Source organism: Pseudomonas sp. NPDC089392, from assembly GCF_044749595.1.
Classification (GTDB): Bacteria; Pseudomonadota; Gammaproteobacteria; order Pseudomonadales; family Pseudomonadaceae; genus Aquipseudomonas.
The window spans coordinates 1-46104 of record NZ_JBIVIF010000035.1 but is presented as its reverse complement, the minus strand read 5'-3'; the positions used below and the strand labels follow the sequence as shown (position 1 = coordinate 46104).

37 protein-coding genes and 1 pseudogene are annotated in these 46104 nt (G+C 63.9%); 15 read left to right on the top strand and 23 right to left on the bottom strand.

Annotated elements, in window-relative coordinates; all coding sequences use genetic code 11:
* Positions 1-233 precede the first annotated feature (233 nt).
* Complete coding sequence (locus ACIP1G_RS24110; protein ID WP_400741420.1) at positions 234-1013, bottom strand: methyl-accepting chemotaxis protein; 780 nt, start codon at positions 1011-1013, stop codon at positions 234-236.
* Positions 1014-2439: 1426 nt separating this feature from the next.
* Positions 2440-3798: a diguanylate cyclase gene (locus ACIP1G_RS24105; RefSeq protein ID WP_400741370.1), complete on the bottom strand. Its 1359-nt coding sequence runs from the start codon at positions 3796-3798 to the stop codon at positions 2440-2442.
* Positions 3799-4046: 248 nt separating this feature from the next.
* Here ACIP1G_RS24105 and ACIP1G_RS24100 point away from each other — a divergent pair, with 248 nt between their 5' ends.
* The 5 genes from ACIP1G_RS24100 (at position 4047) to ACIP1G_RS24080 (ending at position 8965) form a co-directional block, all read left to right on the top strand.
* Positions 4047-5114: a DUF2333 family protein gene (locus ACIP1G_RS24100; RefSeq protein ID WP_400741367.1), complete on the top strand. Its 1068-nt coding sequence runs from the start codon at positions 4047-4049 to the stop codon at positions 5112-5114.
* A gap of 2 nt (positions 5115-5116) precedes the next feature.
* Entirely contained in the window at positions 5117-5650 is a 534-nt protein-coding gene (locus ACIP1G_RS24095; protein ID WP_400741366.1) for an NUDIX hydrolase, read from the top strand.
* Positions 5651-5889: 239 nt separating this feature from the next.
* The gene (locus tag ACIP1G_RS24090; RefSeq protein WP_027920822.1) at positions 5890-6261 is read left to right on the top strand and encodes a translation initiation factor Sui1; all 372 of its coding nucleotides are present in this window, start codon (positions 5890-5892) and stop codon (positions 6259-6261) included.
* A 151-nt stretch (positions 6262-6412) separates the two neighbouring features.
* Positions 6413-8326 carry an arginine decarboxylase gene (speA, locus tag ACIP1G_RS24085; RefSeq protein ID WP_400741364.1) on the top strand — a complete coding sequence of 638 codons (1914 nt, stop codon included), beginning with the start codon at positions 6413-6415 and terminating at the stop codon, positions 8324-8326.
* 183 nt (positions 8327-8509) lie between these two features.
* Positions 8510-8965, top strand: a complete 456-nt coding sequence (locus ACIP1G_RS24080; RefSeq protein WP_400741361.1) for an REP-associated tyrosine transposase — start codon at positions 8510-8512, stop codon at positions 8963-8965.
* 116 nt (positions 8966-9081) lie between these two features.
* On the opposite strand, the gene ACIP1G_RS24075 is transcribed toward ACIP1G_RS24080, so the two are convergent.
* Positions 9082-10419, bottom strand: a complete 1338-nt coding sequence (locus ACIP1G_RS24075; protein ID WP_400741359.1) for an MATE family efflux transporter — start codon at positions 10417-10419, stop codon at positions 9082-9084.
* 249 nt (positions 10420-10668) lie between these two features.
* Here ACIP1G_RS24075 and ACIP1G_RS24070 point away from each other — a divergent pair, with 249 nt between their 5' ends.
* A complete protein-coding gene (locus ACIP1G_RS24070) occupies positions 10669-15570 on the top strand; it encodes an alpha-2-macroglobulin family protein (protein ID WP_400741356.1) in 4902 nt (1633 codons plus the stop codon).
* Positions 15571-15727: 157 nt separating this feature from the next.
* On the opposite strand, the gene ACIP1G_RS24065 is transcribed toward ACIP1G_RS24070, so the two are convergent.
* Positions 15728-16021, bottom strand: a complete 294-nt coding sequence (locus tag ACIP1G_RS24065) for a hypothetical protein (protein ID WP_012270337.1) — start codon at positions 16019-16021, stop codon at positions 15728-15730.
* Between the two features lie 77 nt (positions 16022-16098).
* Here ACIP1G_RS24065 and pbpC point away from each other — a divergent pair, with 77 nt between their 5' ends.
* Positions 16099-18453 carry a peptidoglycan glycosyltransferase PbpC gene (gene pbpC / locus ACIP1G_RS24060; RefSeq protein WP_400741353.1) on the top strand — a complete coding sequence of 785 codons (2355 nt, stop codon included), beginning with the start codon at positions 16099-16101 and terminating at the stop codon, positions 18451-18453.
* Positions 18454-18545: 92 nt separating this feature from the next.
* On the top strand, positions 18546-20201 hold the full coding sequence (locus ACIP1G_RS24055) for a ShlB/FhaC/HecB family hemolysin secretion/activation protein (protein WP_400741350.1): 1656 nt from the start codon (positions 18546-18548) through the stop codon (positions 20199-20201).
* Between the two features lie 124 nt (positions 20202-20325).
* On the opposite strand, the gene ACIP1G_RS24050 is transcribed toward ACIP1G_RS24055, so the two are convergent.
* The 8 genes from ACIP1G_RS24050 to ACIP1G_RS24015 form a co-directional block, all read right to left on the bottom strand.
* Positions 20326-21108 carry a response regulator transcription factor gene (locus tag ACIP1G_RS24050; RefSeq protein ID WP_400741348.1) on the bottom strand — a complete coding sequence of 261 codons (783 nt, stop codon included), beginning with the start codon at positions 21106-21108 and terminating at the stop codon, positions 20326-20328.
* Between the two features lie 113 nt (positions 21109-21221).
* A complete protein-coding gene (locus ACIP1G_RS24045; protein WP_400741346.1) occupies positions 21222-21692 on the bottom strand; it encodes a prepilin peptidase in 471 nt (156 codons plus the stop codon).
* Positions 21693-21993: 301 nt separating this feature from the next.
* Positions 21994-22563 (bottom strand): DUF4136 domain-containing protein, encoded by a 570-nt coding sequence (locus tag ACIP1G_RS24040; protein ID WP_400741344.1) that lies wholly within the window; start codon positions 22561-22563, stop codon positions 21994-21996.
* A 19-nt stretch (positions 22564-22582) separates the two neighbouring features.
* Positions 22583-23218: a DUF4136 domain-containing protein gene (locus ACIP1G_RS24035; RefSeq protein WP_400741341.1), complete on the bottom strand. Its 636-nt coding sequence runs from the start codon at positions 23216-23218 to the stop codon at positions 22583-22585.
* A 21-nt stretch (positions 23219-23239) separates the two neighbouring features.
* Positions 23240-23989 carry a methyltransferase domain-containing protein gene (locus ACIP1G_RS24030; protein WP_400741339.1) on the bottom strand — a complete coding sequence of 250 codons (750 nt, stop codon included), beginning with the start codon at positions 23987-23989 and terminating at the stop codon, positions 23240-23242.
* Complete coding sequence (locus tag ACIP1G_RS24025; protein WP_019470373.1) at positions 23986-24291, bottom strand: MazG-like family protein; 306 nt, start codon at positions 24289-24291, stop codon at positions 23986-23988. Before ACIP1G_RS24025 ends, ACIP1G_RS24030 begins: the two co-directional genes overlap by 4 nt.
* A gap of 192 nt (positions 24292-24483) precedes the next feature.
* Positions 24484-25335, bottom strand: coding sequence for a MaoC family dehydratase (locus tag ACIP1G_RS24020; protein WP_400741336.1), 852 nt, complete (start codon positions 25333-25335; stop codon positions 24484-24486).
* Positions 25336-25337: 2 nt separating this feature from the next.
* Positions 25338-26690, bottom strand: a complete 1353-nt coding sequence (locus ACIP1G_RS24015) for a 3-oxoacyl-ACP reductase (RefSeq protein WP_400741334.1) — start codon at positions 26688-26690, stop codon at positions 25338-25340.
* Positions 26691-26808: 118 nt separating this feature from the next.
* Between ACIP1G_RS24015 and ACIP1G_RS24010 the strand changes: the two genes are divergently transcribed.
* Both ACIP1G_RS24010 and ACIP1G_RS24005 read left to right on the top strand, forming a co-directional pair.
* On the top strand, positions 26809-28086 hold the full coding sequence (locus ACIP1G_RS24010; protein ID WP_400741332.1) for an acetyl-CoA C-acetyltransferase: 1278 nt from the start codon (positions 26809-26811) through the stop codon (positions 28084-28086).
* A 218-nt stretch (positions 28087-28304) separates the two neighbouring features.
* Positions 28305-29084, top strand: coding sequence for an AraC family transcriptional regulator (locus tag ACIP1G_RS24005; RefSeq protein ID WP_400741329.1), 780 nt, complete (start codon positions 28305-28307; stop codon positions 29082-29084).
* 109 nt (positions 29085-29193) lie between these two features.
* Here the strand turns inward: ACIP1G_RS24005 and ACIP1G_RS24000 are convergent, their stop codons facing one another.
* The 5 genes and pseudogenes from ACIP1G_RS24000 to ACIP1G_RS23980 form a co-directional block, all read right to left on the bottom strand.
* Positions 29194-29922, bottom strand: coding sequence for a methyl-accepting chemotaxis protein (locus ACIP1G_RS24000; RefSeq protein WP_400741417.1), 729 nt, complete (start codon positions 29920-29922; stop codon positions 29194-29196).
* Positions 29923-30051: 129 nt separating this feature from the next.
* Positions 30052-30981, bottom strand: a pseudogene (locus tag ACIP1G_RS23995) (sensor histidine kinase); the annotation flags it as partial.
* A gap of 324 nt (positions 30982-31305) precedes the next feature.
* Positions 31306-31716, bottom strand: a complete 411-nt coding sequence (gene cueR / locus ACIP1G_RS23990; protein WP_400741326.1) for a Cu(I)-responsive transcriptional regulator — start codon at positions 31714-31716, stop codon at positions 31306-31308.
* Positions 31713-34112, bottom strand: coding sequence for a heavy metal translocating P-type ATPase (locus ACIP1G_RS23985; RefSeq protein ID WP_400741323.1), 2400 nt, complete (start codon positions 34110-34112; stop codon positions 31713-31715). The genes cueR and ACIP1G_RS23985 overlap by 4 nt, the downstream gene beginning before the upstream one ends.
* Before the next feature lie 52 nt (positions 34113-34164).
* Positions 34165-34551: a hypothetical protein gene (locus tag ACIP1G_RS23980; protein ID WP_400741320.1), complete on the bottom strand. Its 387-nt coding sequence runs from the start codon at positions 34549-34551 to the stop codon at positions 34165-34167.
* 144 nt (positions 34552-34695) lie between these two features.
* Between ACIP1G_RS23980 and ACIP1G_RS23975 the strand changes: the two genes are divergently transcribed.
* Complete coding sequence (locus ACIP1G_RS23975) at positions 34696-34893, top strand: heavy-metal-associated domain-containing protein (protein WP_400741317.1); 198 nt, start codon at positions 34696-34698, stop codon at positions 34891-34893.
* A gap of 232 nt (positions 34894-35125) precedes the next feature.
* On the top strand, positions 35126-36307 hold the full coding sequence (locus ACIP1G_RS23970; RefSeq protein ID WP_400741315.1) for a multidrug effflux MFS transporter: 1182 nt from the start codon (positions 35126-35128) through the stop codon (positions 36305-36307).
* On the opposite strand, the gene ACIP1G_RS23965 is transcribed toward ACIP1G_RS23970, so the two are convergent.
* Positions 36258-36455, bottom strand: coding sequence for a hypothetical protein (locus ACIP1G_RS23965; RefSeq protein WP_400741313.1), 198 nt, complete (start codon positions 36453-36455; stop codon positions 36258-36260). The two genes, ACIP1G_RS23970 and ACIP1G_RS23965, sit on opposite strands and share 50 nt — an antisense overlap.
* Before the next feature lie 489 nt (positions 36456-36944).
* Here ACIP1G_RS23965 and ACIP1G_RS23960 point away from each other — a divergent pair, with 489 nt between their 5' ends.
* On the top strand, positions 36945-37658 hold the full coding sequence (locus tag ACIP1G_RS23960; RefSeq protein WP_400741310.1) for a transcriptional regulator: 714 nt from the start codon (positions 36945-36947) through the stop codon (positions 37656-37658).
* Positions 37659-37677: 19 nt separating this feature from the next.
* Here ACIP1G_RS23960 and ACIP1G_RS23955 read toward each other — a convergent pair whose 3' ends face one another.
* From ACIP1G_RS23955 to ACIP1G_RS23935, 5 genes are all read right to left on the bottom strand, one after another.
* A complete protein-coding gene (locus tag ACIP1G_RS23955) occupies positions 37678-38625 on the bottom strand; it encodes an adenosine deaminase (RefSeq protein ID WP_400741309.1) in 948 nt (315 codons plus the stop codon).
* Positions 38626-38711: 86 nt separating this feature from the next.
* Positions 38712-39398, bottom strand: coding sequence for an SDR family oxidoreductase (locus tag ACIP1G_RS23950; RefSeq protein WP_400741306.1), 687 nt, complete (start codon positions 39396-39398; stop codon positions 38712-38714).
* A 518-nt stretch (positions 39399-39916) separates the two neighbouring features.
* Positions 39917-40501 carry an IMPACT family protein gene (locus ACIP1G_RS23945; protein ID WP_400741304.1) on the bottom strand — a complete coding sequence of 195 codons (585 nt, stop codon included), beginning with the start codon at positions 40499-40501 and terminating at the stop codon, positions 39917-39919.
* Between the two features lie 9 nt (positions 40502-40510).
* Entirely contained in the window at positions 40511-41173 is a 663-nt protein-coding gene (locus ACIP1G_RS23940; protein ID WP_400741301.1) for a TetR/AcrR family transcriptional regulator, read from the bottom strand.
* A gap of 90 nt (positions 41174-41263) precedes the next feature.
* Positions 41264-42181: a LysR family transcriptional regulator gene (locus ACIP1G_RS23935; RefSeq protein ID WP_400741298.1), complete on the bottom strand. Its 918-nt coding sequence runs from the start codon at positions 42179-42181 to the stop codon at positions 41264-41266.
* 118 nt (positions 42182-42299) lie between these two features.
* On the opposite strand from ACIP1G_RS23935, the gene ACIP1G_RS23930 reads away from it, so the two are divergent.
* On the top strand, positions 42300-43646 hold the full coding sequence (locus ACIP1G_RS23930; protein WP_400741295.1) for an aspartate aminotransferase family protein: 1347 nt from the start codon (positions 42300-42302) through the stop codon (positions 43644-43646).
* A 73-nt stretch (positions 43647-43719) separates the two neighbouring features.
* Positions 43720-45213 (top strand): CoA-acylating methylmalonate-semialdehyde dehydrogenase, encoded by a 1494-nt coding sequence (locus ACIP1G_RS23925; protein ID WP_023662877.1) that lies wholly within the window; start codon positions 43720-43722, stop codon positions 45211-45213.
* Positions 45214-46104 lie beyond the last annotated feature (891 nt).

Sequence of the window (46104 nt, the reverse complement as noted above, 5' to 3'; positions counted from 1 at the left end):
TCTCCCAGGCGCTGCACCTGTCATGGCGAACACCTCCCAGGCGCTGCACCTGTCATGGCGAACACCTCCCAGGCGCTGCACCTGTCATGGCGAACACCTCCCAGGCGCTGCACCTGTCATGGCGAACACTTCCCAGGCGCTGCACCTGTCATGGCGAACACTTCCCAGGCGCTGCACCTGTCATGGCGAACACTTCCCAGGCGCTGCACCTGTCACGGCGAACACTCCCCGGCTCAAACCCTGAACGCCCGCACCGCCCGGTTCAGCTCCCCCCCCAAACTCAGCAACTGCTCCCCTTGCTCACGCCCTTCACCAATACGCTGCAAGTTATCCTCACCCAGCTCATGAATCCGCTCGCTATGGTCACGAATCTCACTCACCGCGCCACTCTGCTGCGCCGTGACATCGGCAATCCGCACAGCCGTATCCGAGATCGTCCGAATGGCATAAACAATCTCATCCAGCGCCCCATCCGCCGCCTGAGCCTGGTTGGCCGTGGCTTCGGCATGCTCAAGCTGCGCACGCATTCCCGCCACCGAGCTTCTGGCGGCCTGCTGCAAGCGGTCGATCAATGCCTGAATCTCGCCGGTAGCCCCCGTGGTGCGCTGCGCCAGCGAACGCACCTCATCGGCCACCACGGCAAAACCACGGCCCATCTCGCCGGCACGGGCGGCTTCGATCGCGGCATTGAGCGCCAGCAGGTTGGTCTGCTCGGCAATCGAGCGGATCACCGTCAGCACCCCACCAATGGTGGCCGACTCTTCCGCCAGTTGTTCGATCACACGGGCATTGCCCTGCACTTCATCAACCAGTTCGCGCAAGCCCGACAGGCTCTGGCCAATCACCGCCTGGCCCTGTTCCGCCGCACGCCCGGCATCGCGGCTGGCATCGGCGGCGGCGCTGGCATCGCCGGCCACCTGCTGGATGGTCGCTTCCAGTTCGCCCAAGGCATCGCGGATCTGCCCAGTATCGCCGGCCTGGCGCTCGGCACCATCGTGCAGGGCGGCACTCATGCCGGCCAGGGCGTGGCTGCTGCCAGCCACCTGCTCGGCGTTGTGGCGGATGGTATCGACCAGCTCCACCAGGTACTGGCGCAGGCGGTTCAGCGATTCCTCGATGTCATGCAGCTCGCGATTGGTCTTGCCCAGGGTGATGCCCTTGGCGAAGTCACCCTCTGCCCAGTGCGACAGCGCCGGTGCCAGGCCGGTCAGGGTGCGCGCCAGGCGCCGCTGCAAAGTGTCGATCAGCAGGGCGATAAGCAGGATCAGGCCGATCATGAGGCCCTGGATAATGCGCACCTCGCCGGCAATTTTCCCGTGCTGGCCACGTACTTCGGGCTCCAGCGCAGCAATGGCCTGCTGTACCGCCGCCAGGCGCTGGCCGGTGCTGGCGGCCAGGGCGGCGCGGCGCTCGATCTGTTCGCGGGTGCGTTGCAGCTCGGCCGGGTAGCGGCTGAGCAGGCTCTGCAGTTCACGCTTCAGGCCCACGGCAATGTCTTCCTGCTGGGCGCTGGCCTGGGTTTCCAGGCCCATCATGGCGGCGAAGTCGTCGGCACCGGATTCGGCGGCGCGGGTTACGCCCAGCAATGGCAGGCTGTCGATGGCCTGGGCCTGGGCGCGGATCAGTTGCAACTCGCGCTCCACTTCGTCGGCCAGCTCCGGGCGGCCGCTGCTGACCAGCTTGTCCCGGGCCAACGACAGCCGGCTCAGGTGCACGGTGGCGTCGAGCAACGGCAGCATGTACTGGTTGGCGTCGGCGCTGCCGCTGTCGCGGGCGTAGCCGGCCAATTGTTCGAAGTTGGCCCCCAGTTCCCGCTCGGCTTGCTGCAGCAGGGCTTGCGGGTCGCCGGCCAGCTTGCCGGCGGCCAGCAGCTCATTGGCGGTGAAGCCCTGCAGGCTGTCCAGGCTGGGGCGCAGTTTGTCGGCCAGCGCGACGGGCCAGTCGGCCAGGGCGGCCTGCAATTGCTGGTTGGCCTCCATGGCGGCAGCGTGGCGCAGGGCATCGCCGCTGCCCAGGTACGCCTGGATATTGCCTGCCGTCTGGTTCTGGAACTGCTGGGACAGGCCCAGGTAGCGCTCCATCATCTGGTAGGGGCGCTCCAGCGCTCGCTGCGACCACCACAGGGTGGCGCCCAGGGCGAGGCACACGGTTACCAGCAACAGGGTGTTGAAATTGGTCAGCCACTTCAGGCGCATAGCCGCGAGCTTCCTGCGGAGGGGAGTGGGGGTAGGCGGCTGAAGTTATTGCGATTTTGTGACCGGGTGATGACGACAGGAGGTTGGCGTCAGAAAAACTGGCACAGTGCCGCTATCTGTTTTGCCCATGCCGGCCTCTTCGCGGCTAAAGCCGTTCCCACAGGGACAGCGCCAACTTGAAGGCAGCGCAGTACCTGTGGGAGCGGGTTCACCCGCGAAGAGGCCGGCACAGGCAGTGCGAATTTCAGGGCTCCACACGCACCACACAATTACGCCCGGCATGCTTGGCCCGGTACAGCGCCTCATCTGCCGCACTGGCCATGGTCAGCGCATCCAGCCCCTCATCCAGCTGCACCACCCCGGCACTGAAAGTGCACTGCAAGTCGCGCGGCTGCGCCGGGTAGAGAATCTCGGCAAAGCGCCGGCGGATCTCGTCCAGCACCTTATGCGCCGCCTCCAGCGCAGTATCGGGCATGACGACGGCGAACTCTTCACCGCCATAACGGCCAATGAAGTCGGTCTTGCGCAAGCGTTGCTTGAGGAACAGCGCCAGGCTCTTGATCACCCGGTCGCCCATGGGGTGGCCGTGGCGGTCGTTGATCTTCTTGAAATGATCGATGTCGAGCATGGCAAAGCTCAATGGCTGCTGCTCGCGGCGGGCGCGGAAGCTGCAGTCCTCCAGCAGTTGCAGGATGTGGGTGTGGTTGTACAGTCCGGTCAGGCTGTCTCGCACCATGCGCGCCTTCAGGTGGCGGGCACGGGCGGCGCGGTTGCGCACGGTAGTGACCAGGTGGCGTGAGCGAAACGGCTTGGTCAAAAAATCATCACCGCCTTCGCTCATGGCATCCAGCTGCTTATCCAGGTCGTCCTCGGCAGACAGGTAGATGATCGGCACGCTCACATAGCGGTCGCTGTGGCGGATGACCTTGGCCAGCTCCGGGCCGGTGCAGGCCGGCATGTACAGGTCGAGGATGATCAGGTCGGGCTGGAAGTCGGCCAGTTCGGCCATGGTACGGACCGGGTCGGTCAGGCTGCGGGTGACCATCCCGGCACCGGCCAGGACGCGCTCGGTGTACAAGGCCTGGGTGCGCGAGTCGTCGATGATCAGCACACGCAACGGGTCGTGCGGCGTGGCGTTGGTCAGCAGTTCGACCTTTTCCAGCAGGCTGGAAGCCTCCAGGCTGCCGGTGAGGAAGTCCTGCCCACCGGCGCGCACGGCGGCCAGGCGGGTAGGGGTGTCGGCTTCGTGGTGGCTGAAGAACAGCAGCGGGATAGGTTGCGCCAACCCCTGCTGAGCCTGGGCAGCCAGCAACAGGCCCTGGCCGGCGCCGGTGAAGTCGACATCCATGATGATGGCTGAGGGCGGGCATTCGCTGATCGAGGCGTGAAACGCGGGGGCATTGGCCAGCGCCTGCACCACCAGGCCAAAAAACTCCAGTTGCTGGGCCAGGCGTTGGGCGCGCTCGTGATCCTGCAGCAGGATGTACACCGGCTTGCGCAAGGGCGGCAGCAGCACCTGGTCAAGCGGGTCGTCCTTGCGCAGGCCGCTGCGCGTCAGCGGTTGGGCGGGGCACTGCGGGCTCTGCTCGACTGCTTTGCTCATGTCCTGGCTACTTGTAGGTTGGGGTGTGCAGGGGCAATGATGGCCCTATGCTAGCAGCTCTTTCCGCAGGCGTGAGTGCCCTGCATCAACAAAGCGGCTGGAATGAATATTCAGTTGCTGACCGATTGGTCGCTTATGCGTAAGGCGGTGTCTGCTTTATAGTGCTGCCACCCGGGCTTGCCGTGGCACCCTGGCGCAGGCCTGTGGTCCAAGCCCCTGAACCGTCGTGACTGATTAAGGACAAAGCCATGCTGGACTGGAAAAACCGCGAGGCCAAAGCCGAGCCCCGTGAGCGTGTCGACGGCCGAGGCGCCGCCGCCCGTAGCTACCTTGGTGGCCTTTGGAGCCGTGCCCTGGGCACCCTGATCGGGTTGTACCTGCTGGTGTGTATCGGCCTGGGCTGGTACTGGAGCCAGGAGCCCAACCTGTTCCCGGTGCAGCAGAGCGCTCAGGCCGCGGCCGAGCGCACCGGCCAGCAGATGGTGGTGGGCTATACCACCATCGAAACCCTCAAGACCGTGGCCGGCACCTTGCTCAACAAGCCGGGTGGCTACATTTCCAACGACCGCTTCCCACCTGGGCTGTGGATGGACAACATGCCGAGCTGGGAATACGGCGTGCTGGTCCAGGTGCGCGACCTGTCCCGCGCCCTGCGCAAGGACTTCGCCCGCTCGCAGTCGCAGTCCACTGAAGACGCCGACCTGGCCAAGGCCGAGCCGCGCTTCAACTTCGACAACAAGAGCTGGATCCTGCCATCGAGCGAATCGGAGTTCGAAGAGGGCATCAAGTCGCTGACCCGCTACCAGACCCGTCTGGCGGCCGGTGATAAAGGTGCGATCTTCTACACCCGTGCCGACAACCTGAACAACTGGCTGGGTGACGTGGCTACCCGCCTGGGCTCGCTGTCGCAGCGCCTTTCGGCCAGCGTTGGCCGGGTCAAGCTCAACAGCACATTGAAGACCGAGTCGGTGGTCGCCGGCCAGGCGCCGCAGGTGGACGAAGAGCTGGTGGAAACCCCATGGCTGCAGATCGACAACGTGTTCTACGAAGCCCGTGGCCAGGCCTGGGCGTTGTCGCACCTGCTGCGCGCCATCGAGGTGGACTTTGCCGACGTGCTGGCGAAGAAGAACGCCACGGTCAGCGTGCGCCAGATCATCCGTGAGCTGGAGGCCTCGCAAGAGCCGCTGTGGAGCCCGATGGTGCTCAACGGCAGTGGCTTCGGCATGTGGGCCAACCACTCGCTGGTCATGGCCAACTACATTTCCCGGGCCAACGCTGCGGTCATCGACCTGCGTCAGCTGCTGTCGCAGGGTTGATGATGGCTATCAGCCCAAACGAGGCCGCCCACCGGGCGGCTTCCGACCGTGAACTGGTCACCTGGGTGGACGAAACCGACCAGGTGCTCGGGGCCTTGCCCCGTGCCGAACTGCGCGAGCGCGGCCTGATTGGCCGTTGCACGTTCATTCTGCTGTTCAACAGTGCCGGTGAGTTGTGTGTGCACCGGCGGACCCTGAGCAAGGCGCTGTACCCGGGCTACTGGGATGTGGCGGCGGGCGGCATGGTCACGGCCGGGGAGGCGTATGCCGACTCTGCGGCGCGTGAGCTGGCCGAAGAACTGGGGATTGAGGGTGCCGAGCTGCGCTTTCATGAGCGGTTCTACTTTGACCAGCCGGATAACCGCTTGTGGTGTGCGGTGTATTCGGCGGTGTCGGATGCGCCGTTGCGGTTGCAGCCGGAAGAGGTGATTGAAGCGCGCTTCATTGGGCTGGAACAGGCTGAGCAGGAAAGCCTGAGCAAGCCATATTGCCCGGACTCGCTGGCGGCGTTGCAGCGCTACAAGGCTACTTTGTAGGGGCGGGCTTACCCGCGAAATACTGACCCAGACACCCGCGTTGCATGGCAAGGGCTTTGCCCTTGTTCGCGGGTAAACCCGCTCCTACACAACCGCCGCATTTATCGTTACACTGCGCGCCCTTTTCGGGCTGCCGCAATTCATGCAGCAGTAGCGCCGCCCCTGCCAGAGTGGGGCTTCGCGGTCGGCCTCAACCCCAAGGCACGACCAGTTTTTGTCCTCAGCACAGAGGAACAAAAGTGGCCAAGAAAGCTTCTTCCTTCGCCGCCCTTGGCGGTCTCGTTTACTCCACCGACGCCGGTCGGCACTGCCCCGACTGTGGCCAGCCGGTGGATGCCTGTACCTGCAAGCAGCAGGTCATCCCCGAAGGCGATGGCATTGCCCGTGTGCGCCGTGAAAGCAAAGGCCGTGGCGGCAAGACCGTGACTACCGTCACCGGCGTGCCGCTGCCGCTCGACCAGCTCAAGGAGCTGGCCACCACCCTCAAGCGTCGCTGTGGTACCGGTGGCGCGCTGAAGGATGGGGTCATCGAAATCCAGGGCGACCATGTCGAGCTGCTGATCGCCGAGCTGATCAAGCAGGGCTTCAAGGCGAAAAAGTCCGGCGGCTGATTCGCCCGCGCGCTTTTTTGCCCAGTGCTTTCTAAACTCGTTGCCGTGGCCAGGGTCTATCACTGGGCACGGCGAATCGTCATTTTTGGCTTTTACACTGCGCCCGCCTCCTTGCGGGGCAGTGTCTTCGACTTATCTATAGGGGACTTGAATGTCCGTACGACGCACACGCAAAGACGATGGTAGCCAATGGACCGTGGCCGACAGCCGCAGTGTTTATGGCATCCGCCATTGGGGCGCTGGTTATTTCGCCATCAATGAAGCCGGGCGCGTCGAAGTACGCCCCAACGGCCCCAAAAGCGCACCGATCGACCTGTTCGAACAGGTCGATGAACTGCGCCAGAGCGGCCTGTCGCTGCCCTTGCTGGTGCGCTTCCCCGACATTCTGCAGGACCGCGTACGCCAGCTGACCGGCGCCTTCGACGCCAACATCGCGCGCCTGGAATACCAGAGCCAGTACACCGCGCTGTACCCGATCAAGGTCAACCAGCAAGAAGCGGTGGTGGAAAACATCATCGCCACGCAAAACGTGTCCATTGGCCTGGAAGCCGGCTCCAAGCCCGAGCTGCTGGCGGTACTGGCACTGGCGCCGAAGGGCGGCACCATCGTCTGCAACGGCTACAAGGACCGTGAGTTCATTCGCCTGGCGCTGATGGGCCAGAAGCTCGGCCACAACGTGTTCATCGTCATCGAGAAAGAGTCGGAAGTGGCCCTGGTGATCGACGAAGCCGCCGAGCTCAAGGTGAAACCGCAGGTCGGCCTGCGCGTACGCTTGTCGTCGCTGGCTTCGAGCAAGTGGGCAGATACCGGTGGCGAGAAGTCCAAGTTCGGCTTGTCTGCCGCCCAGCTGATCTCGGTGGTGCAGCGCTTCCGCGATGCCGGCCTGGACCAGGGCATCCGCCTGCTGCACTTCCACATGGGCTCGCAGATCGCCAACCTTGCCGACTATCAGCACGGCTTCAAGGAAGCCATCCGTTATTACGGCGAGCTGCGTGCGCTGGGCCTGCCGGTCGACCACATCGACGTGGGCGGTGGCCTGGGCGTGGACTACGACGGTACCCACTCGCGCAATGCCAGCTCGATCAACTACGACATGGACGACTACGCCGGCGTGGTGGTGGGCATGCTCAAGGAGTTCTGCGACGCGCAGGGCCTGCCGCACCCGCACATCTTCTCCGAGAGCGGCCGCTCGCTGACCGCGCACCACGCCATGCTGGTGATTCAGGTGACCGACGTCGAGAAACATAACGACGACGTGCCGACCATCGAAAACAAGGAAGCCCTGCCCGAGACCGTGCAGTGGCTGGTCGACCTGCTTGGCCCGACCGACATCGAGATGGTCACCGAGACCTACTGGCGCGCCACCCACTACATGGGTGACGTGGCCGCGCAGTATGCCGATGGCAAGATCAGCCTGGGCGAGAAGGCCCTGGCCGAGCAGTGCTACTTTGCCGTGTGCCGCCGCCTGCACAACTCGCTGAAAGCCCGCCAGCGCTCGCACCGCCAGGTGCTGGACGAGCTGAACGACAAGCTGGCCGACAAGTACATCTGCAACTTCTCGGTGTTCCAGAGCCTGCCAGACACCTGGGCCATCGGCCAGGTACTGCCGATCATCCCGCTGCACCGCCTGGATGAAGAGCCGATGCGTCGTGCGGTCTTGCAGGACCTGACCTGCGACTCTGACGGCAAGATCAACCAGTACGTCGACGAGCAGAGCATCGAGACCAGCATGCCGGTGCATGCGGTGAAGGAAGGCGAGGACTACCTGCTGGGCGTGTTCCTGGTCGGTGCCTACCAGGAAATCCTCGGTGACATGCACAACCTGTTCGGTGACACCGACTCGGTGAACATCTACCAGAACGCCGATGGCAGCGTGTACCACGCCGGCATCGAGACCCACGACACCATCGAAGACATGCTGCGTTACGTGCACCTGTCGCCGGAGGAGTTGATGACCCATTACCGCGACAAGGTGGCCAGCGCCAAGATCACTGCGCGTGAGCGGACCCAGTACCTGGATGCCTTGCGGCTTGGGTTGACCCGGTCTTCGTACCTGTCGTCGTAATTGCCGGAGCCGCTTCTACAGGTGAACGCGCAATATTTGCCGTACGCGATTCCCTTGTAGGAGCGGCCTTGTGTCGCGATCTGAGGGCACAGCCCTCACCGCGTCATACCCGGTAATGATCCACCCACGCCATCCCTCGTCACGACACCTATCCTGCGAATGCAATGTTCAAAGGATGTCGACATGGACCGTCACGGCAATCATCGCTTGCGCCAAGGGCGCTATTCAGAGCCAGGCAGGCTCTACCTGCTAACTACCATTACCCGCCAGCGCCTACCCCTGTTCCAGAACCTCTGGTTTGCACGAGCGGCCATCCATCAATTGCGCCTGAGTGATCAAGAAGGGAACTGCCGCTCTCTTGCCTGGGTTCTGATGCCAGACCACCTGCATTGGCTGATCGAGCTTGGGCCAACCAGCCTGGACAAACTCATGTGTGCCTTCAAGTCGCGAAGCAGCTGTGCGCTTTACCGTAAAGGTGCCGAGCGAAAGCGCATCTGGCAGCCTGGCTTTTATGACCGGGCGTTGCGCAAGGAAGACGATGTCAGGGCCGCTGCCCGCTACATCATCGCCAACCCGATTCGGGCTGGTCTGGTGCGGCGGGCTGGCGAGTATCCACATTGGGATTGTGTGTGGCTGTGAGGCCGCAGGTGAGGGCTTCGCCCTCATTTCGCGACACAAGGCCGCTCCTACACGGCATACGCCGATCGATGTAGGAGCGGCCTTGCGTCGCGATGGGCCGCAACGCGGCCCCGGCATTACCGGATCCATTCACCTCTCTGCTGCAACCGCCACCCAACCCACCCCAGCGTCACCGCCCGCAAACCCATGAACCCGAGAAACGCCAACCACAACCCATGGTTGCCAAACCCGCTCATGGCCACCGCCACCGGCAGTGCAATCAGCACCGAAACCAGCATCGCATTGCGCATTTCCCGCGCCCGCGTCGCACCGATGAACAACCCGTCCAGCAAATAACTCCACACCGCAATCAACGGCAGCAGCGCCAGGTATGGCAGGTACGGATAAGCCGCCACCCGCACACTGTCGATGTCGGTCTGCAAATCAATGAACAGATGCCCGCCCAGCAGGAACAACCCGGCAAACCCCACGCTGGTAATCAGCGACCAGCCACAGGCCACCACCAGCGAACGGCGCAAGGTGTCGCGGTCACGAGCACCGATGGCATGGCCGCACAAGGCCTCGACCGCATGCGCCAGCCCGTCCAGCGCATAGGCCGTCAGCAACAGGCCATTGAGCAGCAAGGCGTTGGCCGCCACCGTGGCCTCACCCAGGCGCGCGCCTTGCACGGTAATCAGGAGGAACACCAGTTGCAGCGCCAGGCTGCGCAGGAAGATATCGCGGTTCACCGCCAGCAGCGGCCGCCAGGCCTGCCAGCGCTTGAGTGCCGCCCATACGATTTGCCCCGGGTAAGCGCGCAGGGCCGGGCGGGTCAGGGCCAGGCCGAGCAGGGCAGCACTCCATTCGGCAATCACCGACGCCCGCGCCGAACCCAGCACGCCCCAGTTCAGGCCCAGTACGAACCACAGGTTCAAGGCGATGTTCAACAGGTTGGTGGTCAGCAGTATGGCCAGCGGTGCCCTGGCGTTCTGTGTGCCAAGGAACCAGCCGACCAGCGCGTAGCTGGCCAGTGCCGCAGGCAGGCCTAACAGGCGGGTATGGAAGAAGTCCTCGGTGGATTGCTGCAAGGCGGCACTGGGTTGCATGGCATGTAGTGCGAGCTGGCTGAAGGGGATGGCCAACAGGCCGATCAGCAGGGCAAAGCCGACCGCCAGCAACAGCCCTTGCACCAGCACCTGGCGCAGCGCCGCGCCGTCGCCACGGCCGGCGGCCTGGGCAGCAAAGCCGGTGGAGCCCATGCGCAGGAAGCCCATCAGGCCGACCATGAAGGTGAACAGCGTGGCGCCCACGGCCACGGCGCCCAGCTGGTGGGCGTGGGGCAGGTGGCCGATGACGGTGCTGTCGACCAGGGCGACCAAGGGTACGGAAATGTTGGACAGGATCATCGGCGCCGCCAGGGCCCAGACCTTGTGGTGGGTGGGGCGGTGGCGCCAGTCGGTGGTCAGTGCAGTCATCGGGTGTCCTTGGGAATCTGGGGCTGCTGCGCAGCCCTATCGCGACGCAAGGCCGCTCCTACAGGGGGAACGCGGTCCCTGTAGGAGCGGCCTTGCGTCGCGAAAGGGGCGCAAAGCGCCCCCGCTTTTCTGAATGGCCACAGTGTAACGGCCAGGCAACCAAACCGCGCGACCATGGTCCGAGCTGAAGCGCCACATTGCGCTATAGTTGCTGCCCTCAAGTACCCGCTGCCAAAGAGTTCCTACTCCATGTTCAACAAAGGATTGTTGCTGGCCTGCGCGCTGGCGTTGCTCAGTGCCTGTGACTCTTCCACACCGGATAAACCGGTGCCCGTCGAAAAGCCGGCCGCCACCGCGCCCGCCGAAGCTCCGGCCCCCAAGCGCGAGGACCCGGCCGTGCTCGCCAAGCGCTACGAGGGCCGTGAACTCACGGTGCTCGACGTCTCTGAAGTGCAGCTCGACGGCGCCGCAACGCTGTCGATCAGCTTCTCCGCACCGCTGGATGCCAAGCAGGACTTCGCCACCAAGGTGCACCTGGTCGATACCGTCAAAGGCAAGCTCGACGGCGCCTGGGAACTCTCCGACAACCAAATGGAGCTGCGCCTGCGTCATCTGGAACCTCAGCGCAAGCTGGTACTGACCGTCGACAAGGGCCTGCTGGCGGTCAACGGCAAGCAACTGGACAGCGAGTCGATCACCCGCCTGGAAACCCGCGACATGCAGCCGACCATCGGCTTTGCCAGCCGCGGTTCGCTGCTGCCCACGCGCCTGGCCGAAGGCCTGCCGGTCATCGCCCTCAATGTCGATAAGGTCGATGTCGAGTTTTTCCGCGTGAAGCCGGACATGCTCTCAAGCTTCCTGGCCAACTGGGGGCGCAACAGCAGCCTGTACTACTACCAGTCCAAGGAAACCCTGGACATGGCCGAACTGGTCTACAGCGGCCGCTTCGACCTCAACCCGGCGCGCAACACCCGCGAGACCGTGCTGCTGCCAATTGCCGGCATCAAGCCGCTGCAGGAACCAGGCGTGTACCTGGCGGTGATGCGTGCCTCGGGCACCTACGACTACTCGCAGCCGGCAACCTTGTTCACCCTCAGCGACATCGGTGTGTCCGCACACCGCTACCGCGACCGCCTCGACGTGTTCGCCCAGGCGCTGGAAGGCGGCAAGGCAATGAACGGCGTCAACCTGGAAATCCATGACGACAAGGGCAAGCTGCTGGCCCAGGCCACGACCGATGGCAAGGGCCACGCCCAACTGCCGATCACGCCCAAGGCTGACACCCTCATCGCCACCCAGGGCGTACACACCACGCTGCTGCGCCTGAACACCGCAGCGCTGGACCTGGCCGAGTTCGACATCACCGGGCCCCAGGCCAACCCGTTGCAGTTCTTTATCTTCGGCCCGCGCGACTTGTATCGCCCGGGGGAGACGGTGTTGCTCAACGGCCTGCTGCGTGACCAGGACGGCAAGCCGGTCAAGGCCCAGCCGGTGAGCGTGGAGGTGCGCCGCCCGGATGAACAAGTCAGCCGCAAGTTCGTCTGGGAAGCCGACAGCAACGGCCTGTTCCAGTACCAATTGCAGTTGGCTACCGAGGCCCCGACCGGCCGCTGGCAACTGCTGCTCGACCTGGGCGGTGGGCGCAAGCAGGTCTATGAGTTCCTCGTTGAAGATTTCTTGCCCGAGCGCTTGGCGCTGGAGCTGAAGGGCAGCAGCAAACCACTGTCGCCGGACGAAAATGCTCGCATCCAGGTCAATGGCCGTTACCTGTACGGTGCCCCGGCTGCCGGCAACCGCCTGAGTGGCCAGGCTTATGTGCGCCCGCTGCGTGAGGCCGTACCGGCGTTGCCGGGCTACCAGTTCGGCTCGGTCACCGAAACCGAACTGAACCAGGACCTGGAACTGGACGAAGTCACCCTCGACCAGACCGGCAAGGCCGTGGTCGATATCGAAAGCCGCTGGACTGAAGCCCGCTCGCCGTTGCAACTGACCGTGCAGGCCAGCCTGCAGGAGTCCGGCGGTCGGCCGATCACCCGGCGCCTGGAACAACCGATCTGGCCGGCCGAGCGCCTGCCGGGCCTGCGTGGCCTGTTCGATGGCGAGGAAACGGATAGCGACGGCCCGGTCGAGTTCGAGCTCCTGGTGGCCGACCGCGACGGCAACAAGCTGGCAGCCAACGAGCTGAAGGTGCGGCTGATTCGTGAGCGCCGCGACTACTACTGGAACTACTCGCAGAACGACGGCTGGAGCTACGCCTATAACGAGAAGTTCCTGACCCAGAATGAGGAGACCGTCAGCGTCAAGGCCGGCTCCACCGCCAAGCTGAGCTTCCAGGTTGAATGGGGCCCGTACCGCGTCGAGGTGGAAGACCCGCAGACCGGCCTGGTATCCAGCGAGCGCTTCTGGGCCGGCTACCGCGCCCAGGACAACGCCGAAGGCGGCGCAGTGCGCCCCGATCAGGTCAAGCTGGCGCTGGACAAACCGTCCTACGCCGACGGCGCCACGGCCAAGGTTACCGTTACCCCGCCTGCCGCCGGCAGTGGCTACCTGATGATCGAGTCCAGCGATGGCCCGCTGTGGTGGCAGGAGATCGATGTACCCGCCGAGGGCAAGACCTTCGATGTGCAGCTGGACAAGGCCTGGGCACGGCACGACCTGTATATCAGCGCGCTGGTGATTCGTCCCGGTGAGCGCAAGGCCAACGCCACGCCCAAGCGTTCGGTAGGCGTACTGCACCTGCCGCTGGACCGTGCCGAGCGCAAGTTGGCGGTGAGCCTGCAAGCACCCGAGAAAATGCGCCCGAAACAACCACTGACTGTAAAGGTCAAGGCCGCCAATGCCGATGGCAGCATCCCTAAGCAGGTGCATGTGCTGTTGTCGGCGGTGGACGTGGGTATCCTCAACATCACCGATTTCAAAACCCCCGACCCGTTTGCCAGCCTGTTCGGGCGCAAGGCCTACGGTGCCGACCAACTGGACATCTACGGCCAGCTGATCGAAGCCGGGCAGGGCCGCCTGGCCAGCCTGGCGTTCGGTGGTGACGCGGCAATGGCCAAGGGCGGCAAGCGCCCCAACACCACCGTGACCATCGTCGCCCAGCAGAGCCTGCCGGTGACCCTGGACGACAAGGGTGAGGGCCAGGCGACCGTCGATATTCCCGATTTCAACGGCGAGCTGCGGCTGATGGCCCAGGCCTGGACCGAGGAACACTTCGGCATGGCCGAAGGCAAGACCGTGGTTGCGGCGCCGCTGATTGCCGAGCTTTCGGCGCCGCGCTTCCTCGCCGGTGGCGACCGCACCAGCCTGGCGCTGGACCTGGCCAACCTGTCGGGCCGTGCCCAGCAACTGAATGTTGAAATCAGCACCGAAGGGCAACTGAGCCTGGCAGCCAGTGCCGTGCAGACCGTTGCCTTGGCCGAAGGACAACGTTCGACGCTGATGATCCCGGTGCAGGCCCTGGGTGGCCTGGGGCAGGGCAAGGTGCATGTACGGGTCACCGGCCTGCAACTGCCGAACGAGCCGACCACCGCATTCGAACGTGAGTGGACGCTGGGCGTGCGCCCGGCCTACCCGGCAATGCTCAAGCACTACCGCGTGGCCTTGAAGGACCAGCCGTGGACCCTGCCTGAAGCAGACCTGGCCGCCTTAGAACCCGCCGGCCTGGAAGCCAGCCTGGCCTTGTCGAGCCGGCCGCCGCTGAACCTGGCCGAGCAGATCCGCGCCCTTGAAGCCTACCCCTACGGTTGCCTGGAGCAGACCACCAGCGGCTTGTACCCGTCGCTGTACGCCGATGCCGACAGCCTCAAGCGCCTGGGCATCAAGGGCGAGCCGGCCGATGTGCGCAAGCGCAAGATCGAAATGGGCATCGAGCACCTGTTGGGCATGCAGCGCTACAACGGCAGCTTTGGCCTGTGGAGCTCGGACAGCGAAGAAGAATACTGGCTGACCGCCTACGTCACCGACTTCCTCCTGCGTGCCCGCGACCAAGGTTACGGCGTGCCGGCCGAAGCGCTGAAGAAGGCCAGCGAGCGCCTGCTGCGTTACCTGCAGGAGCGCAACCTGATCGAAGTCGACTACAGCGAGAACGCCGACCATACCCGCTTTGCCGTGCAGGCCTATGCGGCCTTGGTGCTGTCGCGCAGCCAGCAGGCGCCGTTGGGTGCCCTGCGTGGCCTGTTTGAACGCCGCGCCGATGCCCGTTCCGGTCTGCCGTTGGTCCAACTGGCGGTGGCGCTGGACAAGATGGGCGACAAGCCGCGGGCCGAGCAAGCCTTGCAGGCGGGCCTGGGCATCAGCCGGGGTAAAGGCTGGATGGCCGATTACGGCAGCGCCCTGCGCGACCAGGCGCTGATCCTGGCGCTGCTGCAGGAAAGCAACCTGGCCAGCAGCCAGGTCGACCAGCGCCTGTTCGCCTTGTCGGATGAACTGGCGGCCAACCGCTGGCTGTCGACCCAGGAACGCAACGCGCTGTTCCTCGCCGGCCGTGGCCTGCTGGGCAAGCCGGAAGGCAAATGGCAGGCGCGCCTGGACAGCGCTGGCGAAGTGCGCGACTTCAACAATGCCGAGTCCGGCATGAAGCTCGAAGGCCCGCTGCTGGCCTCGCCGCTGAGTGTGCAGAACCAAGGCAGCGAGACCCTGTACCAGCAACTGACGTTGTCCGGTTACCCGCGCCAGGCGCCGTCGGCCGGTGGCAACGGCATGCAGATTCGCCGTGAGTACCTGGGCATGAATGGCCAGCCGCTGGACCTGCACAACCTGCGCAGTGGCGACCTGGTGCTGGTGCACCTGGCGCTCAAGGCCGAAGACCGGGTGCCGGATGCGCTGGTAGTGGACTTGCTGCCGGCCGGCCTGGAGCTGGAAAACCAGAACCTGGCGCAGAGTGCTGCCAGCCTGGACAACGCCAGCAGCGCGGTGAAGGCGTGGCGCGAGTCGATGCAGAACGCCAGCGTGGTGCACCAGGAGTACCGTGATGACCGTTATGTAGCCGCGCTCAAGCTCGACGGCTACGGCACCACCCACCTGCTGTACCTGGCGCGGGCGGTGACCCCAGGCACCTACCGCGTGCCGCCGCCGCAGGTTGAGTCGATGTACCGGCCGAACCTGCAGGCGGTGGGGGATGGGCAAGGGGAGATGACCGTGAAAGCCCGCTAAAGCGACGCGGTCTGTTGTAGGAGCGGCCTTGTGTCGCGATCGGGCCGCAAAGCGGCCCCAGGTTTCAGCTCCGCCGCTTGAATGGCTGGGGCCGCTACGCGGCCCGATCGCGACACAAGGCCGCTCCTACAAGGACCGCGTAAGGCTGCTCGAGCATTTAGTGAATCACCCAGCTCATCACCCACAACCCCAGCACCAGCCAGATGATCCCGAGGATGATCGAGGCGCGCATGAACGCGCGGATAGCCGAGTACAGCAGCATCAGGCCGATGATCAGGGCCAGGATGCTGAGCAGCGAGGTGTCCATGCCCAGGGTACGCGCCAGGCCGTCGATGAAATTGCCACCGGCATTGGCCAGCAGGTTGAACAGCCCGCTCAATGCGTCGACGATGAAGCGGATCAACGACCCTAGTGCCTGGCCCAGCCACTCGAAAAAACCTTCTACATGCATAGTTGCTTCCTGATGAACAAATCGGCGAGGTTGCCGTCCCAAAGCCTTTGGCCATCACCTGGCCGGGTCGGTTCCCGATGCCTAGCTTAGCGCGGCCACGCAGCCGTGCGGGCAGGTTGTTGCGCACCACGCTGGTGGGCCTGCTGGTGCTGTGCGGCCTGCTGTGGCTGGCCGACCGTATCTGGCCGTTACCCATGCCAGGCGATGACCTGGCCCGGGTGGTGCTGGCCGAGGACGGCACGCCGTTGTGGCGCTTTGCCGATGCCGATGGCGTGTGGCGCTACCCGGTCAGCCCTGACCAGGTATCGCCGTTGTACCTGCAGGCCTTGCTGACGTACGAGGACCGCTGGTTCTACCAACACCCCGGAGTCAACCCGCTGGCCCTTGTTCGCGCTGCCTGGCTGAACCTGCGCGGCGGGCGCGTGGTGTCGGGCGGCAGCACGCTGTCGATGCAGGTGGCACGCCTGCTCGACCCGCATGACCGTACCCTGGCCGGCAAACTGCGCCAGTTGTGGCGTACGGCGCAGCTGGAATGGCATTTGTCCAAGCGCGAAATCCTGCAGGTCTACCTGAACCGCGCGCCCTTCGGTGGCACCTTGCAGGGTGTGGCGGCCGCCAGCTGGGCTTACCTGGGCAAGTCGCCGATGCACCTGACCCCGGCCGAAGCGGCGCTGCTGGCGGTGCTGCCCCAGGCGCCCAGCCGCCTGCGCCCGGACCGCCACCCCGAACGGGCCCAGCGCGCCAGGGACAAGGTGCTGCAACGGCTGGCGGAATACCAAGTGTGGCCGGCACAGCAAATTCGCGAGGCAGCCGAGGAGCCACTGGTGCTGGCGCCACGCCAGGAGCCGGCGTTGGCGCCGCTGTTGGCCCGGCGCCTGAACAGCGCCGACAGCCCACCGCTGATCCGCACCACCCTCGACGCTGCTTTGCAACGGCGCCTGGAAGACTTGCTGCTGGGCTGGCGCGCTCGGCTGCCAGAGCGCACCTCTGCTGCCATCCTGGTGGTCGAGGCGCAGACCATGGCGGTGCGTGCTTACCTGGGGTCGATCGACCTGGCCGATGAGCGCCGCTTCGGGCATGTGGACATGGTGCGCTCGCTACGTTCGCCGGGCTCCACGCTCAAGCCGTTCCTCTACGGCATGGCGCTGGACGATGGTCTGATCCATTCCGAATCGCTGCTGCAGGATGTGCCGCGCCGCTATGGCGACTACCGCCCCGGCAACTTCTCCATGGGCTTCAGTGGGCCGGTGTCGGCCAGTTCGGCACTGGCCCTGTCACTCAACCTGCCGGCAGTGCAGTTGCTGGAGGCATACGGCCCGAAACGCTTTGCCGCGCAGCTGCGCATGGCGGGCATGCCGCTGATACTGCCGCCCTTGGCCGAGCCCAACCTGTCGTTGATCCTGGGTGGCGCCGGCAGCCGCCTGGAAGACCTGGTGGGTGGTTACGCAGCGCTGGCACGCGGCGGTAACAGTGCGCGGGTGCGCTTGCAGCCGCAGGACCCGCTGGTGGAGCGTCGCCTGCTGTCGCCAGGGGCGGCGTGGATCATTCGGCGCATCCTCAGCGGCCAGGCGCGCCCCGACCGCGATCCGCATGCCGAACTGGTGCAGCGCCCGCTACTGGCCTGGAAGACCGGCACCAGCTATGGCTTTCGCGATGCCTGGTCGATCGGTGTGGGGCCGCGCTACCTGATTGGCGTATGGATCGGCCGCCCCGATGGCACGCCGGTACCCGGGCAGTTCGGCCTGGCCTCGGCGGCGCCGCTGATGCTGCAGGTGCACGACCTGCTGAGCAACCGCGACAGCCAGCGCGGCATCAACGTACCGGTGCAGCGGGTGCCGGCGAATGTGGGGGTAGCAGCAATCTGTTGGCCGTTGGGCCAGCCGCTGAACAAGCAAGACCCCAACTGCCGCCGTCAGCGCTTCGCCTGGACCCTGGACGGCACCACGCCGCCGACCCTGCAGGCCGCCGACCAACCACTAGGCCTGGGCTTGCGCGAAAGCGTGTGGGTCAACGACCTGGGGTTGCGCGTGGATGGCAGTTGCCCGGGCGCCAAGGCCCGCGATATTGCCCTGTGGCCGGCGCCGCTGGAGCCTTGGCTGCCCCGGACAGAGCGGCGCGCGGCACGCCTGCCGGCCATCGACCCGACCTGCCCGCCACAGGTACCGGCCAGCGCGCCACCGCTGTCGATCGTTGGTGTGCGCCCAGGCGACAACCTGCGCCGCCCAGCCACCAGCAGCGAGCCGCTGCAACTGCATGTGTCGGCCTTGGGCGGTGGCGGGCGGCGCTGGTGGTTCCTCAACGGCCAGCCATTGGGTGAAACCCAGGGGCAGGACAGCTTGCTGGTGCGCCTGCCGCAGGTCGGGCAGGCCGAAATCAGTGCGCTGGATGAAAGCGGCGAGACGGCGCGGGTGGCGTTCCAGGTCAGCGAGTAGCGGTTCGACGGCGGCCGGGCCAGCACCTACGCTTGCAAGTGACGGGTGTGACCGGCTGGTGCCCCGCGAACCAAGGGAACATGGAGCGCCCTATGCGTCCTCTGGCCGTGCCCCTGTTATTGCTGCCTTGGGCGCTCGCGGCCCACGCCGAGCCGTTGCCGGGTTTTCTCGACAGCCACGAATACGAACGGCGCCTGCCCAGCGCCAACCTGCCGATAGACGCCTATCGCCCTGTCAGCCCTGGCCTGCGGCTGGCCGACCCGAATGCTGACAGCCCTGGCTGGGCGCCTGCAGATACCCGGCTGGTGCTGCATAAAGTGCGCTTCGAGGGCGGCACAGTGTTCCCCTTGAGCGACCTGCGCGAGCACTACCAGCCATTGATCGGGCGCCAGACCACCTTGGGTGAACTGCAGCAGTACACCGCGCGCCTGACCCAGCGCTACCAGCAAGAGGGTTACCTGCTGTCTTACGCTTACCTGCCGCCTCAGGATGTGGCTGAAGGCCGGGTCACTGTGGTGTTGGTCGAAGGTTATATCCATGATTACCGCATTGATGGCGATATCGGCCCGGCCCGCGACTATCTGCAGCAGTTGCTGGTGCAGCTTGAGGCCGAGCGCCCGCTGACCCGGGAAACGCTGGAGCGTTACCTGGGCCTGGCTGAGCGCATACCCGGTGTGACCATGGAGGCGGAACTGGCCGTGGCGCAGCCTGCTGATGGTGCCGCCCAGCTAACGGTGCATGCGCGGCGCAAACCGTTCAGCGCCGCTGTCACCGTGGCCGATTCCAATCGCGATGATGCGCAGGCGTTGCTGACGGCAACCAGCCATGCCCAGACCCGCTTTGCCGAACAGTTCCAGGCCAGCCTGCTGTTGCCCCCGGGAGATGACCAGGTTCACTACCAACGCCTGGACTACAGCCAGTACCTGGACGCCGCCGGCAGCCAGGCGCTGCTGTCGGCCTCGCGCTACCGCAGCGAGCCCGGTACGCGTATTCGCCTGAATGATGGCCGTGACGTCACCCGCAAGCGCGACAGCGAGCGCTATGCGATCGGCTTGCGCCAGCCGGTGATCGTCAGGTCAGGTGAGTGGATGGCGGTGCAGGGGTATTTGTATTGGGTAAGCGAGCACTACGAAGACGGACTGGCATCGGCACGGGGCTATGACACCTACGTGCGTGCTCTATCGTTCGAAGGCAACTGGCGCAAGGAGGAGAAGGGGCGTTTGCGTATGGTCAGCGCCGGGGTCTATCAGGGCCTGGACTACCTGGGCGCACGCAGCGATGCCGACTACGACCTGGATTTCCTGCGGCTGCGGCTTTCCGGGTTGCAGAGCGACCCACTGTTCGAGAACTGGCAAGGGGTGATGTCCGGGGCGTTGTACTGGAGCGATGACCGTCTGCCCGACAGCGAGCGGGCCGGGTTTGGCGGGCAGAACTTCGGCCGTGGCTACCCGCGTGACCAGGCGGACGGGGACAAGGGCTGGGGTGTGGCTTACGAGTTGAACTACAGCATGCGGGGTAGCAGGCTGGCGCTGGTTCAGCCTTATGCGCTAGTGGATACGGCGCAGGCCTGGCACAACCGGGGGCCGGTGGAGGATGCCCATTTGGCGTCGGCGGCGCTTGGTGTACGGCTGGGGGACGGGCGCTGGTTCAATGTGGCGCTGGAGGTAGCCAAGCCGTTGGCGGATGTGGCGCTGGATAGCCTGGACCGTGGGCCTCGGCTGACTTTGAGTTTTGCCGTTCAAATGTAAGGGGGCGCGTTGCGCCCCGATCGCGACACAAGGCCGCTCCTACAGGATATACACGGTCTCTTGTAGGAGCGGCCTTGTGTCGCGATGGGCTGCAAAGCAGCCCCAAAATCCTGAAGCCAACCCCTCAATGGGTAGTAAACCGCTGATGCACCGGCGATGAGCTTGGCGTCAACGCCAGCGCCAACTGGGTACGATTGTGCATGTGCGTCAGGCGCAACACCTGCGACACATACAGTTTCACGGTATTTTCGGTAATGCCCAATTCACAGGCGATCTGGTAGTTGGTCTTGCCCTTGCTCACCAGGCGCGCCACTTCCAGCTGGCGTGGCGACAGTTTCTCGAACGCCGCTGGCAGTTCGCTTTCGCTTTCTTCCACATCACTGGCACGTCGGTGAACACCTTGGCCCCGGGCTTTCTCCAGGTCCTGATACAGCTCGTCCACTGACTCGGCCAGCTCCTGCAGCCGTTGGTTCAGCCCGCCCAGGTCACGGAAGTTGCGCTGGCGCTCCAGTAACGCTTGTTCCTGCCGGCGTACACCTTCGAGCAATTCATCAAGGTCCATCGGCTTTTGGTAATAATCGGCAAAGCCTTCGCGCAGTGCGCGGATCACGTCCTGTTTCTCGGCACGCCCGGTCAACATGATGGCTTCGAACATGCGCTGGCTGCCATCGACCTCCTTCAAGGCACGCACCAGTTCGATGCCATCCCGCTCCGGCATGTGCAGGTCGCAGATGACAAGGCCAATAGCCGGGTCTGCCAGGTAGCGCTCGATGGCTTCGTCAGTGGAATGGGCGGGTGTACAGGCATAGCCCTTGGTTTGGAAGAATTCACACAGTTGCTCGACAATGACCGGCTGGTCATCAACCACCAACACCTTCACTTCATTCACTGGTCTGGACACGATCAACTCCCTGTTCGTATACGGCCCTGCTCCCGTGCCAGACGCTCTGGCAGCTTAAAAATAGACGCACTCGGCGATTATGTACAAGGCCTGTACAAGGAATCGGACCACAGGGATGTCTATTGGATCCATACCGCAGTCAATAGAAAACCAGTGAGCACATAAGGGACAAACGCCTGCTTGTCGCCCATTTCTTCGGTCAGGGCCTGCAGTCGTTTCTTTACCTTGGGCTTTAGCAGGGTCCACAGGCGCCGGCGGGTGAGTAGCCACACCAGCACACTGACACCGGCACCAATGAAGGTGCCGAGCACATATTGCGGGCTGGTGGCCAGGGCCAGGGCGCCCATCAGCTTGACGTCATCGGCGCCGAAACGGCCGAGCATGTAGCCAGGCAGGGTCAGCAGCATGACGATGGCCAGCGCCCAACCAGCATCGCTGGCATCGGCGCCGATCCAGGTGTGGCCGGTGGCGAACAACCAAAGCAGCGCACACGTGGCCACGCCCAGTGTAAGCAGGTTGGAGATCTGGCGTTGACGCACATCCTGTTCGGAGCACAAGGCAAGCCACAGCAGGAGAACAATGCTTTGCATTGGCAGGTCGCCCTTTCCAAATGTTGAACACTTCTACCCGGTCAGTCAGGTTTCCTTATGTGAAGATAGACGGGAACGTGTGGGGGAGTGGGGCTTACAACTGAAAAAGGCGTGGTCGAAATCGATTTTGTCGTTCCTGACACCGTTCAAGTGTAGGAGCGGCCTTGTGTCGCGAAAGGGCCGCGAAGCGGCCCCAGGATGTCAGCGTAAATGCATAAACCGCTGGGGCCGCTTCGCGGCCCTTTCGCGACACAAGGCCGCTCCTACAACCACAATCCAAGTCCATATTTGGGCTGAGGGGTTATTTCTTGCTACCCGGCGGGTAGTTGGCCAGCACTTTGGACACGGTGTTGTGGATAGCGCTGTTGCGCTCCTCAGGGCTTGGCGGGTAGTTGTTCATGATCTGCTCGGCACTGCCGCGCCATACCAGTTTGCCGTCATGACCATCGAACATGTCGATCTGAATGGTGGCCACCTTGTAATCGACACTGCGGGTTTCGTTGTACATCGGGCCACCCCAGTAACCCCCCCAGTAGCCACCCCAGCCCCCGCCGTAGTTGGTGGTGATCTGTTGCTGGCGCTGCTCGACGATCAGGTACGCGCGCATGCCCAGGTCAGGCCGCGCGCCACCTTGCACCGGGCGCAGGCCGCGTTGGTCGAGCTGGTCGGCGACCGCCTGGCGAATGCGCTGCTCGGTAAGGTCGCTCTTGATCCGCGGGTCATCCGGACGGTACTGCAGGCCCGGTTCCTGCCATGCCCAGCTGCGGTAAGCGGCAAAATCGCGGCTGGCATCGAAATCCTGCTGGACGTTATTGCTGGAGCAGGCGGTGAGCAATAACGCAAATGACAGTAAAACGAGACGGCGCAACATGATGGTTCTCCGTTAAGCATTAACTGGGAGGATAGCCGCTGAGCGCCTTGTGCACAGAATCGCGCAAGGCACTTTCGCGTTCGCGCGGCGAGTCCTTGTCGCTGCCGCTTTCGGCGCTGGCGCTCCATACCGGCTGGCCGCTGCGGGCGTCGTACAGGTCAATACGCACCACCATCACTTCCACCTCGTAGGTGCGCACGATGGGTACGCTGGCATAGGCCCCATAGCCGTTGCGGTAACCGCCATAGCCAACACCGCCGTAAGGGTAGGGTCCGTAGTAGGGGTCGTAAGTGTCGTAGTCACGCACCTGGCGCAAGCGCTTTTCCAGGCGTATGTCGGCGCTCACCAGCAAATCGCCGGGGCCACCCCGGGCGGGGCGCAGTCCATGCTGGTCGAGCGCACCGCTGACGGCATCGGCCAGTTGCCCTGGGTCGGCATCCACCGAAGCGCTGGGTAACTGGCCGTCGCGCCAGCTCCAGCTGCGATAGTGCCCGTAATCACGGGCGGGGGCCGGGTAGGCACTGGCGTCGAAGGTGGTGGCCGCCTGGGCAGGGGCCGGTGGTAACGGGCGGCTGCTGGCCACATACGGGTTGCTGGCCTGGCAGGCAGCCAGGGCAAGCGGCAGCAGGGCCAGGCACAACAGTCGGTACGGCATGTATTCCTCCCGGCGGGCGGGTCAGCGGGGGCGGCACACCCAGTGCAGGTAGCGGCCGAGCCCGGCGAAGCTGGGGTGGCGACGGTAGGCCAGTTCCATTTCCAGCAGGTCGAGCAGCTCGGCCTTGCCCTGGAACTCCTTGGGCATGTAGTCGTGGAACACCCGCACGCCACTTTCGCTTTCAACCTGCCACATAGGATCAAGTTGCACCTTGAGCTCACGTGGATCAAGCGGTTTCTGTGGGGTCAGGCTTTGCTTTTCACCTTCCAGCCGGTTGCTGCGCAACTTGCGGAAATGGCCCTTGAGCAGGTTGCGATAGACCAGCGCGTCGCGGTTGTAGAAGGCCAGCGACAACCACCCGGAGGGCGCCGTGAGCTGGTGCAGCACGGGCAGGATGCTTTCCGGTTCGGCCAGCCATTCGAGCACCGCGTGGCACAGCACCAGGTCGTAGGGTTCGGTCAACTGGCCGAGCAGGTCTTGCCAGGGGGCCTGGATGAAGGTGGCTGTCTGGCCCGCTTCGGCAAAACGCGCCCGTGCGCCGTCGAGCATGGGCGCAGCCGGTTCGGCCAGGGTCAGTTGGTGGCCGCGCTGGGCCAGCCACAAGGCCATGTGGCCCAGCCCGGCGCCAATGTCGAGGATACGCAACGGGCGGTCGGGCAGGGCCTCGGCCAGGTCGGCCTGTAGTACAGCCAGGCGAATCGCACCCTTGGCGCCGCCGTAGATCTTCTCGGCAAAGCGGGTGGCCAGTTCATCGAAGTGACGGTCGTTCATCGGGCGAAGCGCCTCTCGCTGTCGGCCAGCTTGGCCCGCACTACCTGGTCCATGTCCAAGCCCAGCTCGCTGCACAGCAGCAACAGGTAGAGCACCACATCACCGACTTCCTGGCCGGCGTGGGCCAGTTTGTCGGCGGGTAGCTGGCGCGATTGGTCTTCGCTCAGCCATTGGAAGATTTCCACCAGCTCGGCCATTTCGACACTGGCGGCCATGGCCAGGTTCTTTGGGCTGTGGAAGCCGCGCCAGTCGTTGTTGTCGCGGATCTGGTGCAGGCGTTGGGTGAGTTCTTGCAGGTTCATCGGGGGTCTCCTAATGCTGCATAGCTTCCGCGCAGGCCCGATGCAAAGCAAGCGCCTGCCACCAAGACGGGCGCGATCCCTGTAGGAGCGGCCTTGTGTCGCGATCGGGGCGCGAAGCGGCCCCACATTGTCAGCTTCGCCGCTGATAGCGCCGGGGCCGCTTTGCGGCCCTATCGCGACACAAGGCCGCTCCTACAGGGGGGCCCAGCGCCCGAGCATATGCAGCACGCCGCCATGCCCATCCAGCCTCAACTCCCCCACAGGCACCGCCTCACTGGCACTGAGCACCACCTCCGACGGCAACCTTACCGGCTTGCGAAAGTCCACTTCAAAGGCATAGCCACTGTGCGGCAGGTGCCCACGCAACGCGGCCAAGGCCATGGCCTTGCTCCACATGCCGTGGGCGATGGCCGTGGGGAAGCCGAACAGCCGCGCACTGGCAGCGCTGAGGTGGATAGGGTTGTAATCCCCGCAAACCTTGGCATAACGCCGGCCGATATCACTGTCGGCGTACCAGCGGGTGGCCTCGGGCAATGTCTCGGGCTCATCGTCAGCACGCTCACTGGCCTCGCCATCCAGCTTCAGCCCACGCACCAGCATGCGGCTGGTTTCGCGCCAGAGCAGGCCAATGCCGTCTTCGGCCTCGGTAACCAGGTCGAAAGTGCCGCCCTTGGCATGCGGTTGCAGATTGTGCGCATGCACCGCAAAGCGCAGCCCTTCGATAGCGCCAAGCGGGCGCAGCACTTCGATGCGGTTGTGCAGGTGCACTAGCCCCAGCAGCGGGAAGGGGAAATCATCGGCAGTCATCAACTGCAATTGCAGGGTGAACGCCATGACATGTGGATAGGTAGCCGGTAGACGGCCGTCGTCGGGAAAGTGACAAAGCCTGCGATAGGCGCCCAGGTTGTCCTGCTGGACCCGGATGAAACAGCGCAGGCCATCGTCCGGCAAGCGGTCGCCGCTGACCTTGCGCTTGCTGGCCGCACGCAGGTACAGGTTGGCGCGGGCCGCCGGGCTGTGCAGGTCGTGCCAGTGTCGGTTCATGTTCAGGCCCCCATCAATGCCTGGCCGCACACTCGCAGCACCTGGCCGTTGACCGCTCCGGTGCCTGGCTGGCTAAGCCAGGCAATGGCCTCGGCCACGTCCTGTGGGCGGCCACCCTGGCCTAGTGAACTCAAGCGCCGCCCGGCCTCGCGCAGGCCCATGGGCATTGCCGCAGTCATGTGGGTTTCGATGAAGCCGGGTGCCACGGCATTGATGCTGCCGCCGTGTTCGGCGAGCCGAGGCGCCCAGGCCTGGGCCAGGCCGATCAGCCCGGCCTTGCTCGCGGCATAGTTGGACTGCCCGCGGTTGCCGGCGATACCGCTGACCGAGGCCAGCAGGGTGATCCGCGCGTTCTCCCCCAGCGCGCCGCTGTCATACAGCGCCTGGGTCAGCACCTGGGGTGCCTTGAGGTTGACCGCCAGCACCGCGTCCCAGTATTCCGGGGTCATGTTGGCCAGGGTCTTGTCGCGAGTGATACCGGCGTTGTGCACGACGATGTCGAGGCCGTCGGGCAGGGCGGCGAGCAGCTGCGCAGCCGCGTCGCTGGCGCAGATGTCCAGTGGCAATGCCTTGCCGCCAAGGCGCGCTGCGAGGGCGTCGAGGTCCTGGCTGGCCTGCGGTACGTCCAGTAACAACACGTCGGCGCCATCACGCGCCAGGGTTTCCGCGATGGCTGCGCCGATACCGCGCGCGGCACCGGTGACCAGGGCGCGGCGGCCAGCCAGTGGGCGGGTCCAGTCCTCTACCTGGCTGGCACATGCCTCAAGGCGCAGTACCTGGCCGGAGATGAATGCGCTTTTGGGCGACAGGAAGAAGCGCAAGGCGCCTTCCAGCTGCTCTTGCGCGCCAGCGCCAACATATAACAGCTGGGCGGTTGCGCCATTGCGCAATTCCTTGGCCAGCGAGCGGCTGAAGCCTTCAAGGGCGCGCTGAGCGATGCTGGCCAATGGGTCGTCGAGGCTTTCCGGTGCACGGCCCAGCACCAGTACATGGGCGCACGGGGCCAGGCTGCGCAGCAGCGGCTGGAAAAATTCGCGCAACTGCTTAAGGGCATCGCTGTCGGACAAGTGACTGGCATCGAATACCACGGCCTTGATTTTCGGCCCCAGTCCAGCCACCCAGGCTTCAGCCTGCAGGTGGTCGGCATTGAAGCTGTAAACCTCGTCGGTCAGGCGCGGGGCAATGGCTTCGACCTTGCTCGCCAGTGGCCCGCCGCCCAATACCAGCGCCCCTTCAACCGGGCGCAGGCGGCCGGCCTGCCAGCGCTCCAGCGGCGCCGGGCGTGGCAGGCCAAGGGCATCCACGAGCCGGCGGCCGAGGTTGGAGTTGGCAAAACCGAAGTAGCGATCACTCATGAGTGGGTCTCCCGGGAGGCAAGCTTGAAAGTGTGGACCAACTTTGTGGCAAGGTCGTTCGAATGCGGTAAAAACACCTAGGCTGTACGGATCAAATTGTTTCAGGAGGAACAAACGCATGCGTTCACCTCGCCGGGTCGCGATATTGGGCGGCAACCGAATCCCCTTCGCCCGCTCCAATGGCGCCTACGCCACGGCCAGCAACCAGGCGATGCTTACCGTCGCCCTCGAAGGGCTGATCGAGCGTTATCGCCTGCATGGGCTGCGCTTGGGTGAGGTGGTGGCTGGTGCAGTGCTCAAGCACTCGCGTGACATGAACCTGACCCGCGAATGTGTGCTGGGTTCGCGCCTGTCGCCGCAGACCCCGGCCTATGACATCCAGCAAGCCTGTGGCACCGGGCTGGAGGCAGCGCTGCTGGTGGCCAACAAGATTGCCCTGGGGCAGATCGAATGCGGCATCGCTGGCGGTGTGGACACCACCTCCGATGTGCCGATTGCGGTCAACGAAGGCCTGCGCCACATCCTGCTGCAGGCCAACCGTGGCAAAAGCCTGGGGGAGCGGCTCAAGCCATTTCTCAAGCTGCGCCCTCACCACCTGAAACCCGAGTTGCCGCGCAATGGCGAACCGCGCACGGGGTTGTCGATGGGCGAACATTGCGAACGCATGGCCCAGGCCTGGCGCATTGGCCGTACTGAACAGGACGAACTGGCGCTGCACAGCCATCAGAAGCTGGCCGCGGCGTATGCCGAAGGTTGGCAGGATGACCTGCTGACGCCGTTCATGACGCTGACACGGGACAACAACCTGCGCCCGGACCTGACGCTTGAGCAACTGGCCAAGCTCAAGCCGGCGTTTGACCGCAGTGGCCAGGGCACGCTGACGGCGGGCAACTCCACGCCGCTGACCGATGGTGCTTCGCTGGTGTTGCTGGGTACCGAGCAATGGGCCGCGCAGCAGGGGCTTTCGGTGCTGGCTTACCTGGTCGATGGCGAAACCGCTGCGGTGGATTTCGTCACTGGCCGCGAAGGGCTGTTGATGGCGCCGGTGTATGCCGTGCCGCGGTTGTTGGCGCGCAATGGCCTGACGCTGCAGGACTTTGACTACTACGAGATCCACGAAGCCTTTGCTGCCCAGGTGCTGTACACGCTCACGGCCTGGGAGGATGCTGATTTTTGCCGGGAGCGATTGGGGCTGAATGCACCGCTTGGGGTAATCGACCGCAGCAAGCTCAACGTGAAAGGCAGCTCGCTGGCGGCCGGGCACCCGTTTGCAGCGACCGGGGGGCGGATACTGGCCAATTTGGCGAAGTTGCTGGCGACGGCGGGGAAGGGGCGGGGGCTGATTTCGATCTGTGCGGCGGGTGGGCAAGGCGTTACCGTCATCGTCGAGCGGTGATTTGCTTCCTTACCGCACTGCCTCAGAGACCTGTGCGGTCTTTGTAGGAGCGGCCTTGTGTCGCGATAGGGCTGCGAAGCAGCCCCGGCAATTTCCGCATCTGCGCAGATATCCTGGGGCTGCTTCGCAGCCCTATCGCGACACAAGGCCGCTCCTACAACTGACCGTGTTGGCCTACTGCTGTTAGGCTTGTCTGGTCAGAACTACAAGAAACCATCATGCCGATCATCGGACAGCCCCGTCCCATCCCTGAACTGGACCACCTGCCCAGGCCGCTTTACGCCCGTGCCGAAAGCCTCGGCGCCGGTTCCTGGACCACCCGCCACCAGCACGACTGGGTGCAGTTCTCCTACGCCATCAGCGGCGTACTCGGGGTGTACACCGACGAAGGCAGCTACTTTGCCCCGCCGCAGTGGGGGGTGTGGATACCTGCCGATGCCGAGCACGAAGTGGTGACCTCGATGCAGGCCGAAATGCGCAGCCTGTATGTGCGCCGCGATGCCTGCCCGTGGGCGCCAGAGCAATGCCGGGTGCTGGAAGTGACCCCGTTGGCGCGCGAGTTGATCAAGCAGTTTTGCCTGTTCCCGGCGGACTATCCCGAAGCTGACAGCGCCGAGGCGCGCCTGGTGGCGGTGTTGCTCGACCAGTTGCGCACCTTGCCGGAGGTGGGCTTTTCGCTGCCATTACCACGGCACCCGCGGTTGCTGGCGCTGTGCAATGGGCTGATCGCCGCACCCGACCAGCCGCAGACCTTGCAGCAATGGGCGCGGGAGCTGGGGTGCTCGGAGAAGACGCTGATGCGCTTGTTCCAGCGTGAGACGGGCTTGAGTTTTCGCAACTGGCGCCAACGTATGCGGTTGTTGTCCTCGCTGGCGTTGCTGGAGGCGGGGGAGAATGTGACCGAGGCGGCGTTGGGGTGTGGGTATGACTCCACTTCGGCCTATATTGCGGCGTTCAAGCAGTTGTTTGGGGCGACGCCGGGGGAGTTGAAGCTTTAGTGGTTGGTGGCCTGTGCTGGCCTCTTCGCGGCTAAAGCCGCTCCTGCATGGGGCGCGTTACCCTTGTAGGAGCGGCTTTAGCCGCGAAGAGGCCGGCACAGGCCACACATCAGGTACGGAACCTGCGCACCAGCGCATCCAGCTCATTGGACAACCCAGCCAGGCTCTCCGAGTCCTGGCGCGCCGCCTGGGCCAGCTCGGCCACCAGCTGCGCATCGCCGTGAATCTGGCTGATGTGCCGGTTGATGTCCTCGGCTACCTGGTGCTGTTCCTCGGCCGCCGTGGCGATCTGGGTGTTCATGTCGCGGATCACGTCCACCGACTCACGGATCTGCCCAAAGCTGTCACGGGCCAGGCCAATGCGGCTGACCGATTGTTGCGAAACCTCCAGGCTGGCATGCATCTGCTCGGCAACTTCGGCGGTGCGGCTGGCCAGGTTGCCCAGCAGGCCGTCAATTTCGGCGGTGGAGTCGGCAGTACGCTTGGCCAGGGCGCGCACTTCGTCAGCCACCACGGCAAAGCCACGGCCCTGCTCACCGGCACGGGCGGCTTCGATGGCGGCGTTGAGGGCCAGCAGGTTGGTTTGTTCGGCAATCGAGCGGATGGTGCCGAGGATTGACTGGATGGCGTTGCTGTCACGCTCCAGCTGCTGGATCGACTGGGCCGACTGCTCGATCTCCTGGCTCAGGCGGTCGACGCTGTTAACTGCCGCATCGATCTGCTGCTGGCCTTCGCGGGCCTGCTGCTGGCCGCTGTCGGCCGACTGCGCAGCCTGGCTGCAGGAGCGGGCCACTTCGTTGGCGGTGGCGACCATTTCGTGGAAGGCGGTGGAGACCATGTCCACGGCTTCACGCTGGCGGCCAGCAGCCTCTGCCATGTCGCTGGAAACCCGGGTCGAACTGTTGGAGGTGCTGAGGATTTTGCTGGCGGCAGCGCCGATGTGCTGGATCAGGCTGCGGATGGCACCGAGGAACTGGTTGAACCAGCTGGCCAGCTGAGCAGTTTCGTCGCGGCCACGGATTTCCAGGTTGCGGGTCAGGTCGCCCTCACCTTGGGCAATGTCTTCCAGGCCATTGGTGACGCTGTTGATCGGGCGCACGATGAGCTTGGCAAAGGCTGCACCGACCACGGCGAACAGCGCGGCCAGCACCACGGCGATAACGCCGATCAGCCAGGTCAGCTGGGTGGTGGTCTGCATCACTTCGCTCTGCTCGATCAGGCCGATGAAGGTCCAGCCCAGCTGCTCGTCGGGGTAGACGTTGGCCATGTAGCGCACGCCATTGAGCTCGACCTCGACCAGGCCCTTGCCGGCCTTGGCCAAGTCGGCATAACCGCCGCCAAAGCTCGCCAGCTGCTTGAAGTTGTGGCCGGCCTCGCGTGGGTCGACCATCACGTTGCCGTTGCTTTCCACCAGCATCAGGTAGCCACTTTCACCCAGCTTGATCTGTTTGACGATTTCGGTCAGGCCCTTGAGCGACACATCGATGTTGACCACGCCACCGGGGTTGCCCAGCTGGTTGGCCACGGCGCGTACGGTACTGACCAGCACGGCGTCGTCGGCGGCCCAATAGTAGGCACCAGTACGCACGGTCTTGCCGGGGTTGGCCATGGCCAGCTGGTACCACGGGCGCGGGCGTGGGTCGTAGTTGACGAACTTCTGCCCAGCCGGCCAGCCGACGTAGCCGCCGTCACTGACACCGTAGGAAACGTAGGCATAGTTCGGGTGCGAATTTGCCAACCGGGTGAAGAAGTCCAGCAGTTGCTTGTCCTGGTCGCCCAGCTCGTATGACGGGTTGGCGCTCATGAACTTGTTCAGGTTGCTGCCGGCGGCGGCGACCATCGGCTGCGCAGCCAGGTACTCGACGTTCTGGTTGATACCCTGGAAGAAGATGTTCATCGCGTTGCTGACCTGGCGGATTTCCCGGCTGCTGCCGTCGAGGAATCCGTCGCGGGCTTCGCCACGCAGGTTGAGGACCACCAGGGTGGCCACAAGGACAATGGGCAAGCCGGCGATGACCGCGAATGCCCAGGTCAGTTTCTGTTTGATGCTCATCGACGCTCCCGGAATTTTTTATTGTCGACACACGAGGCAGGTAGCAACTGCATCGGCACCATCCGGGTTTTATGTAGCCAAAACGCCTGTATTTATTGGGCAAAGTCGTGGTTAGTGACTATTCGGTCGTGTTTGGACGTTTATGGCGTAGCAAACGCTGGTGACGGCTTAATGACAGCAGCTGCCAGCAGCACCATTGGCCAGGTCCTTGAGGATCGGGCAGTCCGGGCGGTCGTCACCCTGGCAGTGCGAAACCAGCTCGCCGAGGGTGTCGCGCAGGCTGACCAACTCCTCGATGCGCCGGTTCAGTTCATCGATGTGCTGCATGGCCAGCGCTTTCACATCGGCGCTGGCACGCTCGCGGTCCTGCCACAGGGTCAGCAGCTTGCCGACCTCTTCAAGGGAAAAGCCCAGGTCGCGGGAGCGCTTGATGAAGGCCAGGCTGTGCAAGTCCTCGGCCTGGTACAAGCGGTAGCCGCTGTCGCTGCGCGTGGCAGGCTTGAGCAGGCCGATGGATTCGTAATAACGGATCATCTTGGTGCTGAGCCCGCTGCGGCGGGCGGCCTGGCCGATGTTCATGGCGTCTCCTGGGTGCTGCTGGTGGGTTTCCAGGCCTTGAGCCACAGCGCGTTGCTGACCACGCTGACACTGGACAGGGCCATGGCGGCGCCAGCCAGTACCGGGTTGAGGTAACCCAGCGCGGCCAACGGGATGCCAATCAGGTTATAGATGAATGCCCAGAACAGGTTCTGGCGGATTTTCGCGTAGGTCTTGCGGCTGATCTCCAGGGCGGCGGGCACCAGGCGCGGGTCACCACGCATCAAGGTGATGCCGGCGGCCTGCATGGCCACGTCGGTACCACCGCCCATGGCGATACCGATATCGGCGGCGGCCAGGGCCGGCGCATCGTTGATGCCATCGCCAACCATGGCGACCACGCCATCCTGCTTGAGCGCGGCCACGGTCGCGGCTTTGTCGGCTGGCAGCACTTCGGCATGCACATCGTCGATGCCCAGGGCGTCGGCAACCACTTTGGCGCTGCCGCGGTTGTCACCGGTCAGCAGGTGGCTGCTGATGTGCTGAGCGTGCAGGGTGTCGATGGCCTGCGCGGCGCCGGGTTTGAGGCTGTCTCCAAAGGCGAACAGGCCCAGCACACGGGGCTGGGTGCCGCGTTCGATCAGCCACGACAAAGTTCGCCCCTCGGCTTCCCAGGCCTGAGCCTTGGCAGCCAGGTCGCCGGCTGCCAGCCCGCTTTCATCGAGCAGGCGGCGGTTGCCCAAGGCCAGCTCACGGCCCTCCACGCGCCCGGCGATGCCGCGCCCGGTCAGCGACTGGCTGTCGCTGACGCCAGGCACGTCGAGACCTTGTTCGGTGCAAGCGTCCAGCACCGCCTTGGCCAGCGGGTGTTCACTGCCACGCTGCAGCGCACCGGCCAGGCGGTGCAGGTCGGCGCTGCTGCCTGCCTGGGCCTGGCTATGGACCACCCGGGGGCTGCCGGAGGTGAGGGTGCCGGTCTTGTCGAACACCACCCGGTTGACCGCATGGGCGCGCTCCAGGGCTTCGGCGTCCTTGATCAGAATGCCGTGGCGGGCGGCAACGCCGGTGCCGGCCATGATTGCTGCGGGTGTGGCAAGGCCGAGCGCACACGGGCAGGCGATGACCAATACAGCGACGGCGTTGATCAGTGCGGTTTCCAACGGCGCGCCGGCCAGCCACCAGCCGACCAGGGTGATCAGCGCCAGCACCAGCACGGCCGGGACGAACACCTGGCTGACCCGGTCGACCAGTTTCTGTATCGGCGCTTTGGCGGCCTGCGCGTCTTCCACCAGGCGGATGATGCGTGCCAGTACGGTCTCGGTACCTAGTGCCTGGGTGCGTACCAGCAACCGGCCTTCGCCATTGATGGCGCCACCGGTAACGCTGTCGCCGGGTTGCTTGGGTACTGGCAGGCTCTCGCCGCTGATCAGGGCTTCATCGGCATGGCTGCTGCCATCCTCGACCACGCCATCGACCGGGAAGCGCTCGCCGGGCTTGACCAGCACCAGGTCGCCCAGGCGCAGCTGGGCGATAGCCACGTCTTCTTCCAGGCCATCGACCACGCGCAGGGCGCGTTCCGGGCGCAGGGCTTCAAGGGCACGAATGGCACTGGCGGTCTGGCGCTTGGCGCGACTTTCCAGGTACTTGCCCAGCAGCACCAGGGCAATCACCACGGCCGAGGCTTCGAAGTACAGGTGTGGGGCCATGCCGGCGGGGGCCTGCGCCCACTGGTACAGGCTCAGGCCATAGCCAGCGCTGGTGCCCAGGGCTACCAGCAGGTCCATGTTGCCGGCACCGGCCCGCACGGCCTTCCAGGCGGCCACGTAGAAGCGCGCGCCGAGAATGAACTGCACCGGCGTTGCCAGCAGGAACTGCGCCCAGGCGGGCAACATCCAGTGCAGGCCGAACGGTTGCACCAGCATTGGAAGGACCAGCGGCAGGGCCAGCAGCAAGGCCGCGCCGACTGCCAGGCGCTCGTTGCGCAAGCGCCGCTGGGCAGCGTTCTGGTCGTCTTTGGCCGATTGCGGCAGGCTGGCGCTGTAGCCGGCCTTTTGCACGGCGTCGATCAGCAGGTTGTCATCGAGGGCCGTGAGCACTTCAAGGTGTGCACGTTCGCTGGCCAGGTTGACGCTGACCTGCTCGACCCCGGGTAGCTTGCCGAGGGCGCGCTCGACACGGCCCACACAGCTGGCGCAGGTCATGCCGCCAATCTGCAGTTCGACGGTGCGGGTGGGCACGCCGTAGCCGGCTTCGCGCACGGCGTCGACCAGGGCGGGCAGGCTGTTGGTCGGGGCCTGGACCCGGGCCTGTTCAGTGGCGAGGTTGACGCTGACGTGTTCAGCGCCGGTGACCTTGCGCAGGGCGCGCTCGACCCGGCCGGCACAGCTGGCGCAGGTCATGCCGGAAATCGGCAGGTCGTATGTAGTGGATGCGGGCATGGCACTCCTCCTTGGACAGGCCTCCAGCATCAACCTTGCCACGCAGGTAAGGTCAATAGCCCAGGCCGGCGCGCTTCAACTCCAGCCCATAGTGCCCCATGGCGATGCGGTATTTGTTGATCTGGCCCGCCTGCAGATTCAAACGCGTGCTGCGCTGGTCTTCGATACCGGCTGCGCAGCCAGGCACTTGCCCAGGCAGTATGCGCAGGCGCACGTCCACCGGGCCGGGTGGCAAGTTGAACGAGGTGGACTGCTCCTGGAACACCCGCCCGGAGAGCTGATCATTGAGGTAGACGCCAATTTCGCAACTGGTGGCCACTTCCAGGCGCTCGCGGGAAATGATCAGTACGCTGTAGTCCGAGTTGCCCTCGGCGCTGGCCGGTGGCACCGCAGCCAGCGTGCTCAATAGCCCGACGACGCCCAATGCTGCCCTGAACATGAAAAATCTCCTGCTAGCCTGACATCCAAAGGCGCAGCTTGGCCGACGCGGGCGCGGATTTCCACCCCAGGTGTTGCAGACAGGGCTTGACCTTGCCCTGATGGCAAGCTTGAGACTCGCTGAAAACCTGAAGGAGACAACCCCATGCAAGTGTTCAACGTACAAGGCATGACCTGCGGCCATTGCGTAAAAGCCGTGACTCGGGCGGTGCAGGAGCAGGATGCTGAGGCCAAGGTCGAGATCGATTTGGCGGCAAAGCAGGTGCGGGTGCAGAGTGAGTTGGCGCAGGAGCAGATTCTTACTGCTATTCGGGATGAGGGTTATCAGGCTGAGGTGGCCTGACAATATGCTGATCCCCTGTAGGAGCGGCCTTGCGTCGCGATGGGCCGCAACGCGGCCCCAGGTTCTTGAGGTAGACGCATAAATTGCAGGGGGCCGCTTTGCGGCCCATCGCGACACAAGGCCGCTCCTACAGGGACCGCGCCGACCACTGGATTTGTTGCAAATGTTTTCACATTGATAGGGTCCACAGCAGGTAGAATCAATCACTTGCTTAGCCTGCTATGGATTCCTGATGAACCTGCGAATGGTGCTCATCCTGGGCGCACTCAGTGCGTTCGGGCCCTTGGCGATCGACTTCTACCTGCCCGCCTTCCCGGCCATGGCGCAGGCGTTCGCCACCGATGAAAAACACGTCCAGGCCACCTTGGCCGCCTACTTCCTTGGCCTGTCCATCGGCCAGCTGGCCTACGGGCCGGTGGCTGACCGCTTTGGCCGACGCAAACCACTGATGTTCGGCGTGACCCTGTTCACCCTGGCGTCACTGGCTTGTGCTTATGCCCCAAACCTCGACACCCTGGTGCTGGCGCGCTTTGTCCAGGCCCTGGGTGGTTGCGCCGGCATGGTGCTGTCGCGGGCCATTGTCAGCGACAAGTGCGACCCGGTGGCCTCGGCCAAAGTGTTCTCGCAACTGATGCTGGTCATGGGCCTGGCGCCGATCCTGGCACCGATGTTGGGCGGGGTGTTGGTGAACGTGGCAGGCTGGCAGTCGATCTTCCTCGCCTTGAGCCTGTTCAGCGCCGGCTGCCTGCTGGCAGTCAGCCTGGGCCTGCCGGAAAGCCTGCCCGAACACATGCCGCGTCAGCCGCTGTCTGGCGCCTTGCGCCAGTACCTGCGGCTGCTTGCAGACCGGGTTTTCCTCGGCCATGCCTTGACCGGCGGGGTCGCTATTGCCGGTATGTTTGCCTATATCGCCGGCTCGCCCTTCGTGTTCATCAAATTGTACGACGTGCCAGCCGAGCATTACGGCTGGCTGTTCGGCACCAATGCCGCCGGCTTTATCCTGGTAGCGCAGGTGAATGCACGCCTGCTGGCCAAGCGTGGTCCGGCCTTCCTGCTGGCGCGTGCGGTGTGGCTGTACCTGGTTGCCGGCCTGGTGCTACTGGGCGTGGCGGCACTGCGCCCAGCGCAGTTGTGGCCACTGCTGGTGCCGTTGTTCGTGTGTATTGCCAGCCTGGGCTGCATCATCCCCAACGCCTCTGCCTGCGCCATGAGCGGGCAGGGTGCACGGGCCGGCAGTGCCTCGGCTCTGATGGGCTGTGTGCAGTTCAGCGTTGCTGCGGGCGCGGCGGCGCTGGTCGGCTTGCTGCATGATGGCAGCGCGGTGCCGATGGCGCTGGTGATCAGCCTGTGCGGGGCACTGGTGGTCAGTGTCGCGCTGCTGACCCGACGCTTGCAGGCCAAGGCTCACGCATGAGCGGGTGAGGCGCCTGCAGGCGGGTTTCCAGCGTGGCGACAAAGGCCCGCGCCTCGGCCTCGCTGCGGAAACTGACCACGTGTTGATCGAGCTGGACCTGCCAGGGGCAGGTGGGGTTTCGGCTCGACGCACTGACGACAATTTTCATCGCGGCATACCTCCAAAAGGTGGGGAGCGGGTCAAGTGTAGCGCTCGCCCTCCTGCCTGCCATGGCCTGTATCAGTGTCCTGACTGACGGTCGACAGGCGCATCTTGAACAGCGTTTTTCCAGTTTGCGGCGCAATGCCTGCAAGTACGTGGAACCTTCGCTTTGGCTTGCCTTACTTGTGGAAGGTGGTTGTCGGCCACATCCGAAGTTGCAGCAGGTATTTTTCCTGATGACGTTCCTGTGCCGCTGCCTGGGTATGCCGGAGCGCCTGCTCACGGGGTTCCGGGCAGGCTGCCCACGCTGTTTCACGGCTTGCCATGGGTAGGCATACCCAGTGGATTTTTGGCGGATCGGCCACGGCATGCGGCTGCCTGAATGGCGTTTTATGCGGCTTATACTGGCCACGCAGGCCAGTGCCAGCGAGAGGCGCTTCCCTGCCAGGGTTGGCCATCGCATCCACAGAGTGAACTTGCAGGGAGTTACAGGGACATGAACGCAGCCAGCAGTATCAGCCAGATTGCCAGCCTGATGGCCGACCCCAAGCGCAGTGCCATGTTGTGGGCATTGATCGATGGCACGCCACGGCTTGCCAATGAACTCGCGATAATGACCGGGCTGACTTCGTCGTCGGCCTGCGCGCATCTTTCGTTGCTGTCGTCGGCCGGTTTGCTGAGGCATGAAGCCAGGGGCCGCAAACGCTACTTTCGCCTGGCAACCCCACAGGTCGGGGCGGCGGTTGAGGCCCTGGCCAGTGTCCAACTGGAAGGCGCCAGGGGGGAGCGGGCCAAGTCGCCGGCATCACCATTGCCCATGTCGATGCGCCGGGCGCGCCGTTGTGGTGATCACCTGGGCGGGGAGTTGGCCAGTGAGTTGTACCACCGCCTGGTGGTGGCCGGCTGGCTGGAAGGCAGTGGCCGACAGTTGATGGTCAGTGATGAGGGGCGGGTGCAGTTGGCCCAGGTCGGGGTGTACATCGATGCCCTGGCGCCACACCAGCAACGAGGTTGCGTGATTTGCCGCTGCACCGAGTGGAATGACCAGGCGCCGCACTTGGGCGGTGTGCTGGGCCAGGCCTTGTTCAGGTTGTTCCTGCAATCTGGCTGGATGCGCGAGGCCGAGGATACGCGGGCATTGCATATCTCGGCGCTGGGTATCCAGCAGATCAATCGCATAGCCCGCGTAGCGGCGTTGCAGGTCGGTTGAGCACAACGCCGCCGTTCAATCAGACCAGCCGGGCATCCAGGCTGTTCTGTGCCAGGCGACGGGCCTGGTCTTCGGTCATGCCCAGGTGGGTGTGCAGGGCGTGGAAGTTCTCGGTCACGTAGCCGCCGAAGTACGCCGGGTCATCCGAATTGACCGTGACTTTCACGCCGCGTTCGAGCATGTCGAGGATGTTGTGCTGGCTCATGTGGTCGAACACGCAGAGCTTGGTGTTCGACAGCGGGCACACCGTGAGCGGGATCTGCTCGTCGATGATGCGCTGCATCAGGCGTTCGTCCTCGATGGCACGTACGCCGTGGTCGATGCGCTTGATGTGCAGCAGGTCGAGGGCTTCCCAGATGTACTCGGGCGGGCCTTCTTCGCCAGCGTGGGCAACGGCGACAAAGCCTTCGCTGCGGGCGCGGTCGAACACGCGCTGGAATTTGCTCGGCGGGTGGCCCATTTCCGAGCTGTCCAGGCCAACGGCGATGAACGCATCGCGGAACGGCAGGGCCTGGTCGAGGGTTTTTTGCGCCTCATCTTCGCTGAGGTGGCGCAGGAAGCTGAGGATCAGGCCACTGCTGATGCCCAGTTGCTCGCGGCCGTCCTTCAGCGCCTGGTTGATGCCGTTGAGCACCACTTCGAAAGGGATGCCGCGATCAGTGTGGGTTTGCGGGTCGAAGAACGGTTCGGTGTGGATAACGTTCTGCGCCTTGCAGCGTTGCAGGTAGGCCCAGGTCAGGTCGTAGAAGTCCTGCTCGGTGCGCAGCACGTCGGCGCCCCGGTAATAAAGGTCGAGGAACTCTTGCAGGTTGTTGAAGGCGTAGGCACTGCGCAAGGTCTCCACATCGGCCCAGGGCAGGGCGATCTTGTTGCGCTCGGCCAGGGCGAACAGCAGCTCGGGCTCCAGCGAGCCTTCCAGGTGCAGGTGCAGTTCGGCCTTGGGCAGGGCGTTCAACCAGTCATACATAGGGGCTTATCTCAATCAGGTACGGTTGCCGCCATTCTACAGGGGCTGGCCGGGCAATGCGCCCGGCCAGGCTGCGACCCGGTGAATCACCAGACCAAGGGTTCGCCCTTGTAGTTGATGAAACGCAGGCCGCCGTTGCCGCTTTGTGCGTTGATCTGGTCGAGCATGCCACGGGTGCTGGTGAGCACGTCGATCTCGGCGTTTTCACCGCCCATGTCGGTTTTCACCCAGCCAGGGTGCATGGCCAGCACGCACAGGTCGGGGCGCTGCTGCTCGACGACGAAGCTGTTGATCATCGAGTTAAGCGCCGCCTTGCTGGCCTTGTACAGGCAGATTTCGCCGCCGTCGGGGATGGTCACGCTGCCCAGGATCGAGCTCATGAAGGCCAGCACACCGCTGCCCTCGCGTACCTGGCCGACCAGGCGGCGGGCCACACGAATCGGCGCCACGGCGTTGGTCATGAACAGGTCACCGATGTCCTTGTTTTTTACTGTCTCCAGATCTTGCGGCAGGGGGCCCATGACGCCAGCGTTGACGAACACCAGGTCGAACACATGGCCTTGCAGGCGTTGCTGCAGGCCATCGAGTTGGGCGGTGTCGTTCATTTCCAGCTGCTCGATACGCACACCGGGCACCGCTGACAGGGCGCCGGGCTGCTGCGGGTTGCGCACGGTGGCGGTGATATTCCAGCCGTCTTCGTGCAGGCGCTGCACCAGGCCCAGGCCAAGCCCGCGCGAGGCGCCGATGATGAGTGCGGTTTTTGCATTAGCCATGTGGATGCGCTCCATGATCGGTTGGCAAAGAAGGGTATTGAGGATAATGCACTGGCGCCGATTTGCCCGGCTTCTGCACAGCCTTCAAGCATGATGCAGTACCTGTAGGAGCGGCTTTAGCCGCGAACACCGGCGAGCCGGTGCCATCCACCGCGTGGAATTCTTCGCGGGTAAACCCGCTCCCACAGGATATGCGCAGCACGCAAGCTCAACACCTACCTGAGGCTGGCTAAAAAATGATCAGCTGCGCCGCGCCCTTGTGTAACCGGGCGCTTCGCCTGTTGGCGCACGGGTTATCCACAGGCTGGTCCACAGTTATTGTGTGCAAGCACAACGCTTTGCCGGCAGGCTCGCTTAGCCTCGTGTTGGGGATAACTCCTGACCTTTCAGCAGTTTGCAGCTGTCATCAAACAGTGATCAAAATATGATCAAAGCTCTGCGGGCCTTGAAAACAGTAGCCTGCAAGAGAATGCCCCAAGCTTATCCACAGGCCGGCCCACAGTTGTTGTGGGCAATGTTCAGCGTGCTTCGAGCAAAATACGCCCGCGGCTCAGGTCGGCCAGCTGCTGCTGCAGAGGCGTCAGGTGAGCCTCACCCAAGGCAATCAGCAGGTCTACGCCATTGGCTGTGAATTGTTCATCCAGCACCAGGCCATCAACCTCTGCCAGGCGCAACTTCACCAGGGCCAGTTCGCTAAAGCTGCAACTGCAGGTGAATTCGCTGCGCTGCACCAGCAGCCGCTTGGGCGCCTGTTGCAGGCACTTGTTGGCGCCGCCGCCATAGGCCCTGGCCAGGCCGCCGGTACCGAGCTGGATGCCGCCGTACCAGCGGATCACCAGCACCACAACCTGGTCGCAGTCCTGCGCTTCGATGGCCGCCAGGATCGGACGCCCCGCAGTACCACCAGGTTCACCGTCATCGCTGCTGCGGTACTGCGCGCCAAGCTTCCAGGCCCAGCAGTTGTGGGTGGCGGCCAGGTCGCTGTGGCGTTCGATGAAGCTCATCGCTTCGGCGGCACTGCTGATTGGCCCGGCGAGGGTGATGAAGCGGCTTTTGCGAATTTCCTCGCGGTATTCGCAGAGGTCGAGCAGGGTAGAAGGCATAAATGACAGTCAGGCAGCCGGCTTGATGCCGCAGCCCTTCAAAATGATGTGGATAAGATTGCTGCTCGCGTCTTCCATGTCCTGCTTGGTCAGGCGGCTGCGGCCGGTGACCTGGCAGATCTGGGTGGCGAAGTCGGCGTAGTGCTGGGTGCTGCCCCAGAGCAGGAAGATCAGGTGCACCGGGTCGACCGGGTCCATCTTGCCGGCATCCATCCAGGCCTGAAACACCGCAGCCCGGCCGCGGAACCATTCGCGGTAGTCGGCACTGAAGTATTCGGTCAGGCAGGTGCCGCCGCTGATCACTTCCATGGCGAAAATCCGCGAAGCTTGCGGGTTGCGCCGCGAGAACTCCATCTTGGTGCGGATGTACTGGCTCAGGGCTTCACCGGGGTCGTCGTCGACGCTCAAGGCGTTGAAGGTGCTGTCCCACAACTCGATGATGTTGCTGAGCACGGCAATGTACAGGCCCAGCTTGTTGGTGAAGTAGTAATGCAGGTTGGCCTTGGGCAGCCCCGCCTTGAGGGCGATGGTGTTCATGCTGGTGCCCTTGAAGCCATGGCGGGCGAACTCGTCTTCGGCGGCCTGGATGATGGCCTGTTCGTTCTTCTGGCGGATGCGGCCCGCGGGCTTGCCCGAGGTGGAGGGGAGGTGCGCAGGGACTTCTAGGGTCATGGACGATTCCGTACGGGTCAGTGGCTGCGGCTGTCGGACAAGATTACCTGCCTGTGCCGAAGTGACAAGCGTTTGCGGCAGAGACTGACATCAACGTGTCGCAGCCAGGCTTTCGAGGAAGCTTTCCAGCACCAGATTGGGTCGGCGGCCTTTACGCGTCACCCAGCTCAGGCTCAGGTCATAAAAGCGCTGCCGTGGCTTGAGCGCACGCAAGCGGCCTTGTTGTACCCAGAACGTGGCGTAGTGGTCGGGCAGGTAGCCGATATAGCGCCCGGTAAGGATGAGAAACGCCATGCCCTCGCGGTCCGAAGCACTGGCCGTGCAATTCAGCGCCTGGTAATGCGCCTGGATATCCGCCGGCAGGCGGAAGGTGGGGGTGATGGCTTCCTGGCTGTTGAGGCGGTCGTCGTCGATCTGCTGGTCATCGGCATAGAACAGCGGGTGGCCGACCGCGCAGTACAACAGCGAGCGTTCGCTGTACAACGGCTGGTACTCAAGGCCGGACAGCGGGCTGGTTTGCGGCACCACGCCGACATGCAGGCTGCCATCGAGCACGCCGTGTTCGACCTGGCTGGGGGCGATCATACGGATCTGGATGCGCACATCGGGGCCGCGGTCCTTGAGTTCGGCCAACGCATGGGTAATGCGCATGTGCGGCAGGGTTACCAGGTTGTCGGTCAGGCCAATGTTCAGCTCGCCCCGCAAATGCTGGTGCAGGCCGTTGACCTCGGTGCGGAAGCTTTCCAGGGCACTGAGCAGTTGCAGTGCCGAATGGTAGACCTCGCGGCCTTCCTCGGTCAGCGAGAAGCCGGCGCGGCCGCGTTGGCACAGGCGCAGGCCCAGGCGCTGCTCGAGGTCGTTCATCTGCTGGCTGATGGCCGAACGGCCAATGCCCAGCACGTTCTCCGCGGCAGAGAAACCGCCGCACTCGACTACGCTGCGGTAGATTTTCAGCAGGCGTATGTCGAAGTCGCTGACCTGGGCGAGTGGATCGGGGCGTCGGCTCATTAGTTTAGTCGTGGCCTGTCTGAAGATTAGAAATGTAGGCTTTTTCAGACTTTATCGCCGTGCCAATTTAGCTGCAACAACATCCATCGTTGCCTAATCGTCTTTCGAGGAACCGCCGATGAACATGCCCGAAACCGCTACCGCCGGTATCGCCAGCCAGCTCAAGCTGGATGCCCACTGGATGCCCTACACCGCCAACCGTAACTTCCAGCGCGACCCACGCCTGATCGTGGCGGCCGAAGGCAACTACCTGGTCGATGACCAGGGGCGCAAGATTTTTGATGCCCTGTCTGGCCTGTGGACCTGCGGCGCAGGGCATACCCGCAAGGAAATCACCGACGCGGTGAGCCGTCAGTTGGCTACCCTGGACTACTCCCCGGCGTTCCAGTTCGGCCACCCGCTGTCGTTCCAGCTGGCAGAGAAGATTGCTGACCTGGTGCCAGGCAATCTGAACCACGTCTTCTATACCAACTCCGGTTCCGAGTGCGCCGACACTGCGCTGAAGATGGTGCGTGCCTACTGGCGCCTGAAAGGCCAGGCGACCAAGACCAAGATCATCGGCCGTGCCCGTGGCTACCACGGGGTGAACATCGCCGGTACCAGCCTGGGTGGCGTCAACGGTAACCGCAAGATGTTCGGCCAGCTGCTGGACGTCGATCACCTGCCTCACACCGTACTGCCGGTGAACGCCTTCTCCAAGGGCATGCCGGAAGAGGGCGGTATCGCCCTGGCAGACGAAATGCTCAAGCTCATCGAGCTGCACGATGCCTCCAACATCGCTGCGGTGATCGTCGAGCCGCTGGCGGGTTCCGCCGGTGTATTGCCGCCGCCGAAGGGTTACCTGAAGCGCCTGCGTGAAATCTGTACCCAGCACAACATCCTGCTGATTTTCGACGAAGTGATCACTGGTTTCGGCCGCATGGGCGCGATGACTGGCTCCGAAGCCTTCGGCGTTACCCCGGACCTGATGTGCATCGCCAAGCAGGTGACCAACGGCGCCATCCCGATGGGCGCGGTAATCGCCAGCAGCGAGATCTACCAGACCTTCATGAACCAGCCGACCCCGGATTACGCCGTTGAATTCCCGCACGGCTATACCTACTCGGCCCACCCGGTAGCCTGTGCCGCCGGTATCGCCGCGCTGGACCTGCTGCAGAAGGAAAACCTGGTGCAGTCCGCCGCCGAACTGGCGCCGCACTTCGAAAAGCTGCTGCACGGCGTGAAGGGCACCAAGAATATCGTCGATATCCGCAACTACGGCCTGGCCGGCGCCATCCAGATCGCTGCCCGTGACGGTGACGCCATCGTCCGTCCGTACGAAGCGGCGATGAAACTGTGGAAGGCTGGCTTCTACGTACGCTTCGGTGGCGACACCCTGCAGTTCGGCCCAACCTTCAACACCACGCCGCAGGAGCTGGACCGCCTGTTCGACGCAGTGGGCGAAACCCTGAACCTGATCGACTGATCGTTCCGAATTTGATGCCAGGCGCGTGAACGCATCGCGCGCCTGCCTCTACCTTCTTTATCTGGAGTTATGCATGAGCATTGTTCAGCACCTGATCCACGGCGAACTGGTTACCAAGGGTGAGCGCACCGCCGATGTCTTCAACCCGTCCACTGGCCAGGCCGTGCGCAAGGTCGAGCTGGCCAGCCGCGCGACCGTGCAGGAAGCCATCGATTCCGCCAAGGCGGCCTTCCCGGCCTGGCGCAATACCCCGCCGGCCAAGCGCGCCCAGGTGATGTTCCGCTTCAAGCAACTGCTGGAGCAGAACGAAGCGCGTATCTCGCAGATGATCAGCGAAGAGCACGGCAAGACCCTGGAAGACGCCGCCGGCGAACTGAAGCGTGGCATCGAGAACGTCGAGTTCGCCTGCGCCGCGCCAGAAGTGCTGAAAGGTGAGTACAGCCGCAACGTCGGCCCGAACATCGACGCCTGGTCCGACTTCCAGCCGCTGGGCGTGGTTGCCGGTATCACCCCGTTCAACTTCCCGGCCATGGTGCCGCTGTGGATGTACCCGCTGGCCATCGCCTGCGGCAACGCCTTCATCCTCAAGCCTTCCGAGCGTGACCCGAGCTCGACCCTGTTCATTGCCCAACTGCTGCTGGAAGCCGGCCTGCCGAAGGGCATCCTCAACGTGGTGCACGGCGACAAGGAAGCGGTGGATGCGCTGATCGAAGCGCCAGAAGTGAAAGCGCTGAGCTTCGTTGGTTCGACCCCGATCGCCGAATACATCTATGCCGAAGGCACCAAGCGCGGCAAGCGTGTGCAGGCCCTGGGTGGTGCTAAGAACCACGCAGTGCTGATGCCGGATGCCGACCTGGACAACGCGGTCAGCGCACTGATGGGCGCAGCCTACGGTTCGTGTGGTGAGCGTTGCATGGCTATTTCGGTGGCGGTGTGCGTGGGCGACCAGGTGGCTGATGCACTGATTGCCAAGCTGGAGCCGCAGATCAAGGCACTGAAGATTGGTGCTGGCACCTCGTGCGGCTTGGACATGGGCCCGCTGGTAACTGCGGCTGCGCGTGACAAGGTCGTGGGTTACATCGATGACGGTGTTGCCGCTGGTGCCAAGCTGGTGGTCGATGGCCGTGGTTTCCGTGTAGCCGGTAATGAAGATGGCTACTTCGTCGGTGGCACCCTGTTCGACAAGGTGACGCCGGAGATGCGCATCTATAAAGAAGAAATCTTCGGCCCGGTGCTGTGCGTGGTGCGGGTGAACAGCCTGGAGCAGGCCATGCAGCTGATCAACGATCACGAGTATGGCAACGGCACCTGCATCTTTACCCGTGACGGTGAAGCGGCGCGCCTGTTCTGCGACGAGATCGAAGTGGGCATGGTGGGTGTTAACGTACCGCTGCCGGTACCGGTGGCTTACCACAGCTTTGGTGGCTGGAAGCGATCGCTGTTTGGTGACCTGCATGCTTATGGGCCGGACGGGGTACGTTTCTATACCCGTCGCAAGGCGATTACCCAGCGCTGGCCGCAGCGGGCTAGCCATGAGGCGTCGCAGTTTGCGTTTCCTAGTTTGTAAGGGGTGAGGTGGGAGCGGGGAGGCCGGTAGGCCTCCCCGTTTTGTTTTTGGGGGTTTGGGTTTGGGTTTGGTTGTTGCGGTGTCAGGTTGGGCGATAGGCCTGTCTATAGATGGGCCTGTCTATAGATAGTGTTGGGATTGAGAGGTGTCCGACGCAACATCATCAGCGCCTATGAGATCGAGCGCCGCCCGCGCGGCGCTTCGCGGCTAAAGCCGCTCCTACGTTTGTTTCGGGCCAGTCCATCCTGTGCCAAGCGCGCGCGACCGCCTTGTTGTACGACGCGATATCAAGACAGGCACCCAGGCGTCCGCGCGCAAATCCCCCAGGCATAACTGGCCCGAAACAAACGTAGGAGCGGCTTTAGCCGCGAAGCGCCGCGCGGGCGGCGCTCGATCTCATAGGCGCTGATGATGTTGTGGCAGGCACTTGTCGGCCTTGATACGGCCTTCGCCGGGGATATTTCAAATAAATGAAATTAAAGGTTGACCGGTTTCCGAATCCCCTTATAATGCGCCCCACTTCCAGCGGCATCGGAACAACAAACTCCTTGAAATTCAAAGAGTTAAATAGTTCGAAGGCAGCTGAAAGGGCTACGATCAACAGATCGCCAGCGGTTGAGAAGAAGGTTGACAGCGCCTCAAATCGCTGTAGAATTCGCCTCCCGCTACGAGAGATCGCAGCGAGCCAAGTGTTTGAAGCTAAACGAGTTTCTCGAAATAAACTTCAAAATAAACGCTTGACAGGCCCTGAGGAAAGCGTAGAATGCGCGCCTCGGTTGAGATGAAAAGCTCTTAGCCAAACGCTCTTTAACAAATCGAATCAAGCAATTCGTGTGGGTGCTTGTGAGTACGGACTGATAGTCAAAAAGATTATCAGCATCACAAGTGGCC

What these genes read in the sequence shown, in the direction of transcription:
- ACIP1G_RS23935 (WP_400741298.1), bottom strand. Translation starts at nt 42,181, where the DNA reads ATGAGCCGACGCCCCGATCCACTCGCCCAGGTCAGCGACTTCGACATA.
- pbpC (WP_400741353.1), top strand. Translation starts at nt 16,099, where the DNA reads ATGCCTAGCTTAGCGCGGCCACGCAGCCGTGCGGGCAGGTTGTTGCGC.
- ACIP1G_RS23950 (WP_400741306.1), bottom strand. Translation starts at nt 39,398, where the DNA reads ATGGCTAATGCAAAAACCGCACTCATCATCGGCGCCTCGCGCGGGCTT.
- ACIP1G_RS24015 (WP_400741334.1), bottom strand. Translation starts at nt 26,690, where the DNA reads ATGAGTGATCGCTACTTCGGTTTTGCCAACTCCAACCTCGGCCGCCGG.
- ACIP1G_RS23955 (WP_400741309.1), bottom strand. Translation starts at nt 38,625, where the DNA reads ATGTATGACTGGTTGAACGCCCTGCCCAAGGCCGAACTGCACCTGCAC.
- ACIP1G_RS23960 (WP_400741310.1), top strand. Translation starts at nt 36,945, where the DNA reads ATGAACGCAGCCAGCAGTATCAGCCAGATTGCCAGCCTGATGGCCGAC.
- ACIP1G_RS24030 (WP_400741339.1), bottom strand. Translation starts at nt 23,989, where the DNA reads ATGAACGACCGTCACTTCGATGAACTGGCCACCCGCTTTGCCGAGAAG.
- ACIP1G_RS24075 (WP_400741359.1), bottom strand. Translation starts at nt 10,419, where the DNA reads ATGACTGCACTGACCACCGACTGGCGCCACCGCCCCACCCACCACAAG.
- ACIP1G_RS23985 (WP_400741323.1), bottom strand. Translation starts at nt 34,112, where the DNA reads ATGCCCGCATCCACTACATACGACCTGCCGATTTCCGGCATGACCTGC.
- ACIP1G_RS23980 (WP_400741320.1), bottom strand. Translation starts at nt 34,551, where the DNA reads ATGTTCAGGGCAGCATTGGGCGTCGTCGGGCTATTGAGCACGCTGGCT.
- ACIP1G_RS24045 (WP_400741346.1), bottom strand. Translation starts at nt 21,692, where the DNA reads ATGCAAAGCATTGTTCTCCTGCTGTGGCTTGCCTTGTGCTCCGAACAG.
- cueR (WP_400741326.1), bottom strand. Translation starts at nt 31,716, where the DNA reads ATGAACATCGGCCAGGCCGCCCGCCGCAGCGGGCTCAGCACCAAGATG.
- ACIP1G_RS24095 (WP_400741366.1), top strand. Translation starts at nt 5,117, where the DNA reads ATGGCTATCAGCCCAAACGAGGCCGCCCACCGGGCGGCTTCCGACCGT.
- ACIP1G_RS24005 (WP_400741329.1), top strand. Translation starts at nt 28,305, where the DNA reads ATGCCGATCATCGGACAGCCCCGTCCCATCCCTGAACTGGACCACCTG.
- ACIP1G_RS23925 (WP_023662877.1), top strand. Translation starts at nt 43,720, where the DNA reads ATGAGCATTGTTCAGCACCTGATCCACGGCGAACTGGTTACCAAGGGT.
- ACIP1G_RS24110 (WP_400741420.1), bottom strand. Translation starts at nt 1,013, where the DNA reads ATGAGTGCCGCCCTGCACGATGGTGCCGAGCGCCAGGCCGGCGATACT.
- ACIP1G_RS23965 (WP_400741313.1), bottom strand. Translation starts at nt 36,455, where the DNA reads ATGAAAATTGTCGTCAGTGCGTCGAGCCGAAACCCCACCTGCCCCTGG.
- ACIP1G_RS24100 (WP_400741367.1), top strand. Translation starts at nt 4,047, where the DNA reads ATGCTGGACTGGAAAAACCGCGAGGCCAAAGCCGAGCCCCGTGAGCGT.
- ACIP1G_RS23975 (WP_400741317.1), top strand. Translation starts at nt 34,696, where the DNA reads ATGCAAGTGTTCAACGTACAAGGCATGACCTGCGGCCATTGCGTAAAA.
- ACIP1G_RS24040 (WP_400741344.1), bottom strand. Translation starts at nt 22,563, where the DNA reads ATGTTGCGCCGTCTCGTTTTACTGTCATTTGCGTTATTGCTCACCGCC.
- ACIP1G_RS24035 (WP_400741341.1), bottom strand. Translation starts at nt 23,218, where the DNA reads ATGCCGTACCGACTGTTGTGCCTGGCCCTGCTGCCGCTTGCCCTGGCT.
- ACIP1G_RS24000 (WP_400741417.1), bottom strand. Translation starts at nt 29,922, where the DNA reads ATGGTCTCCACCGCCTTCCACGAAATGGTCGCCACCGCCAACGAAGTG.
- ACIP1G_RS24055 (WP_400741350.1), top strand. Translation starts at nt 18,546, where the DNA reads ATGCGTCCTCTGGCCGTGCCCCTGTTATTGCTGCCTTGGGCGCTCGCG.
- ACIP1G_RS24020 (WP_400741336.1), bottom strand. Translation starts at nt 25,335, where the DNA reads ATGAACCGACACTGGCACGACCTGCACAGCCCGGCGGCCCGCGCCAAC.
- ACIP1G_RS24025 (WP_019470373.1), bottom strand. Translation starts at nt 24,291, where the DNA reads ATGAACCTGCAAGAACTCACCCAACGCCTGCACCAGATCCGCGACAAC.
- speA (WP_400741364.1), top strand. Translation starts at nt 6,413, where the DNA reads ATGTCCGTACGACGCACACGCAAAGACGATGGTAGCCAATGGACCGTG.
- ACIP1G_RS23930 (WP_400741295.1), top strand. Translation starts at nt 42,300, where the DNA reads ATGAACATGCCCGAAACCGCTACCGCCGGTATCGCCAGCCAGCTCAAG.
- ACIP1G_RS23940 (WP_400741301.1), bottom strand. Translation starts at nt 41,173, where the DNA reads ATGACCCTAGAAGTCCCTGCGCACCTCCCCTCCACCTCGGGCAAGCCC.
- ACIP1G_RS24105 (WP_400741370.1), bottom strand. Translation starts at nt 3,798, where the DNA reads ATGAGCAAAGCAGTCGAGCAGAGCCCGCAGTGCCCCGCCCAACCGCTG.
- ACIP1G_RS24010 (WP_400741332.1), top strand. Translation starts at nt 26,809, where the DNA reads ATGCGTTCACCTCGCCGGGTCGCGATATTGGGCGGCAACCGAATCCCC.
- ACIP1G_RS24065 (WP_012270337.1), bottom strand. Translation starts at nt 16,021, where the DNA reads ATGCATGTAGAAGGTTTTTTCGAGTGGCTGGGCCAGGCACTAGGGTCG.
- ACIP1G_RS24070 (WP_400741356.1), top strand. Translation starts at nt 10,669, where the DNA reads ATGTTCAACAAAGGATTGTTGCTGGCCTGCGCGCTGGCGTTGCTCAGT.
- ACIP1G_RS23970 (WP_400741315.1), top strand. Translation starts at nt 35,126, where the DNA reads ATGAACCTGCGAATGGTGCTCATCCTGGGCGCACTCAGTGCGTTCGGG.
- ACIP1G_RS24080 (WP_400741361.1), top strand. Translation starts at nt 8,510, where the DNA reads ATGGACCGTCACGGCAATCATCGCTTGCGCCAAGGGCGCTATTCAGAG.
- ACIP1G_RS23945 (WP_400741304.1), bottom strand. Translation starts at nt 40,501, where the DNA reads ATGCCTTCTACCCTGCTCGACCTCTGCGAATACCGCGAGGAAATTCGC.